This is a genomic window from Caballeronia sp. BR00000012568055 (assembly GCF_029439455.1).
GTDB lineage: Bacteria > Pseudomonadota > Gammaproteobacteria > Burkholderiales > Burkholderiaceae > Caballeronia.
This window is the reverse complement of sequence record NZ_JAQFVG010000317.1, coordinates 1-52,314: the sequence shown is the minus strand read 5'-3', so window position 1 is coordinate 52,314 and position 52,314 is coordinate 1. Positions and strand designations below refer to the sequence as shown.

Here is a 52,314-nt window from a genome sequence, read left to right as displayed (position 1 = left end):
GCTAAGTAAAGAAACGATTAAAAATAGGTGGGCCTAAGCTTCTCATAAGTTTCTGGCCACTATTCTCAGGGACTTATTTAAAAATCGTGAGTCTTTGAGATGAATTACGCGCTGCAATCTTTCCTCGCCATCGTTTCGATCAAGCGATGAGCGCGCGGAGACATCACATGAGGGTATTGCTGGTTGAAGACGATCGGATGATCGGTGAGTCGGTATTGGGCGCGTTGAAAGATGCGAGTTATGCAGTGGATTGGGTGCGCGACGGAAAGTCAGCGCTACTCAGTATTTCTACCCATATCTACGATGCAATTCTGCTCGATCTCGGCCTGCCCGGCACCGATGGCATCGACGTATTGCGTAGCGTGCGCCAGACGCAGAATCGCGCGCCGCTGATCGTGACCACCGCGCGCGATTCGGTCGAGGATCGCATTCGCGGTCTCGACGAGGGCGCGGACGATTATCTGATCAAACCGTTCGACATGTCCGAGCTGAAAGCCCGCATGCGCGCGGTGATCCGGCGGCGCGGCGGGCAAGCCGCGCCGATCCTTTCGAACGGCACGATATCGCTCGATCCCGCCACGCGCGAAGCCACGCACGGCGACGTCACCGCGCGCCTGTCCAGCCGCGAATTCGCCTTGCTGCAAGCGCTGATGATTCGCCCCGGTTCGATTCTTTCGCGCGCCGAACTCGAAGATCACATCTACGGCTGGAACGAGGAAGTGGAAAGCAACGCGGTCGAATTCATCATTCACACGCTGCGCAAGAAACTCGGCGCGGCCGCGATCCGCAACGTGCGCGGCGTCGGCTGGATGGTGTCGAAGCCGGCATGACGCGGTCCTTGCAGTTCAGGCTGTCGGCATGGCTGTCGGCGTCTGTCGTATTGATGGCGGTGATCGGCGGGGTGATCGCGTTCAAGACCGCGTTTCACGAGGCCAACGAGTTGCAGGACGGGCAGTTGCTGCACGTCGCCGCGCTCATCACGCCGCGCACGCTCGAAGTGATGGAACACGAAGCGCTCGATAACGTCGCGGGCGCGGACCCCGAATCGCGTCTCGTGATTCAGACGATGGATCAGCGCGTGCCGCTCGATCTGCCGCACAGCTTGCCCGATGGTCTGCAAAACGAGATCGTGCAGGACGAGACCTGGCGGCTGGCGATCAAGACGCTGAAAGACGGCACGCGCGTGATCGTTGGCCAGAAAACCGTCGGGCGCGATGAGATCGCGAAGAACAGCGCGCTCGCCACGGTCATGCCGTTCGGCTTGCTGGCGCTGTTGCTGCTGATCGTGCTCCATCTGCTGGTCAGGCATATGTTCACGCCGCTGACCGCGCTTTCCACCAGTCTCGATGCCCGCGCCGAGCATGATCTCTCCGCGCTCTCCGGCGACGATTTGCCGAGCGAAATCACGCCTTTCGTGGTCGCGATTAACCGGCTGCTGGCGCGCGTGGAAACGGCGGTGGCCGTGCAGCGCCGCTTTGTCGCCGATGCCGCGCATGAGTTGCGCTCGCCGCTGACGGCGTTATCGATCCAAGCGGAAAGGCTGCACGAAACACCGCTTTCGCATGTCGCCCGCGAACGGCTCGATGCCTTGCGCAGCGGTCTGCGCCGCACGCGCGCGCTGCTGAATCAGTTGTTGACGCTGGCGCGTTTGCAGGAACGCCGTCAGGACGAACGCGCGACGCAGCGCGTGCAGGAAGTCTTTCGCAATGTGCTCGAAGATCTGGTGCCGCTGGCGGAAGAGAAGGATATCGATATCGGTGTATCGAGCGATGAAGATGTTGTCGCGCGCGCGCCGCAGGCCGATCTCACCATCCTGATCCGCAATCTCGTCGATAACGCCATTCGCTACACGCCCGCAGGCGGCCGCGTCGATCTGTCTACAGGCGCGCACGATGGCCGCGCGTGGATTCGTGTCAAAGATACGGGGCCGGGCATTGCGCCGGAAGAACGCGAGCGCGTGTTCGACCCGTTCTATCGCGTGCTCGGCAACGATGCAGACGGCTCGGGTCTGGGCTTGTCGATCGTAAATACGATTGCGGCGCGTATTGGCGCGCGTGTCGAACTGGCCGATGCGAAACCGCACGGGCTGATAGCAATCGTCAGGCTCGAAACGTAGCGCGTCGCTCGCGGTTGCTTCGACCGACCAATCGATGATAAGAGAATACGGTCGATCGGAGCGGAGCAAAAAGCAATGCAAGAGCAGTTGAGCGCGAGTCGCGCGGTGTTGTGGGCGGCGGCTTTATCGCTTGGAAGCGCGATTGCGCTCGGCATGGCGCGTTTCTCCTACGCGCTGCTTTTGCCGCCGATGAAACTCGATCTCGGCTGGACCTTCGCGCAAGCCGGCGCGATGAACACGGCCAACGCGCTGGGTTATCTGCTCGGCGCGCTGTGCTTTCCGCGCCTCTCTCGTCGATGGACGCCCGCGACCTTGCTGCTCGCCGGCTGCGTCAGCACGACGTTACTTCTTGCCGCAAGCGGTCTCGTGTTTTCCACTTCTCTGCTATTGGCGTTGCGCGTGGCCGCGGGCATCGGCAGTGCGCTGGTGTTTATCAGCGGCGGCGTGCTGGCAGCGCAACTCGCGTCGCTGAGCACGCGCGGCGCGGGTCTGTTGCTCGGGCTGTATTACGGCGGCACGGGATGGGGCATCGTGGCGTCGTCGGTGCTGGTGCCGTTCACGGTCTTGCCCGCGCTGCACGGCTGGCGATACGCGTGGTTCGCGCTCGCCGCCGTCTGCGTTGCGTGCTCAATTATCGCGACGGGCGCGGCGCGGCGTATTGAAACGAGTCATGCGCGGCGGGCGCGGGCATCGGATAACCAGGCGGCTCAGGCGTCGCATGGCACATGGGGCGCGCGCATCATTCCCGGCCTGATTGGCTACGCGATGTTCGGTATCGGGTATATCGGCTACATGACGTTTATCGTCGCGCTGCTGCGCACAGGCGGGATGAGCGCGGCCACCATCAGCGGCTTTTATATTTTGCTCGGCGCGGCGACCGTCGTGTCGGCGCGCTTGTGGTCCGCGCTGCTCGATCGCATGCGCGGCGGACAGGCGCTCGCGGTCTTCAATGCGCTGCTCGGTATCGCGACGCTGGTGCCCGCGTTCGTGATGCATCCGCTGGCGGTGTTCGTGTCGGGCTCGGTGTTCGGCGCGACGTTCTTGTTGGCGGTGGCATCGACCACGGCTTTCGTGCGGCATAACCTGCCGGCCAGTCAGTGGGCGAAGGGAATCAGCGCGTTCACCATCGTGTTTGCGCTCGGGCAGATTGCGGGGCCGGTGGTGATCGGCTGGGTATCGGATAGTGCGGGATTGGAGCGCGGAATCGTGTATTCCGCGCTCGTATTGCTCGTGGGCGCTGCGGTGGCCGCGTGTCAGCGGCCACTTGCATGACGAGATTTAAACGATGCCCGTCAGGTAGTACACCGTAATCACAAAGAACACTGCCAGCGTCTTGATGATCGTCACCGCGAAAATGTCCTTGTACGATTCGCGGTGCGTCAGCCCGGTCACCGCCAGCAGCGTGATGACCGCGCCGTTATGCGGCAACGTATCCATGCCGCCGCTCGCCATCGCGACCACGCGATGCAGCACTTCCAGCGGAATATGCGCCGCATTCGCGCCTGCGATAAACGTATCCGACATTGCCGCCAGCGCGATACTCATGCCGCCCGACGCTGATCCCGTGATGCCCGCCAGCGCACTCACCGAAATCGCCGCGTTGACCAGCGGATTCGGAATGCTCTTCAGCGCATCGCTGACGACGAGAAAGCCCGGCAGCGCCGCGATCACGCCGCCGAAACCGTATTCCGATGCCGTGTTCATCGCCGCGAGCAACGCGCCCGCGACCGCCGCGCGCGTGCCCACAGCAAAGCGCTCTTTCACGCGCGAGAACGCCGTCAGCAAGACCAGCACGATACCGAGCAGCAACGCGCCTTCTACGGCCCAGATCGCGACCACGGTTTTGATCGCCGTGGTCACCGGCGCGTGCACGCCTGGCAGCACTTCGGGCGCGACCGTGTAGCTCGCGCCGTACCACGTCGGAATCCACTTGGTCAGCGCGAAGTTGGCGACGCCGACGAGAATCAGCGGCGCAATCGCCAGCACCGGATTCGGCAGACGCGCGGATTCGACATGCTCCGGTTCGTTGACCAGCGAGGTGCCGTAGCCTTCGCCCTTGGCCATCGCGGAGCGGCGGCGCCATTCCAGAAACGACAGACCGACCACGATGATGAACACCGAGCCGATCACGCCGAGCCACGGCGCGGCCCAGCCGGTCGTCTTGAAGAACGTCGTCGGAATGATGTTCTGAATCTGCGGCGTGCCGGGCAGCGAGTCCATCGTGAAGGAGAACGCGCCGAGCGCAATCGCACCGGGCATCAAACGCTTCGGAATATTGCTTTGTCGATACATCTCCGCCGCGAACGGATACACCGCGAACACGACCACGAACAGCGACACGCCGCCGTAGGTGAGCAGCGCGCACACCGCGACGATCACCGCATTGACGCGCGATTTGCCGATGTACTTGATCGCCGCGACGACGATCGCTTCCGAAAATCCGGACAGTTCGATGACTTTGCCGAACACCGCGCCCAGCAGAAACACGGGGAAATACAGCTTCACGAAGCCGACCATCTTCTCCATGAAGATGCCGGAAAACACGGGTGCGACGGCGGCGGGTTCGGTGAGAAGGACCGCCGCGAGGGCGGCGATCGGCGCGAAAAGAATGACGCTGTAACCGCGATAAGCGGCCAGCATCAGGAACGCCAGAGCGGCGAGCACGATGATGAACGACATTGAGTGTGAGTCTCCAGGAATGTTTGTTTTTGCTGCCTCTCGTGGAGGCGCGCGCGTTTTGACAAGTATTCGCAAAGGTATCGCGACGCGCGGGCGAATGCAGTAACCGTGCCAGTGCCTTGTCTGTCAGGCCTGACGGGCGTTTGCAACCACTGACCATAGCATGACCGTTCGATATGTCGAGAAAATGTCTCAGATCGGAGACGACGAAAAACGTTCTCGCCTCGCGAAAGCCCGCGAAAACACCGAGATACGGGATGTCTCCAAATTGAGATAATCCGTCTCGATAAAGAGAAACCGGAGACAAAGCAGGATGCGCAACGACTGGATCAACGTTCCCGCCGATTACGGCGACGTCATGCGTCGCGCGATGGAATCGCTGTTCAAGACCTTCGAAAATCTGAGCGAAGGCACTTTTATCGTCGATGCGGACGCGCGCGTGGTCTGGATCAACAAGCGCTACGCCGCGCGCTTCGGCTTCTCGGATCCGAACGAGGCCATCGGTCTGGATTGCGAGTCGGTGATTCCGAACAGTTTGATGCGCGAAGTCGTCGCCACCGGCAAGCCGATTCTGCTCGACGTGCTGGAAACGGATCGCGAACCGCTGGTCGTTACGCGCCTGCCGCTCAAGGACGATCGCGGCGTGACGGTCGGCGCAATCGGCTTCGCCCTGTTCGATGAGATGAAGGCGCTCACGCCGCTGTTCGCGCATTACTCGCGCGTGCAGCAGGAATTGATCGCGACGCGGCAATCGCTGGCGCAGGCGCGGCGCGCGAAATATACGTTCGCGAGTTTCGTCGGCACGAGTGCCGCGAGTCTCGAAGTGAAGCGTCAGGCGCGGCGCGCGGCCTTGGTCGATTCACCCGTGCTCTTGCTCGGCGAAACCGGCACCGGCAAGGAACTGCTCGCGCACGCGATCCACGGCGCATCGACGCGGGCGGCGAAACCGCTCGTCACCGTGAACGTCGCGGCGATTCCTGACAATCTGCTCGAAGTCGAATTCTTCGGCGCGGCGCCGGGCGCGTACACGGGCGTGGAGAAGAAAGGACGCATCGGCAAGTTCGAACTGGCGCACGGCGGCACGCTGTTTCTCGATGAAATCGGCGATATGCCGCTGCCGCTTCAGGGCAAGCTGTTGCGCGTGTTGCAGGACAAGGAGTTCGAGCCGATCGGATCGAACCGGATCGTGCGCGCGGATGTGCGGATTATCGCGGCGACATCCGCGGATTTGCCGGCGCTGGTCGCGGCGGGGCGGTTTCGCGCAGATCTGTTCTATCGGCTCAACGTGCTGACGATTCACGCGCCGCCCTTGCGCGAACGTCTGGGCGATATCGAATCGCTCGCTTATACGATTCTCGAAGAACTCGCGGGCGAGAGCCGGATCGGCCATTTCACGCTGCATGCGGACGCGCTGCGTTTGCTGACCGCCTACACGTGGCCGGGCAACGTGCGCGAACTGCGCAACACGCTCGAACGCGCGCTGATGCTTTCCGACAGCGAACATATCGATGCCCGCGCCATCTCCGCTTTTATCGATGCCGGCCGGATCGCGCCCGAGCCTGAACCGAAAACCGACGCCACTTCGTACACCGACGCCATGACCGACTTCGAACGCCGCTTCCTGTCCGATGCCCTGCGCGCCAGCGGCGGACGCGTGCCGGACGCGGCAAAGCGAATCGGCATCGGAAGGGCGACGCTTTACAAGAAGATCGCGGCTTTGGGTATCGACGTATAAGCGACATATAAGCGCGGTCAGTTTTTGTCATACGAGCGCGTTCGCACACACGGCGAAACAGGCGCGAAAGCATTGCGTGGCATACTCGCGAGGTCCGCGCGGCGCCCGCGCTCGATCGATAAAAACGACTGTAAAACAAGGGGTAAGGATGAAACTCGGCAAAGCAATCGGCTTGTCGGCGATGCTCACTGCGTTGACTTTGGGCACGCTCGCGCTCGGCGGATGCAGCAGCGCGCCACCGCTTTTTTCCGCCGACGGACGTCCCACGCAACAGATTCAATGCCCCGCTTACGGCGGCTGGCGCAATTGCACCGATAACGCCAAGGCGCTCTGCCCGAGCGGCTACGACGTGATCGATCAATCGACCGGCGACAGCCAGAATTCCATGCTGATCGCGTGCAAGGCGGGCGCGAGCCAATAAAGCCCGAGGACAAGCAATGACCCAAGCCGGCTTCGATGCCGCGCGTCTGGCCGAGACGCGCACTTCCATGCAAGGTTTCGTCGATGCAGGCAAGGTCGCCGGCGTCGTCATGCTCACGTGGCGCAACGGCGAAATCGCTCAGGCCGATGCCATCGGCTATCGCGACACCGAGGCGCGCACGCCGATGACGCGCGACACGCTGTTTCGCATTGCATCGATGACCAAGCCGGTCACCAGCGTCGCCGCGCTGATGCTGATCGAAGAAGGGCGGATCGCGCTGGAATCGCCGGTGGAAAAGTGGCTGCCGGAGCTGGCGAATCCGAACGTGCTGATCGATCCGGAAGCGCCGCTGTCGCAGACCGAACCGGCGCGCGCACCGATCACGCTGCTCGATCTGCTGACGCATCGCGCGGGTTTCGCGTATCACTTCACAGCATCGGGCGAGTTGGCCCACGCTTACGAAAGCGTGTTCAACGGTTTCGACGCGCAGGTTGATCCGTCGCGCTGGCTCGATCATGTGGCGGAATTGCCGCTGGTTTGTCATCCCGGCGATCACTGGCATTACGGCATTTCCACCGATGTGCTCGGCGCGCTGATCCAGCGTGTCTCGGGCATGCCGCTCGGCGAGTTTTTCCGCACGCGCATTTTCGAGCCGCTCGGCATGGTGGATACCGCGTTCTTCGTGACGCCCGAACAAGCGCAACGCTTATCGACTTCGTATGCAGTCGCGCCCGACGGCACGCAATTCGTCGAAGATCACCCGTCGTCCAGCCGATGGCTCGATGCCTCGCGCTTTCAAAGCGGTGGCGGCGGACTCGTCTCGACCGCCGACGATTACCTCAGCTTCGCGCGCATGCTGCTCGCACGCGGACGTCTGCCCGATGGTCCGCGCCTGCTGTCGCACAAATGGGTCGATCTGATGCGCTCGGACTTTCTCACGCCCGCGCAACGGCAGATTCCCGCGTTCGGTTATCCGGTGTGGCGCGCACAGGGCTTTGGTCTTGGTGTATCGATTATCGATAAACCGGCGTTCCAGTTGCCCGCGGGGTATCGCTCGATGGGTTCGTTCGCATGGCCGGGCGCGCTCGGCACCAGTTGGTTTGCCGATCCGGTGGAAAACATGATCGGCATCATGCTGATTCAGCGGCGCGCGGAAGAGCCGTTTCCGCTCGCCAAGGAATACGAACGGCTGATCTACGCGGCCATCGACGATTGAATGATTGATGGCGATCGATCAGCGATGCTGCGTTTCGCGCAGCATCGTCACGTCATAACCGAGCGCGCGCGTGCGCTCCATCAGCATGCGCCGCATCTCCGCCGACGGTTTCCGGTCGCGCGTCAGAATCCATAGATAACGCCCGGTCGGTTCACCGACGATCGACCAGCTGTAGTCGTCGGCGTGATCGAGAATCCAGTAATCGCCGACATAGAACGGTCCGAAGAACGACACCTTCAGCTTCGCGTTGTTCGATCCCGGCACGATCTTCGCGCGCCCTTCCGACGAGCGATACGGCCCGCTCAGCCCGCCCTGATGGCATCCGTTGATGACCGAAACGAGTCCGTCCTCGCGGCGCGCGTAGTTGGCGGTGACGGCTTCGCAGCCGCGTTCGAAGCGGTTTTCGTAGCGGGCGAACTCGTGCCAATGGCCGAGGTATCGGTCGAGATCGACGGCCTTCATGGGCTCGGGCACGTTCTCGTTGCCGCTCTTGCGCGCGCCGTTCGACGAAAACGCCATACATGCGCCGAGTCCACCGATCGCGATAAGTGCCAGCGCGCCATAAGCCAGGGTTCGTCCGATTTTCATGTGGCCTTGAAAGTCATGTTTCTGGTTTGAAGGACGTTGGTGCAGCAAACTTCGTTCCGTCGTTTCGTGGTCCCGAAAACGCTCACCTTAAGCGCGTTGAGGTGAGGTTTTTCACCTTCTGCCTGTGTGTGCGCCCTTCACCGTGGGGAACCGTAAATAGCTGATTTATTGCGAGTTTCTCATTCAGCGAGGGCAAGAAGTGAGTTGCGATGCACACATTCACGCACCGCTCGCGACGCTCCCGAATAGCCTCACCTTATCCGATCACGCCTGTCCACGCAGCGACCAAAGTGCCCGCAGACACAAATTCATCATATCAATCCGATACACAGCCCTCCTGCATAAAAATCATTTGCGAACAAAGAGTTGAAGTCCAAAACAAATAAACGACTTGAAGCGCGCCGCAAAGCCTTGCTGCGTGGGAATCCGCAAAAGTGAGCCTGCTTGATGCGCGATACCTCACCCATCACCGTCTCCCGAATCACCTCACCTTTTTGACAACGGGTATTCTCACGCCTTCTCCGTAAAAACCCTGATCCACTCCATGCCCGCCGCGTTTTCAGCCTTGCCCGAATTGCTCACGCCGCTGTTCACCATCATCCTGCCGATCTTCGGGCTGATCTTCGCGGGCTATGCCTGCCGCCGCTTTAACAAGCTCGGGCCGACCGCCGCGTCGGAGTTGAACAAGTTTGTGGTGTATCTGGCGCTGCCCGCGCTGCTGTTCGACATCATGTCGAAGACGCCGTGGAGCGAACTCGATCAACCCGCGTTTATTGCGGCGTTCGGCATCGGTTCGGCAGCGGTGTTTCTGCTGACGCTGGTCGTGCGATTGATGCAGTCGCGCCATCTCGCAGATGCGAGCATCGACGGGTTGAATGCGGCGTATCCGAATACTGGTTTCGTCGGTTTGCCGCTGTGTTTGCTGGCGTTCGGCAAGGAAAGTCTCGCGCCCGCCGTGATCGCGACGATCATCACCGTGTGCGTGTTGTTCGCGTGCGCGATCGTGCTGATCGAACTCGGGCTTCAGACGGAGAAGAATTTCGGCGCGACGTTCAGGCGCGTGGGGTGGTCGCTGATGAAGAATCCGCTGCTGATCGCGCCGATCGCGGGGGCGCTGTTCAGCGGGGCGGGCGCGCATGTGCCAGCTGGCGCGGAAGCCTTGCTGAAGCTGCTCGGCGGCGCGGCGAGTCCGTGCGCGCTGGTGGCGCTCGGCTTATTCCTCGGCGCGAAAGGCGAAGCGCAGAGCGCGAAGACGACGAGCGCGCTGGTATCGCTCAAGCTGTTCGCGCAGCCTGTTTTGACGTGGTTTCTGGCCGTTCATCTGTTCGGCTTGCCGCCGCTCTGGTCGAAGACCGCCGTGATTCTGAGCGCGCTGCCGACCGGCGCCGGCCCGTTTATGCTCGCGGAGTTTTATCGACGGGAAGGCGGCGTGACGTCGAACGCGATTCTGTTTTCCACGGTCGTGTCGCTGATCACGGTGACGCTGTGTCTGACCGTCATGCTCTGAAAACATAAAAAAGCCCGGCGCAGGGACGCCGGGCGAAAACCACCTTCATATCGATGGTGGAGGAGGGATCGTTCCCGTTCCTTGAAATCGTCGAACGTGCGATTCAGCGTGTCACGCTGCCCGCATTCGCGTTGGCGCGTTCCTGCGCATGGCGTTCCTGATACGGACGCAATTGCGGATAGCTCAGCGAATTCACCGCATCCAGATCGCCCGCACGGCGCGCGCTGGCGAGTTCCGCTTTCACTTCCGTACGCGATTTCGCGCCGTATGCCGATTGTGCGAAGGCCGGCGCGGTGGCCAAAAGCGCGGACAATACGAGGCCGCTGATCAGTGCGTTTTTCATGGTGATACTCCTTGCTTCTCTGAGTTGGCGTGCGTCGGACGACGCTTGAGAGGCAGTCTAGGAGCATTCCTATTGGACAAAAATACCGATTGAGCCAACACATTGTTGTCCGAACTGGTTGAATGCTGGCCCGTTTCTAAACGGCTTGGTGGAAGCCTTCGCGTAAGCTTTTGTTTCGTTGAAGAATCAAAAACGATCGCGGCGAAGGCAGCCAAAAAGTTATCCACAGAAAGTGTGGATAACGTTGGGGATATTTAGCGTCAAACCGCTACGGGGCGCGGAACGGACTGGTCTGCTGTCTCAATCACCTGAACAATACTCGGACACGCACAATGCGCGCCCAATGCACCCGCATGACGCACTTTTGGCGTTGCGCCTATCATGGAGCGCTTATCAACCTGAACGGGGAGAAATGTGATGGCCTACAAAGTCGCGGTGGTGGTCGGCAGCATTCGGCAGGGTTCGTTCAACAAGCAACTGGCGCGCGCGGTTGAATCGCTGATGCCGTCGGAGTTCGAATTCGAGCATCTGGACATCGCCAGTCTGCCGCTCTACAGCCAGGATTACGATGCCGACTATCCGCAGGTCGCGCTCGATTTCAAGCAGAAGATCACCGAGGCGAACGCGCTGCTGTTCGTCACGCCCGAATACAACCGCTCGATTCCCGGCGTGCTGAAGAATGCGATCGACTGGGGTTCGCGTCCGTGGGGACATAGTGCGTGGGGCGGCAAGCCAGGCGCGATTATCGGTACGTCCGTCGGGGCGCTGGGCACGGCCATCGCGCAATCGCATTTGCGCGGCGTGTGCGCTTATCTGGATATCGCGCTGCTCGGTCAGCCGGAAATGTTCATCAAGCACGATGAAAACCGGATCGATGCGAACGGCAATATCGTCAATGACGACACGCGCAAGTTCTTGCAGGGTTTCGTCGATAAATACGTGGCCTGGGTGAAGCACTACGCGGTGTAAGTGCACATGCAAAAAGGCCCGCTGGTTGACAGCGGGCCTTATCGCTTTATTTACACGTGATGATGTCCCGTCACGCGTTCCCAGCCGTGACGAATCGCGGCCTTGAAGCGCTCCCACGTATCGCCGCCATCCGGATGACGGCTTTCCCAGTCGCGGCGCGTTTCGTATTCCATCTGATCGTCCCACGCGCGGCTGCGATAGCGGTCGTCGTTGCCGAGCGTCGCGCCGAAGCGATACGCGCCCTGATAGTCCTCGTACGGCTCGCCGGTGGCGGCGTAGCGGGCGTCGTAATCGGCGCGGAAGTCTTCTTCATACTCCATGTACTCGTTGGGCACGGTTTGCGGACCCGACGCTCCGATTGATTGCGACTGCATGCCTGGCGTCTGACTTTGCATGCCCGATGCCGCCTGATACGGCCTTGCGGCTTCGTCGAGCGGACCGAGCGGGTCGTTCACCGGACGCCAGTCGGCGGCGTTGTCGGTGCGCACGCCCGGCAACGGATCGTTCGATGCCGGACGCAGCGGGTCGCGGCCTGCGAGCGCATCGCGTTCGGAGACGGAATCGCCGACAAGCGGATCGGCGGCGCGCGATGCAGAACCCGTGCGCGGCATCAGCATGTCATCGGCCGGGTCGCTCGGATAATCGCGCGACGACAGCGCGGCGGGATCGCGACGCGTCATCGGATCGCCCAGGGGATCAGCGAGCGGGTCCAGCAGCGGTTCAGCGGGATCGCCGACATCGGCATGCGGATAAGCACGCGCGCGCGGCTCGTCCACCGGATCGCGTCCCGGCACGGCGCTGCCGCGTCCCAGGCCGAGTTCATCGAGCACGGAATGATCACGCTCTTCCGTGACATCGCCGCCGTGTTCAAGTGCAGTCCAGCTTGCCGCGCGTTCATCGATATCGATCGCGCCCTGATCCGAGAGCGTCGCGCGCGCAATGTCGGCTTGCTCGACGCTCGGTGTATCGACGGCAACGAGGACGGCTCCGCGCCGCACGGCTTCCGAGTAATGCGCGACTTCCGCAGGCTGCTCGCGCCCGCCGAACAACATGCTGAAAAAGCGCTCGATATTCGCCAGCACGCCCGGCTCGCGATGCGTTTCTTCATCGGGCATGGCGGACAGTTCAGCGGCATCGTCGCGCTTCGGATTGGCTTGCAGCTCGATATCGGCGCGCGGAAAACCCGCGCTGATCAATGCCGAGCGAGCGCCCTCGGCCTGCGCATACGTGTCGAATACTCCGATAACGGTGTGTCGCATTGTCGCCTCCTGCGGATGGGCCATATGTGGATTCGGCTCTGACTTGTTCAGCCGAACATAAAGGGCATCACGCAACGAGCGTGCCGGGGCTATCCGCGATTGAACGGCCGTGCGGCGCGCGATCGCGGGCCACATCGTTTTTACAAACGAAAGGGTTATTGCACCGCAACGAGAAATGCGCAGGATATCGAAGTTTCAGCGACCGACGGAGCGCGCCGCCGTCTTCGCGTTTTCATCGGCGCGTTCACGCACGCCGCGCAGCAAGGAATCGAGCAGCGCGATATCGAAGGGTTTGGACAGCACGCGCGCATCCACTTCGCGCGCGCGGTCGAGTTCTTCCGCGTAGCCGGTGACGAGAATCACCGGAATGCGCGGTTCGAAACGCTCCAGCAATTCCGCCAGATCGATACCGTTCAACTGGCCCGGCATATGGATATCGGACAGCACGACATCGAAGGGGAAATCGGCGGGCGAGGTGGCGCGGTCGCGGGCGGCTTCGAGCGAGTTCACGGCGGTGTCGGCGTTGAAGACCCAGGTGACGTGGTGGCCCATCATCGATAAATGCGCTTCGGTGCCCGCGGCGACTTCCTCGTTGTCTTCCACGAGCAGCACGCGCAGACCGGTGCTTTCCTTGACCGCATCGGCGGGCGTATCCGCTGCAACCGTAGCCGATGCGCCTTGCGCCGCCGCACGCGGTAAATACAGCCGCACCGCCGTGCCCGCGCCGATCGCGCTATCGATGGTCGCCAGTCCGCCCGCGCGCTCGCAGAACGCGAACACCTGCGGCAGACCGAGACCCGTGCCCATGCCCTTCGCCTTGGTGGTGAAGAGCGGTTCGAACGCGCGCCCGAGCACTTCCGGACTCATGCCGACGCCCGTATCTTCGAGCGACAACTGCACGAAATCGCCGGTGATTGGAAAGCCGTCTTCGTGACGGAAGCACACGTTGTCTGCGCGCACGGTGAAAGTGCCGCCGTTCGGCATCGCGTCGCGCGCGTTCACGGCGACGTTGATGAGCGCGAGTTCCAGTTCGGCGGGATCGACGCGCACCGGCCAGATTTCCGCCGCCACCGCCACATTCAGCGCCACCTTCGCCCCAAGCGATGCCTTCAGCAGTTCGCGTCCCGCCGGCACCCATTTGCCGACCGCGATCGTCTCGTTACGCAACGGCTGTTTGCGCGCGACGCCGAGCAGTTGCCGCGTCAGCGATTGCCCGGCCTTGAGCGCGCGTTCCATCGCCGTGAGTTCGCGTTCCAGACCGGGCGCGCCGCGTCGCCGCGCAATCTGCACATTGGTCGATACGATCATCAGCAGATTATTGAAGTCATGCGCAACGCTGCCGACCAGATTGCCGAGCGCCTCCATCTTGCGCGCCTGCCGATACGCCGATTCGATCGAGCGCCGCATCGACGCTTCGGCCTGCCAGCGCTCCCACGCTTCCTCTTCGGTTCTGAGCCGCCGCAGCGACTGGCCGATCACCGCCCACAAGACCACGCACGGCGCGAAGATCGACAAGGCCAGCACGCTCAGATGACGCCACCATTCCGACCACAACGTGGCGATCGGATAACCGCTCGATACATACACCGGATAGTTGCCCACGCGCCGGTACGCGACGATCTTCACCTGCTGATCCAGCCCCGACAACATTTCGACGACACCGCTCCTCACGCCCGCGCGATACGCCTCGCGCAACGGCGATTCCGGTGCCAGCGACATGCGATCCGCCGGCCGCGCCGGATACCACGCGAGCACTTCGCCGTCCTGTCGCGTCAGCCCAAGCGACACAGTTGGGCTGTCGCCCAGCAACTCGCGATAGAACGCATTGAAATACGCAGGCCGCAGCGCAATGGAAACGATGCCGTCGAACTTGCCGTTCGGCGTACGTCGCACCGCTGCGGTATTGAATACCGGCTCGCCCGCCACGCGCCCGATCATCACGCGCGACACCTGTTCGATCGCGCGTTCGCTGCGCAGCCCGCCAAAGTCCTCGCGCGTCGCGACGGAAACATCGGGCGTGGGAAACGTGCGGCTCGTGACCAGCAGCTTGCCGTCCGGCCCAAACACGGACGCCGCCGACACCTGCGAATAACTGCCGCTCATCGCCTTCAGGCGGCGATGAATGGTTTCGCCATCGCGGCGGATCGCGTTCGCGTCCAGCCCATCGAGCAAATCGACGATGCGTTCGTTCAGCGTGACGTTGAGATCGAAGACCTTGAGCGCGTGCTCTTCGGCGACCCGCGCATTGCGCGCAACCGATTCGGTGGCGGCGGCCACGCGCGCGTGATAGTCGGTGTACGCCGTGATCGCGACGTAGAGGCAAGGCAGGACCACCGCCGCGATCAGCAACGCGTACAGCGTCATACGCTGCGCGGTGAAGTTGCGTTCGGGCACCACCGGAAACGGCGGTTCCTCCTGCCAGTGTTCACCGGCAGTGTCGGCGTCGGACTCCTCTCGGTGCGGCGTCATTTTGGGAGATAAATAGAAATCTTTACGCGATCGTGTGTCCGGTCTGACGCGCGGAAGCCCGTCTGTTCGCGGTGGTCAGGGCATAACCGCCAAAAGCATGCAGAAAATATGCCGATCCGGCGACGGTCACGCACGCTCGACAGAACAACCGTTCGCAGTTAGCGAGAGAATCGGCAGCGCAAACGATCGCAAAAGCAAGGCAAAGTATCGCACGGTAGGTTTAGAGTGGTTTTTACCTGATTTGTATGACCTTTGCGCGCAAATATTTTGAGTGCGGCAGCGAACTGAGTTGCTTTGACATCTTATTGATACGACAATGCAACCGTCTGATTTAAGCGGGATTTTGTATGGGCGAAAGCCTCGGCGCATCGCCTCGATCGCTTCCGAAATCCACGCATAACGAACGCCGAACACGCATTAAGCGCATCAAGAAGTTGTCGGCCATGCCGTAAACGAACTCTAGAGAGCGGTCCTGCGTCCTCAACCGGAAGTCCGAACCGAACGATCCACGAACCATAAAAGCGCCGACCATGCCGTTGCCGATTGTCATTGCCGATGATTCCCTGCTTGCGCGCAAGGTCCTGACGCGCGCACTGCCCGAAGACTGGGACGTGGAGATTTCCTACGCGACGAACGGACGGGAAGCGCTCGAGTTGTATCGCGCGGGCCGCGCATCCGTGATGTTTCTCGACCTCACGATGCCCGACATGACCGGTTATCAGGTGCTGGACGCCTTGCAGCACGAAGACCTGAATACCTTCGTGATCGTCGTATCGGCCGATGTGCAGCCGATGGCGCAGGAACGCGTGCGTGCGCTCGGTGCAATCGCGTTTCTGGCGAAACCGGTGACGCCCGAGGCGCTGCGTCCAGTTCTGAAGGAGTACGGACTCCATGGTTGATCAAGCTCATTCCGCGCTGAACGAAGATCAGCGCGATGCCCTGCAGGAAGTCGCCAATATGGCGATGGGCCAGGCCGCCACGCGCCTGTCCAAACTGCTCGGCACGTTTATCGAATTGTCGGTGCCGCGCGTGCGCGTGGTCGGCGTGGCGGACGCCTCTGCCGCGCTCACCGAAATGACCGGCATCACCGACACCGTCACTGCCGTGCGTCAGGGCTTTCGCTCGGACATCAAGGGCGAGGCGATCGTGCTGTGCAAGAGCGGCAGCGTCGATCAGTTGTGCGCGCTGGTCAACGACCCGTACACCAAGTCGAGCTACGAGACCACCACGCGCGCCGAACTGATTTTCGACGTCGCCACCGTGCTGATGGGCGCGTGCGTTTCGTGCATTTTCGACAACCTCGGCCGCGCGCCGATCTTCTCGCCGCCCGGCATGCTCGGCGACGACATGGCGCTCGACGACGTATTCCAGCCCGGCATGCTGGCGTGGAAAACCGCGTTGCTGCTGGAAGTCAATTTCGCGCTGGAAGACCACAGTTTCCGCGCGCACCTCGTCATGCTGATGGCCGAAGACGCCATCGCGCATCTGAACGAGGCGCTCGACGCGCTGCTGTCGAGCCTCTGACGCATGGAAGAACTCCGGCACGTATTGAGTGAACTGGTTATCGAGCGCGTGGGCTTTGGCGTCTTCGTGCTCGACCGCGATCTCAACGTGTCGATGTGGAATCGCTTTATGGCGGACCACAGCGGCAAGCCCGCCGAACAGGTGACGGGCAAGTCCATCTTCGCGAGCTTTCCGGAACTGCCGCGCGTGTGGTTCACGCGCAAGGTCGAAAGCGTGTTCCAGCTGGGCAGTTTCGCGTTCAGTTCGTGGGAACAGCGCCCGTATCTCTTCAAATTCGATCACGACCGGCCGATTACCGGCGGCGTCGATTTCATGCAGCAGGACGTCACCTTCATGCCGCTCACGCACGAGCGCGAGGTGCGCGCCGTCTGCGTGACCATTTCCGATGTGACCCACGCCAGCATGATGCAGCGCGCCCGCGACGAAGCCGTCTCGAAGCTGCAGGAATATGCCGATCGCGACGGGCTGACGGGCATCGCCAACCGGCGATACTTCGATCTGCGCCTGTCCGACGAGTTTTCGCGCTGGCAGCGCTACGGCGGCGATCTGTCGATGCTGCTGTTCGACCTCGACCACTTCAAGCGCATCAACGATAAATTCGGCCACCTGGTCGGCGATACCGTGCTGCGCGTGATGGCCGAACGCGTCGCCAAAGCGATTCGCGTGCAAGACGTCTTCGGCCGATTCGGCGGCGAGGAATTCGCGCTGCTACTGCCGTGCACGCCCTTCGACGACGCGATGAAAGTCGCCGAGAAAGTGCGCCTGGCGATCTGCGAGACGCCCATCGACGTGCAGGGCGCGCGCGTGCCGGTGACGGCAAGCGTCGGCGCGGCGTGCGCGCGGCGCAATATCACGACGTCCACTGAGGCGTTGCTCAACGAGGCGGATGCGGCGTTGTATACCGCCAAGCGAGAAGGCCGGAATCGGGCGATCGGCTTTGCATAATCGGCTCGCACAAACCTAGGGCAAATCCTAGCCAATCATTGGTATACTGACCGCCTCCCGGCACTCGCTTGCCGGCACGCGCCGGCATTCTCCGTCGATCAACCCACCTAGCGCCAGGGCAGTTCCGCGCGCTTCGGTTCATCGACTTCGCTCGGCGCCCGTTCTAATTCCGCCCTTGGGGGCGCCACTGCGGAGTCCGTCTTGGCCGTTTCCAATATCATCGCCGACGAAGCCACCGCCGACGCCGCGAAAGCCTCGTCCGGCAGCTCGTTCTATCTTGCGATGCGCATCCTCCCGGCCGCGCAGCGCGACGCGATGTACCAGATCTACGCGTTCTGCCGCGCCGTTGACGATATCGCCGATGAAGGCGCGCTGCCGCGCCGCGAACGCGCCGTCGCGCTCGACCGCTGGCGTGCCGATATCGACGATTGCTACGCGGGCAAGCCGAAGCAATCGCTCGAACCGCTCACGCGCCATATTCAGGCTTTCCACCTTTCGCGCGACGACTTCCACGCCGTGATCGACGGCATGGCCATGGACGCCGCCGGTGATATCGTCGCGCCCGACGAAGCCACGCTCGATTTGTACTGTGACCGTGTGGCGAGCGCGGTCGGGCGGCTATCGGTGAGAATATTCGGGATGCAGGAAGACGCGGGACGGCGTCTCGCGCACCATCTCGGCCGCGCGCTGCAACTGACCAATATCCTGCGCGATATCGACGAAGACGCCGCCATCGGCCGCGTGTATCTGCCGCGCGAATTGCTGGCGCGCGAAGGCATTCCGGCCACCGATCCCGCCACCATCGTCGGCGATGCGCGTCTGCCGCGCGTGTGCGCCGTGCTCGCGGAACGCGCGAAGGGCCACTACGCGCAATCGGACGCCATCATGGCGAACTCGCCGCGTGCGGAAGTCCGCGCGCCGCGCATCATGTCGTCGGCGTATCGGGCGGTGCTCGACGCCAATCTCAAACGCGGATTCGACCTGCCACGCGAACGCGTGCGCACGCCGCGCGCACGCCTGCTGTGGATCGTGGCGCGCAACCTTATCTAATGCCACGGCGGGTGATCGTGGTGGGCGCGGGCCTCGCGGGGCTCGCCGCAGCGGTACAGGCTCAACGGCGCGGCGCGCGCGTGGTGCTCCAAGAAGCCGCGTCGCACGCGGGCGGCCGCTGCCGTTCGTACTTCGACGACAAGCTCGGCGTAACGGTCGATAACGGCAACCATCTGCTGTTTTCCGGCAATCACGCGGCGATCGCTTATTTGCGTGCGATCGGCGCGGCGGACACGCTGATCGGCCCGCCCGAACCCGATTTTCCCTTTTTCGATGCCGCGAGCGGCGCGGCGTGGACCATCCGCATGTCGGCGGGGCGCTTCCCGCGCTGGATTTTCGATGCCGACGCCCGCGTGCCCGACACGCAACCCGCCGACTATTTCCCGATCCTGCCGCTGTTCTTCGGAAAGCCGGGCCGCACAGTCGATGGCCGTGGCAAAGGGCGCGTCTGGGACCTGCTCGCGCGCCCGATGTTGCGCGCCATGCTCAACACCGAACCCGTCGATGCCAGCGCCACCATGGTCGCCAACGTCGTGCGCGAAACGCTCGCGATGGGCGGTCAGGCGTGCCGTCCGCTGATCGCGCGGCACGGTCTGTCGAACGCGTTCGTCGGACCGGCGCTGCGGCATTTGCAGTACGGCGGCGCGGAGATTCGGCTGGGCTCGCGCATCGTCGGAATGGTCATTTCGGGCACGGATTCGCACGAACGTGTAAGCTCGCTCGCTTTCGAGCATGCGGCAGGCTCACATGACGTGCAGCTCGCTCCGGACGATGCCGTGATCCTCGCGGTGCCGCCCGATACGGCGCGCGAACTGGTGCCCGGGCTCGCTGCGCCGGATGCGTATCGCGCAATCGCTACCGTACACTTCGCGATCGACTTGCCGGACGATACAACCGCGATGATGTGCATAGTCAACGGCACATCGGACTGGCTGTTCACGGCAAAAGGCCGCGTCTCCGTCACGATGATGGACGCGGGCCGCCTGCTCGCCACGCCGCGCGAGGCGCTGGCGCACACGGTCTGGCAGGAAGCGGCGAAGGCGCTGCGCGTGCCCGCCGTGCCGGTGCCGCCGTGGCAAGTCGTCATGGAACAACGCGCGACGTTCGCCGCCGTGCCTTCGCAAGAGGGCTTGCGCGCGGCGACGAAAACGCGCTGGAACAATCTCACGCTCGCGGGCGACTGGACGGCAACCGGTCTGCCCGCGACGATCGAAGGCGCGATCCGCTCCGGCCAGAAGGCCGCGGATGCGCTGATGAACCCATCGATGGAAGGCAGATGAACGATCTATCCTTGTCGGCCGTGGAAACGCCGGCGCAGCACGCCACGCTCGACCGGGCGGTATCGAAGGCCACCGACGCCTTGCTCGCGGCCCAGCATCCCGACGGTTACTGGCTGTACGAACTCGAAGCCGATGCAACCATTCCGGCTGAATATGTGCTGCTCGTCCACTATTTAGGCGAACAAGCCGATGCAAAACTCGAAGCGAAGATCGGCCGCTATCTGCGCCGCATCCAGCGCGAGGACGGCGGCTGGCCGCTGTTTCACGACGGCGCGATGGACGTCTCCGCGACCGTCAAGGCGTATTTCGCGCTGAAAATGATCGGCGATTCGCCCGAGGCCGAGCATATGCAGCGCGCCCGCCGCGCGATTCTGGCTGCGGGCGGCGCGGAAAAGGTCAACGTGTTCACGCGCATTCTGTTGGCGCTGTTCGGCGTGGTGTCATGGCGCGCCGTGCCGATGATGCCCGTCGAAATCATGCGTCTGCCGATGTGGTTCCCGTTCCATCTGTCGAAGGTGTCGTACTGGGCGCGCACGGTGATCGTGCCGATGCTGGTGCTGAACGCCAAACGCCCGCTGGCGCGCAATCCGCGCGGCGTGCGTATCGACGAAGTGTTTACGGACCCGCCCGTCAACACGGGCATGCCGTCGCGTTCCGGGCATCAGAGCCGCGGCTGGTTCACGTTTTTCCGCGTGGTCGATTCGATCCTGCGCACCGTCGATGGCCTGCTGCCCGCCGCGGGCCGCGAGCGCGCCATCGACGAAGCGGTGCGTTTCGTCGATGAACGGCTGAACGGCGAAGATGGCCTCGGCGCGATTTTCCCGGCGATGGCCAACTCCGTGATGATGTACGACGTGCTCGGCTATCCGCCCGAGCATCCGAATCGCGCGATTGCGCGCAAGTCGCTGGACAAGCTGCTGATCATCGACGAAGCGGACGATGGCGAGGCGTATTGTCAGCCGTGCCTGTCGCCGGTGTGGGATACATCGCTGGCGGCGCATGCGTTGCTCGAAACCGGCATGCCGAAGGCGCGCGCGGCGGTCGGGCGCGGTCTCGAATGGCTGCGTCCTTTGCAGATTCTCGATGTGCGCGGCGATTGGGTATCGCGCCGACCGAACGTGCGGCCGGGCGGCTGGGCGTTCCAGTTCGCCAACCCGCACTATCCCGATGTCGATGACACGGCAGTCGTCGCCATGGCGATGGAACGCGCCGATCGAGAAAACGGCACCGCGATGTTCGGCGAAGCGATTGCGCGCGGGCGCGAGTGGATCGTCGGCATGCAGAGCAGCGACGGCGGCTGGGGCGCGTTCGAGCCGGAAAACACGCAGTTCTATCTGAACAACATTCCGTTTTCGGACCACGGCGCATTGCTCGATCCGCCAACCGTCGATGTCTCCGCCCGCTGTCTCTCGATGCTCGCGCAACTCGGCGAAACGCCCGCGAACAGCGAGCCGGCACGCCGCGCGCTCGATTTCATCGTCAAGGATCAGCTGCGCGATGGCAGTTGGTATGGCCGTTGGGGCATGAATTACGTCTACGGCACGTGGTCGGCGCTGTGCGCGCTGAACGCGGCGGGCATTGCATCGACGGATACGCGGATGAAGCGCGGCGCGGACTGGCTCGTCAGCATTCAGAACGCGGACGGCGGATGGGGCGAAGCGGGCGAAAGCTACAAGCTCGATTACCACGGGTATGAACAAGCGCCGAGCACGGCATCGCAGACGGCATGGGCGTTGCTCGGGCTGATGGCGGCGGGACGAATCGATGATCCTTCGGTCAAGCGGGGTATCGACTATCTGGTGAACACGCAAAAGGCGCACGGTTTGTGGGACGAGGCGCATTTCACCGCGACCGGTTTTCCGCGCGTGTTTTATCTGCGATACCACGGTTATCGCAAGTTTTTCCCGCTGTGGGCGCTGGCGCGGTATCGGAATATGACGCGCGAAGGTGAGACGCGCGTGACGGCGGGCATGTGAACGCGCCGGTCATTGCCGTGACGGGCATGGCGTTCGAGGCGAAAATCGCGCGCGGACGTGGTGTCGAAGCGGTGTTCGCGGCGCGCTCGGACTGGCTCGAACGCGCTTTATCCGATGCGCTCGCGCGCGGGTGTTCGGGCATCGTGAGCTTCGGCACGGCGGGCGGTTTGGCGGCCGATCTCGCGCCGGGCGCGCTGATCGTCGCCGATGAGATTTGCGGGCCGTTCGGTCCGCTGAAGACCGATGCGGCGTGGTCGGCGCGCATCGTCGAATCTTTTGCGGGGACGCCGCTTGCGGGCAACACGCATCGCGGCACGATGGCCGGCGTCGCCGCGCCGGTGACGAGCGAAGCGGACAAGCGCTCTCTGCATTCATCGACGGGTGCGCTGGCGGTGGATATGGAATCGCATATCGCCGGGGCGATCGCCACGGCGCGCGGCCTGCCGTTCGCCGTGTGCCGCGCGGTCGTCGATCCGGCGTGGCGCACCTTGCCGCCCGCCGCCACCGCCGGTCTGCGCGATGACGGCACGACCGCCATTGCCCCGATTCTGCGCGAACTTATGCGCCAGCCGTCGCAACTCGGCGCGCTTGTGCGCCTCGCCGCCGATGCCCGCGCCGCGCGTACGACGCTCGTGCAGGCGCGGCACGCGCTGGAAAAATCGGGTGCGCTGATTCTTCGCTGATCGACCTTGCTTTATGCGGGTTAACCCCTATCTCGGTATAATAAGGGAAAACCCTAATCGAACGCGCCGATTGTCAGGCGCGCGATGGGCGGAAGTGAGGACCAGCAAAATGAATTTTCATACCCGGAAGTGGGTCAAGCCGGAAGACTTGAACCCGAATGGCACCTTGTTCGGCGGCAGCTTGCTGCGCTGGATCGACGAGGAAGCCGCGATCTACGCCATTTCGCAACTGGACAACCAGCGCGTCGTGACCAAGTTCATGTCGGAGATCAACTTCGTCAGTTCGGCGCGACAGGGCGACATCATCGAACTCGGCATTACGGCGACGCATTTCGGCCGCACGTCGATTACGCTGCGCGCGGAAGTGCGCAACAAGATCACGCGCAAAAGCATTCTGACGGTCGAGAAGATGGTGTTCGTCAATCTCGATGCGCAAGGCGAACCCGCGCCGCACGGGCGCACGCAGATTCGTTACGCGGACGAATTGTTCGAGGCGTATTCGCGCGATCGCGGCGTGGTGGAAGCGCCGAAGGTCTCGGGTGAGGATTGGGTTGAGGAAGTGGCTCACTCGGAGTGAGGACTTAAGCAAAACGGGCGCCTTCGGCGCCCGTTTTGCTTCACACCCATCGGCAAATCACTTCGCCGCCGGGTCCTGATACTGCGGCAAGCCCTGCGATTTGCTCGAACTATCCGGCGTGCCCGCAGGCGCTTTCTGGTCCGAGCCACCGCCCGCGCCCGCAGGCGCGCCCGGATCGACGTAATTCGGCAGGCCGAGATCCTTGCTGCTGCCACCCGTTTCCCCCGGCTTGCTCGGAGCCGCGGGAGCGCTCGCGCCGTCCGGTGCCGATGCGCCTTCATCGCCATAATCCGGCAACGTCGATGCACCGCCGCCCGTCAGCAGGAACTGGCGACGCTGCGAATACGCATCACGCACGAACGCGTACTTATCCAGCGCCGCTTGCGACAGCAAATCCGTCGCGCCGATCAGGTCGGCCCGCGCGCTGACGAAGTTCAGGCCGTAGAGCGGCCAGCGGATGTAGTTGTCCGAATAGCTGATCGGATTCACGCGCCAATCGACCAGCCACGTGGTCGAATCGCGGAAAGAGCTGGGTCCGAGCAGCGGAAGCACCAGATACGGACCGGACGGCACGCCGTAGTGCCCGAGCGTCAGACCGAAATCCTGATGATGCTTTGGCAGACCCGCAGGCGAAGCGATATCGATCAAACCGCCCAGACCGAACACCGAATTCATCGCGATCCGCATCAAATCTTCGGTCGCGTCGGTGATCTTCAGTTGCAGCAGGTTGTTCGCGAAGTTGCTGAAATCGCCAATATTCGAGAAGAAATTGCTGACCGCCGTGCGGAACGGGCTCGGCGTGTAGTCCACGTAGAACTGCGCGACCGGCTTGGCGACGTAGGTATCGAGCGTGTCGTTGAACTTGAAGATGGTGCGGTTCATCGGCTCGAGCGGGTCTTTCGGATTGCGATCCGGGCCGGTGGCGCAGCCTGTCGTCACGAGCGCGCCGGCGAGCGCGACACACATTCCCCATTTGCGGGCGGCGAAAGCCGTCTTCATTCTTCGATTCCTCTAAGGTTGTCATGTCGCCGCGCCGCGCGCAGCTTCGCCCGATCCGCCGCGCGTACCCGGCGCGGTTTGCCCATCAAAACAGGTTGAAACACCACCGCGCCGATCAGCGTGCAGAACAGCGACAGCGCCAGCAGCCGGCCCATGCTCGACGTGCCGGGGTGATGCGAGAACCACAAGCTGCCGAACGCCGTCGCCGTGGTCGCGGCGCTGAACATCACCGCGTGCGTGAGGCTCGATTGCAGCAGACGCGTCTGACCGGAGCGCCACGCCATCACGAAGTAAATCTTGAAGGCCACGCCGACGCCCAGCATCAGCGGCAGCGCGATGATATTGGCGAAGTTCAGCGGCATGCGGAACAGCACGCACAACTCCAGCGTGACGATCGCGGAGACGAGCAACGGTACCAAAGTTCTCAAAACATCGCCGAAACGACGTAAGGCAATCCACAGCAAGATGGTGATGGCGATCAGCGAATAGATCGCGGCCTGCTGGAACGCCTTGATGATGACTTCAGCCGAATGGCGTACGGAAATCGGCCCGCCGATGGCGTCCGGCGCGGCTTGCTGCACTGCATCGGCGAAATGGGCGAGGAGGGTGTCGTCGCCGGGATCGACGCCGGGCGGCACCTTCGGCGAAATGCTGACGAGCGCTTGTCCCTTCGCGTTGAGCAGATCATCGGCGATGGCGGGCGGCAGCGTTTCTGGCGTGATTTCGGTCGGCGTGAGCAGTGCGCGCAATTGCGCCAGCGCGATACGCAGCGGATCGGCCATCGCGTGTTCGGCGCGGTCGCGCGTGGCGGCATCGGCGGCGGCGAGTTTGGTGAGCGTCTGCGACAGATGCTTCGCTTCGTTCGCGCCGTCGCCGGGGTGATCGTCGGCGGCCAAAGACAGCGAACTTGCCACGCGCTTCAAAGTAGCAACGCGCACCGCATCCGTTACCGGCGATGCCGTTTGCTGATCGAGCGCAGGCAAAAGCTGATCGGCGGCAGCTTTGATCAGCGCGAGTTTCTGCGGCTGATCGTCGGGAATCAGCGAGGACAGCGTGGTCGCGCTGCCGACCTGCGGCAAGGTGCGCAACTTCGCCGCGACGCGATTCGCATCGGCCAACGTCGGCGCGAGCACGGCCACGTTGTTGACTGCCGCTTCTGGCGAATCTTTCAGCGCGGTGAGCGTTGCCATCGACTCGGTATGCGGGTCTTTGAGATGCAGCGGATTGAAGTCGAAGCGCAGATGCGTGAGCGCGGGCAGCGCGCCGATCACGATCACCAGCGTGCCGATCAGCACCGGCTTGCGATGCCGGTCGAGGAATTCATCGACGGGAGCGAGCACGGGAAAACCGGGGGAAGACGCTTCGCCCGGCGGCGCGAACACTTTGATGAGCGCGGGCAGCAAGGTCATGTTGGTCACGTACGCGACGAACATGCCGACGCCCGCAATCAATCCCAGTTCCGATACCCCGCGATACGCCGTCGGCAAAAACGAGAAAAAGCTCGCGGCAGTCGCAGCGGCGGCAAGCGTCAGCGGTACCGCGACATGCCGCGCCGTCTCTGCCAGCGATACATCCAGCCGCTTGTGCTTATGCCGTTCCTCGCGATACTTCACGCCGAACTGAATGCCGAAGTCCACGCCCAAACCGACGAACAGGACCATGAACGCGACCGAGATCATATTGAGCGCGTGGACCATCATCAGGCCGAGCGCGGCGGTGATCGCCAGTCCCACGAACAAGGTGATGAACACCGCGACGATCATGCGCTTGGAGCGCAGCGCGACCCACAAAATCATCAGCACGACGAGGAATGTCAGCACGCCGTTGAGCACCGCGCCGTCCTGCACGGAGGCGAATTCTTCGTCGGCGAGCGGCTGCGCGCCAGTCAGACGCACCGACGCGCCATACTTTTTGTCCAGCCCGAGTTCCGCGAACTTCGCGCGGATGGCATCGGATGAACCGGCTGCGGCTTTCAGCGCGTTGAAGTTGAGTTCGGGAATGACGGTGACGAACGCGCGGCCCGGCGCATTGTCCTTCGATGAATCCGCGATATCGCGCCATGAGAACGCCGCCGGCTGATTCGCCAGCACGCGATCCAGCACGTCCGCGCTATGACCCAGCAAATGCGCCATCTTGCCGAGCGTGATCTGGCCAGTCAGCAGCGGCACGTTGAGCGTGGTGTTGAGCGTCTGCGCGAGGCCGGTGAGCGTCGGATCGTGGGCGAGCGTGTTGATGAGCGGGCGCGCCTGCACGAGCTGTTTGGTCGTTTCATCGACCTTGGCCGTGGAGAGATAAAGCAAGCCGTTGTGCTCGAAAAACGCGCCGCCTTCCGGTTGCGATACCGCCTTGAATTGCTCCGGTTCCTTCGCCAGCGCCGTGGCAAGTTCGGTCGCGGCCGCGCTCGCAAACTCGGGCGCGGGCGCTTCGACCACGATCAGCAGCGTCGCGCCGCGATTCGGAAAGGCATCGTCGATGGCTTTGCCGCGCGCGGCCCATTCCGGCTCGTTCTCGATCAACTGACTCACGTCCGTGCTGATCTTGAAGTGATGAACGACATAAATCGTGCTCAGCACGCCGAGCAGAAGCGAAATAGCGATAATCCACGCCGGCCGGCGGATGGCCAAGGTGACGAAGCGTGTAATGTTGGACGTCAGCATGAAGACGCTACCTGGTAAGCCTGTTATTTTTGGCGCAATGCAGCGCGGATTGCGTGATGCCGAGCGTGATGCAAACTACGGAAGCGCAAGTATACCGGGCAAGGCCCGAAGCGCCGCGTGATGAACTGTTGCATCGGCCTGCTGTCGGTATACTCATTCCACGGTTCCAAAGGCGACCATCCGCCGACGACCCACCAAAGAACAGAGAGAACGGGTGTCATGAAACGCTATTTGTCCATTTGTTTCGCTTTCCTGCTTGCCGCCATGTCCTTTTCCGGCGAAGCGCTTGCACAAACGAGTCCTGACGCGGTCGTGAAAAGCGCCGTCGAAGGCACCGTCAACGCCATGAAGGCCGATCCGCAGGCGCGCGGCGGCGACATGGCGAAGATCACGCAACTCGTCGAGACGCGCTTTCTGCCGCAGACCGACTTTCAGCGTACGACGCGCATCGCGGTAGGCAAGGCGTGGGCCAGCGCCACGCCCGAGCAGCAAAAACAGCTTTACGACCAGTTCCAGACCTTGCTCGTGCGCACGTACGCTGCATCGCTTGCGCAGTTGCGTGACCAGGACGTCAAGTTCCGCTTCGATTCGCCCAACGTCGGCCCGGACGCGAAGGACACCGTGGTCGAATCGCACGTCATATCGACGGGCGGCGACAATCCGGTGCGCTATCGACTGGAAAAGACGCCGCAGGGCTGGAAAATCTACGACATCGACATGATGGGCGCGTGGCTCATTCAGGTCTATCAATCCCAGTTCTCCGGCCAGTTGCAGAAGGGCGGACCGGATGCGCTCATCAAATATCTGCAAGACCACAACGCACGTTCGGCGGGCTAACTGCGCCGATGCTCGACCGCAAACTTGATCAACTCGGCTTGACCGTCGATATCGAGTTTGCGCTTCATGTTGAGCCGGTGCGTTTCCACCGTCCGCACCGACAAACCATGCTGCTGTGCGATCTGCTTGCTCGATAAACCCTGCGCCAGCGCATCGAGAATATCGAGTTCGCGCGGCGTGAGGCGGTCCAGCGGCGTCTGCATCGACTGTGCCTGAATCATGCGCGCGGCGAGTCCGGCGCTGAAGAAGGTCTTGCCCTTGAGCACGGCATCGATCGCCTGAATGATTTCCGTCGATGGCGAATCCTTCAGCACATAGCCGCTCGCGCCCGCGCGCACCGCCTGCGTCACATATTCCACGTTGTCGTGCATCGACAGCATCAGCACGCGGATGCCGGGAAAGCGCTCGTGAAAACGCGCCGCCAGTTGAATGCCGCTCATGCCCGCCATGCCGACGTCCATCAGCGCGAGATCGGGCGTGTTGGCTTCGTCGGCGGCGAGCGCGAGGGCTTCGTCCGCGTTGCCCGCTTCGCCGATCACGCGCAGGTGCGCCACCGCTTCGAGCCGCGCGCGCAGGCCGTCGCGCACCAAAGGATGATCGTCGACGAGAATGATGCGGGCGGGTTCGTTCATACGTGTTCTTCCATGTTCGGCGCGGCGACGGGCAAGGGCACGCTCGCGAGAATTTCCGTGCGCCCGAGTTGCGAGTCGATACGCAACGCGCCGCCGAGCGTATCGAGCCGTTCGCGCATATTGCGCAGGCCGATGCCGCTGGTCGGTCCGCTGAGCGCGGCGTGCGCATCGAAACCACGGCCATTGTCGGTGATCGCGAGCGTAACCGCGTGCGGCGCGATGTCGAGCGCGAGCACGGCGCGCGTGGCCTGCGCGTGTCGCGCGATATTGCTGAGCGCTTCCTGCGCGATGCGGAACAGCACGGTATTGACCGTATCGGGCAGACTGGTTTTCGCGTTGATGGTCGATTCGAAGCGCACTTCCAGCCCGTCCTGCCCGTCGAATTCGCGCGCGAGTTGTTCGAGTGCGGCGGCGAGGCCGAGATCGTCGAGCATGGCGGGACGCAGCGCGTGCGAGATGCGGCGCACTTCGCGCAGCGTGCCTGATAAGCGGCTAAGACTCGTGGACAACGCCGCTTCGGCATCGGGTTCGCGTGTGGGCGCGCGTTCGAATCGCAGCAGCGCGGATTCGAGCAGCAGCTTGACCGACACAAGCATCTGACTGATGCCGTCATGCAACTCGCGCGAGAGCCGCGCGCGCTCCTGTTCCTGCGATTCCACCACTTGCCGCGCGAGCCGCTTCAGCTTCACATCCGCACTGCGATGCTCGCTGATATTCAGCACCGCGCCGCATATCGCGATGATCGCCAGCGCCGCCAGCGCAATCACGCCGATCCACGTCGCCGTGCGATCGATATTGCTGGCCGCTTGTGCATCGATACGTGCGAGCGTGGTATCGACATCTTCGAGATAGATGCCGGTGCCGATCATCCAGCCCCAGCGTTCCAGCGGAATCACGTAGCCGAGTTTGGGCGCGAGCTTGCCTGTGGATGGACGCCGCCACACGTAGCGCACATATCCGCCGCCGCGCGATGCTTCTTTGATCAGCGCCTGAATGGTCAGCGCGCCGTTCGGATCGCGCATCAGCCAGAGATCGCGGCCGACGAGATCGGGCTGACGCGGATGCATCAGCGATGTGCCGTGCATCGTGTAGACGAAGAAGTAGCCGTCCTGACCGAAGTCGAGTTTTTGTAGTGCGTCGAGCGCGAGCTGGCGGCGTTGTTCATCGCTTTGGGACGCGTTGGAGGGCGCATCGTAATACGGCGCGATGGCGCTCTTCGCGATCTCCACGTAATGCCGCAGCTCGATTTCCTTGCTCGACAGATACGCCGCCTGCGTGGTCTCGTGCTGCGCCTGCGCGAGCGTGGTCGCCTGCTGCCGCACGCCATATTCGATCCCGCCGATCGCCACGGCAAACGGCACGATCGCCAGCAAGAAGATTTTGGCTTTGAGCTTCATACAGGGTTTTCCGCTACGTGAAGGCACGTAGCGCGCTTACGTAGTTATGCGCTTGTGGGCGCGCGAGCGAAAGCGAATACTACCGCCCAATGCGCTACGACGGCGCATGAATCGACAAAACCATAGGAGACACCATGAATCGGGCATCCGGATTCCTGGTCTGGATCGCGCTCGCGCTGCTGGGCGCGTTCGCATTCGGCACCATCGCGCTTGCACACGGCGAACGTATCAGCGCATTGTGGATCGTCATTGCGGCGGTCTGCGTTTATCTCATCGCTTATCGCTTCTACTCGCGCTTTATCGCGGCGAAGGTGCTGCAACTCGACGGCTTGCGCATGACGCCCGCCGTTCGTCATAACGATGGCCTCGACTACGTACCGACCAACAAGTACGTGCTGTTTGGCCATCACTTCGCGGCGATTGCGGGCGCGGGTCCGCTGGTCGGTCCGGTGCTGGCCGCGCAGATGGGCTACACGCCCGGCATGCTGTGGATTCTCGCGGGCGTGGTGTTCGCGGGCGCGGTGCAGGACTTCGTGGTCCTGTTCATCTCCACACGACGTGACGGCCGCTCGCTCGGCGATCTCATCAAAATGGAACTCGGCACCGTGCCGGGCGTGATCGCGTTGTTCGGCGCGTTCCTGATCATGGTGATCATTCTCGCGGTGCTGGCGCTGATCGTCGTGAAGGCGCTGACGAATTCGCCGTGGGGCACGTTCACGGTCGCGGCCACCATTCCTATCGCGCTGTTCATGGGCCTTTATACGCGATACATCCGGCCCGGCCGCATCGGCGAAGTATCGATCATCGGTTTTGTGCTGCTGATGCTGGCGATCACGTTCGGCGGTTCCGTCGCTGCATCGCCGTCGCTTGCGCCGTTCTTCACATTCACCGGCACGCAGCTCGTCTGGATTCTGATCGGCTATGGTTTTATCGCTTCGGTGTTGCCGGTGTGGCTGCTGCTCGCGCCGCGCGATTATCTGTCCACGTTCCTGAAGATCGGCACGATTCTCGGTCTTGCGATCGGCATTCTGGTCGTCGCGCCTGAATTGAAGATGCCGGCCTTCACCAAGTTTGTCGATGGCAGCGGTCCGGTGTGGGCGGGCAACCTGTTCCCGTTCCTGTTCATCACGATTGCGTGCGGCGCGGTGTCCGGCTTCCACGCGCTGATCGCCTCGGGCACCACGCCCAAGATGATCGACAACGAAGTGAACATGCGCTTTATCGGCTATGGCGCGATGCTGATGGAATCGTTCGTCGCGATCATGGCGCTGGTGGCCGCGTGCGTGATCGAACCGGGCGTCTACTTCGCGATGAACAGCCCCGCCGCGCTGCTCGGCTCGACGCCGGAAGCGGTGGCGCAGACGGTATCGTCGTGGGGCTTCATGCTGACGCCGGATATGCTGACATCGACGGCGCAGGCGGTGGGTGAAACGACCATCGTCGCGCGGGCGGGCGGCGCGCCGACGCTGGCCGTGGGCATGGCGCAAATTCTCCATCAGGTGATCGGCGGCCCGGCGATGATGGCCTTCTGGTATCACTTCGCCATTCTGTTCGAAGCGCTGTTCATCCTCACCGCCGTCGATGCGGGCACGCGCGCGGGCCGTTTCATGTTGCAGGATTTGCTGGGCACGTTCCATCCGGCGCTGCGTCGCACGGAATCGCTGCCGGCCAATCTGGTCGCGACGGGTTTGTGCGTGGCCGCGTGGGGCTACTTCCTGTATCAGGGCGTGGTCGATCCGTTCGGCGGCATCAATACCTTGTGGCCGTTGTTCGGCATTTCGAATCAAATGCTCGCGGGTATCGCGCTGATGCTCGGCACGGTGGTGCTGTTCAAGATGAAGCGCGAAAAGTACGCGTGGGTGACGCTCGTGCCGACCGCGTGGCTGCTGCTTTGCACGCTGACCGCCGGCTATCAGAAAATTTTCGATGCCAACCCGAAGGTCGGTTTCCTCGCTCACGCGGGCAAACTGAAGGACGCCGTCGATGCAGGCAAGGTGATGGCCCCGGCGAAATCGCTGGCGGAAATGCAGCGCATCATCTTCAACGATTACGTCGATGCAGCGCTCGCGGGCCTGTTCATCTTCGTGGTGCTGAGTATTGCGGTGTACGGCGTGCTGGCGGTGCTGCGTGCGCGTCGCGAAGCGCGTCCGACGGTGCGCGAGACGCCGTTCGAAGCGATGCCGTCGGGCGCATCGGCAGCGGTTCGTTCGGGACACTGAACATGTTCAGCGATCTTCGACAAGCCGGCCGCTATCTCGGCCAGACCATGCGCCTGATGGTCGGCCTGCCCGACTACGATGCCTATGTCACGCATATGCAGGCGACGCATCCGGATCGGCCTGTGATGACGTATGCGGAGTTTTTTCGCGAGCGGCAGGAAGCGAGGTATGGGTCGGGGGCGGGGAAGTGTTGTTGACCTGATTGCCTGATGGCAGTCGATATGCGAGGCGCGACGGTGATGAGCCGTCGCGCTTTTTTATGACGATTCTCTACTAGCAAATCGATTGGAATGCGAAACAATATGAACGCATTATCGACCGATCAACCAAGGGAGATTGTTATGAAGCAAAGCGAGGGTTCAACCAAGTGCACGCTCGAAGAGCTACGCGGAAGCGTGCTTTGGTACATAGATCCGCTGGAGCCAGTTGGTCTGGAGGATTGGAAAATCTTCGATCCGAACTACGTATGGGATCTCCCGACGAATTTGACTTTATGAGGGGTTTTCCAAGTTGCTAAATAAAAAGGGCGAGTAGCTTTTCAGCCACTCGCCCTTCAAGACCCAGCCGCCAAGCGCTCTTAATTCGCCACCGCAGCCGTCTTAGACCCCTTGTTCTTCTGCGCGCGACCAATCTCCTCGAGCTTGATCTCCACATGCTTGGAGAACACATACTCGGCCGGACGTTGCTTATCGATCGGCAATTCCTTCGCGAACGCGCCCGTCGTACGCGGACCAGAAATCGCGACCAGCGCCGCCTTGATCGGATGCGCCACCGTATCCATCACGGCCGTCGCTTCGAAGCCGCAGTGGACCATGCAGTCCGCGCACTTCTCATACTTGCCCGTGCCGTACTTGTCCCACTCGGTGGTTTCCATCAGTTCCTTGAAGGTCTTCACGTAACCTTCGCCGACCAGATAGCACGGCTTTTGCCAGCCGAACACCGTACGCGCCGGGTTGCCCCACGGCGTGCATTGATACGTCTGATTGCCCGCCAAAAAGTCGAGGAACAGCGTCGATTGACTGAACGACCAGTTCTTGCCGTTGTTGCCGCGCTTGAAAATCTCGCGGAACAGGTTCTTGGTCTTGTCGCGGTTCAGGAAGTGTTGCTGATCCGGCGCGCGTTCGTACGCGTAACCCGGCGACACCGTAATACCGTCCACGCCGATAGGACCGAGCGTGTCGAAGAACTTGGCTACGCGCTCGGGTTCGGCATCGTTGAACAGCGTGCAGTTGATGTTCACGCGGAAACCACGGCGCTTCGCTTCCTTGATGGCCGCAACGGCCTTGTCGTACGTGCCCGGTTGCGACACCGAATGATCGTGCGCTTCACGGTCGCCATCGAGGTGAACGGACCAGACGAAATACGGGCTCGGCTCGTAATCGTCCATCTTCTTTTCCATCAGCAGCGCGTTCGTGCACAGGTACACGAACTTCTTGCGCGCCATGATGCCCCGGACGATCTGCGGCATTTCCTTGTGCAGCAAGGGCTCGCCGCCCGCGATCGATACGACCGGTGCGCCGCACTCGTCCACCGCGCCCAAACACTCTTCCAGCGACAGACGCTGGTTCAGAATGGGATCCGGATAGTCGATCTTGCCGCAGCCATTACACGCGAGGTTGCAGCGGAACAGCGGTTCGAGCATCAGCGCCAGCGGATAGCGCTTGTTGCGCGTCAGGTGCTGTTTGAAGATATAAGCGCCGACGCGCGCCTTTTGAAGCATCGGAATAGACAATTGCTTGCTCTCCTTATTCTTCGCGAATGTCCGCTGCCGTCGCGGTTGCGGCGGCCAGCGGCTGTGTCAGTTTCGCGGGGAGTTTGAATTCGACCTTTTCCTCGCGGCCGGACATTGTCGTCACATCGACGGGTCCGAAAGCGCGCAGGGCATCGATCACATGTTTGACCATTTCTTCGGGTGCCGAAGCGCCCGCCGTAATGCCGACGGTCTGCGCATTCGCAAACCATTCGGCTTTGACTTCTGTTCCGTCCGCGACGAGATAACTCGGCACGCCGCTCTCGGCGCCGATCTCGCGCAGGCGATTGGAATTCGAGCTGTTCGTGGCGCCGACCACGAGCAGCACATCGACCTGCGTGCTCAGCTCACGCACCGCCGCCTGGCGATTCTGCGTGGCGTAGCAGATATCGCGCGTATCCGGCCCGACGATATCGGTAAAACGGCGCTGCAAGGCATCGATAATGCCGCGCGTGTCATCCACGGACAGCGTGGTCTGCGTGACGTACGCGACGGGTTCGTCGATATGAAGCGCGAGCGTCGCGACTTCGGCCTCGCTCTGCACCAGCACCACACGGCCCGGAATCTGTCCGATCGTGCCTTCCACTTCGGGATGCCCCGCGTGGCCGATCAGAATCAGCGTGCGCCCCTGCGATACATACTGTCGCCCCTGCACGTGAACCTTCGTGACCAGCGGACACGTGGCGTCGAGCACATCGAGACCGCGCGCGTCGGCGTCTTTTTCGACGCTTTTCGCCACGCCATGCGCGCTGAAAATCGCTACTGCGCCGTGCGGCACTTCATCGAGTTCTTCGACGAAACGTGCACCCTTGCCGCGCAGGTTATCGACCACGTGCCGGTTGTGCACGATCTCATGACGCACGTACACGGGCGCGCCGTGCCGTTCGAGCGCCCGATCGACGATTTCGATCGCACGGACCACGCCCGCACAAAAGCCGCGGGGTTGAGCAAGGATGATACGCATATTCGAACGAACTCCGACTGGCGCGGGTTTCGGATGAGCCGGGCGAGGACAGTGCGTATGCCACGCTTCCCGCACTTTCGCTGCTCCGCTTTTGCCTTCTTTTACGATTCGATTACTGCTTCGCTGATTCGCGGATTCAATGACTAACTCGCGGCGCGCATCACACTGACCGTGAAAGTGGAGACAAATGGTCCGGTGTGCGTGCTCAGTTTGACCGCGTATTCTATCGCGTTCCCTTTTTGGGTGCTCAAACAGCCGGTTCCCTCTAAAGCCTGCCTACAAGCGAAATTCACGCGTAAATACGGCGGCTGCCGGAAGCCATTACACTCTTGGATTCCCCGAGCCGCCTGCACGCGCGTTTCCCCACGATCCGGCGCGACAGACTGCGCGCCACGCCCCGGCGCACGCGGCTCGACGCTGTATTTTCCGCGCAACGTTCGCGCACAAATTCCGGCCTGCCGCGCCCGAGTGATATCGCCCATTCCCATGCTACTGATTGCCTGGCTGTCCCTTCTGATCTGGATCGTGCTGCTGTTTGCGCGTGGCGGATTCTGGCGCGCACAGCCCGCGCCCGCGCTGTCCGCGACCACGATCCACGCTGTCGGCAACGCCGAAATCGCGCGTCGCGGTGCGTGGCCGGCGCTGGTCGCGGTCGTCCCGGCGCGCAACGAAGCCGATGTGATCGGCCGCGCGGTCGGCTCGCTGCTCAAGCAGGACTATCCGGGCGCGTTCCACGTGATCGTCGTCGATGACCACAGCACGGATGGCACCGCGGCCGTCGCCGTGGCCGCGGCGCGCGATCTCGGGCTGGAGGATCGCCTGACCGTGCTGACCGCGCAGCCGCTGCCAGCAGGCTGGTCGGGAAAGGTGTGGGCGCAGTCGCAGGGCATCGGCGCAATCGATACGCTCGGTCTGCCCGCCGAATTTCTCCTGCTGACCGACGCCGATATCTACCATCCCGTCGATGCCGCCACGCAACTGGTCGCGCGCACGATTCTCGAAGACCGCGATCTGGTCTCGCTGATGGTTCGTCTGCGCTGCGATTCGCTATGGGAAAAAGCGCTGATTCCGGCCTTCGTGTTCTTTTTCGCCAAGCTCTACCCGTTCGCGTGGGTCAACGACGTGAAAAAGAGCACGTCCGGCGCGGCAGGCGGCTGCATGCTGGTGCGGCGCTCGGCGCTGGTGGAAGCGGGCGGCATCGAATCGATCCGGCAGGAATTGATCGACGATTGCAGTCTCGCGGAGCGCATCAAGCATCGCTCGGGACGCAACGACGCGCGCGCGATCCGCCTCGATCTCGCCGATGCCAGCGAGTCGCTGCGTCCGTACGATTCGTGGCGCGAGATCTGGAACATGATCGCGCGGACCGCGTTCACGCAACTGCGCTACTCGCCGCTGCTGCTGGCGGGCACGGTGCTCGGCATGTTCGTGATCTATCTCGTGCCGCCGCTGTTCGCGCTCGGCGTGGGCGCGCGCGCGTGGCCCGCGTGGGCGGCGTGGGTGCTGATGTGTATCGCTTATGCGCCGATGCTGCGTTACTACCGCAGACCATTGTTGTGGGCGCCGCTGTTGCCGCTGATCGCGCTGTTCTATGTGAGCGCGACGCTCGGATCGGCGGTGCGGTTCTGGCGCGCGGCAAGGGCGGACAGTGGAAGGCGCGCGTGCAAGCGCCTACACAGGAAAACTCGTAGCCTTACTTCTTCGTCAACATGGCGTACAACTCGACGACCATGTTCGGCGAAAACGTGAACGGCACCCAGCCGTGCCCGCCGTGGCGCAGCACCAGCAGACGGTCGCCGTTCGCGTACTTTTGCGTCGCCATGACCGGGTTTTTGGTGGCGGCGAAGCGCCAGCCCTGAGGAATGCCCTGCGGCTGTTCCGCCGACATCGACGCGCGCACGTTCGACAGCTCTTCGATCAACTCCGAAATTCCTTCCGGACTCAGCAACACCGACTTCCCGCCGATGGTCATTTCGATCGCATCGCGATTCGGGCGCGCTACGGTGAGCGTCGGCCGTTCGTCGAGCGCGGGCGGTTCGGCGGCTTCGGTTTCGTCTGCGTGTGCTTCGGTCAACGCGGCGGGTTCTTTGGGCGCGGAGTCATCGTTCGTTTGCGTCTGAGGAGCGATGGGAGCGACAGGAGCGGAAGCGGCGGCGCGGAGGAGCGCATCGAGGCTCGACTCCAGCGCGCCAAGCTGTTCTTGAATATTCATGCGAATGTGTCTTTGTCTTGCGAGCGGGCAGCGAGGCCCCGATTCTACCTGCTCGCTTTCAGCCCGACCGCCAGAGCTTGTAACGAAATGCACACAATCGCACCAATGCACGCGAGTTACAGGCGTTCGAGTTCGGCGCGCACGCGTGAAAGCACTTCGTCCCAGTCGCCGCGCGCGCGTTGCGTGAACAGGCGCATATTCGGATACCACGGCGTATCGTCGCGGTCGCGCAGCCAGCGCCAGCAGCCGGCGAAGCGGTTCAGCAGCCATACGCGCTTGCCCATCGCGGCAGCGAGATGCGCGACGGAGGTGTCGGCGGCGATCACGAGATCGAGGTTGTCGATCAGCGCGGCGGTATCGGCGAAATCGCGGACTTCATCCATCCAGTCGATGATGTGTCCGGCGAACGCGGGCGGCAGCTTCTTGGCATCGACTTCGGCTTTTTGCAGGCTGATCCATTGGACACCGCGATACGACAGCAACGGCGCAAGCGCGTCCGGCGCGATGCTGCGGCGGCCATCCACCAGACTGCCCGTATGTCCGCCCGCCCATGCCAGGCCGATACGCGGCGATTTCGTGTCACCGAGCCGCGTTTTCCAATAGCGCGCGCGTTGCGGCTCGGCGTGGAGATAGGGAATCGGCGCGGGAATGGTCTCGACGCGCGTGCCGAAAAGCATCGGCAGGGACATCAGCGAGCAGTAGTGAGTCCAGCGCGACAGGTCGTCGGGCGCGGCATCGAGTAATTCGATGTCGGGCATGGACTGCGCAAATAACTGCCGCAGCGGCGCGGGACACACATAGCCGATGCGCGCGAAACGCCCGGCCGCCAAGGTCAGATAACGGCAGAACTGCAGCGCGTCGCCGAAGCCTTGTTCGTGCAGTACGAGCAGGCGCGTATCGGCGGGAAGCGCGCCTGCCGACCAGCGCGGCAAGGGCAACTCCGTTTCGCCGATCACCGGAAAGCGGCCCGCGTCCGTCGAACTGATCCACCGATGCTCGAAGAACGGCCAGGCTTCGTCATATCGTCCGGCGGCGAGCAAAGCGTGCCCGAGGTTGCTGTGCGCTTCGAGATTGCCGGGTTCGAGCGCGATCGCGTGTTCGAAGTGCGCGATGCCCGCGTTCAAATCGCCGAGATCCTTCAGCACCGTGCCGAGGTTATTGTGACCGCCGGCGTTACCGGCGTGACGCGCTAGCGCTTCACGATAGCTCGCGGCGGCGGCCTCAGGTTGCTGTCCAAGCTGATGCGCGCGGCCGAGGTTGTACCAGAGCGGCGATGTCGGTAAATCGGGGAAATGCTGCGCGGCCATGCGCAAGCCGAGTTGCGCGCTTCGAATAGCGGCGGCGTAGTCGCGCACATCCGTTTGCGCCGCACTCAGGCTGTTGCAGGAAATCGGATGCGGCGAGGCTTCGACGGCGCGCGTAAGCCACTTCAGCGCGTCGTGCGGCGCGCCGCGTTTCAAATCGACAAGGCCACGCAGATGCAGCGCATCGGCATGACGCGGATGAGTGGCGATGATCCTGTTGATCAGCTTCGATGCAATATCGAACGCGCCGTCGTTGAACGCGCGCAGTGCGCGATCGAAGAGCGGTTGAGCCTTCATAAGTTGTCCTCTCGGTCAGTACGTCGAGCGGGACAGTGTAGAGAGCGGCGATCCTCCAAATGTAAAAAACCGGCATGGCCCAAAAGACCATGCCGGTTCGATCGATACAGCGCTTTCGACCGTGTTACTTCGCTTATTTCGTTTGAGCCGCTTCGATCGCCGCGTTCAGCGTTTTGCTCGGACGCATCGCTGCTTCGAGCTTCTTCGCGTCCGGCTGATAGTACCCGCCGATATCCACGCCGCTGCCCTGAACCGCCGCGAGTTCGCCGATGATCTTCTGCTCGTTGTCAGCCAGCGTCTTGGCGAGCGGTGCGAACTGCTCGGCGAGCGCGCGGTCTTCGGTCTGATTCGCGAGTTCCTGCGCCCAGTACATCGCCAGATAGAACTGGCTGCCGCGATTGTCCAATTCGCCGGTCTTGGGCGACGGGCTCTTGTTGTTGTCGAGCAGCTTGCCGGTGGCGGCATCCAGCGCCTTCGCGACGAGCTTGGCGCGCGCGTTGTCGTTCTTGATGCCCAGTTCTTCCAGCGATACCGCCAGCGCCAGAAACTCGCCCAGCGAATCCCAGCGCAGATGGTTTTCTTCGACCAGTTGCTTGACGTGCTTCGGGGCCGAACCGCCCGCGCCGGTCTCGTACAGCCCGCCGCCCGCCATCAGCGGAACGATGGACAGCATCTTCGCGCTGGTGCCGAGTTCCATGATCGGGAACAGGTCCGTCAGATAGTCGCGCAGGATATTGCCGGTGACCGAAATCGTGTCCATGCCGCGAATCACGCGTTCGAGCGTGTAACGCATCGCGCGGACCTGCGACATGATCTGGATATCGAGGCCGGTTGTGTCGTAATCCTTCAGGTACGTTTCGACCTTCTTGATCAGCTCGTTTTCGTGCGGACGATACGGGTCGAGCCAGAACACGGCCGGCGTGCCCGAGTTCTTCACGCGCGTGACGGCGAGCTTCACCCAGTCGCGGATCGGCGCGTCTTTCACGAGGCACATGCGCCAGATATCGCCCTTTTCGACTTCCTGCGTGAGCGCGTCGAGCACTTCGCCCGTTGCGTTATCGACAATGCGCGCCGTACCGTCTTCCGCGATCTCGTAAGTCTTGTCGTGCGAGCCGTACTCTTCGGCCTTCTGCGCCATCAGGCCGACGTTCGGCACCGTGCCCATGGTCTTCGGGTCGAACGCGCCGTTGGTCTTGCAGAAGTTGATGATTTCCTGATAGATGCGCGCAAACGTGCTTTCCGGAATCAGACACTTGGTGTCTTGCGGACGGCCATCCGCGCCCCACATCTTGCCGCCTGCGCGGATCATGGCGGGCATCGAGGCATCGACGATCACGTCGTTCGGGGCGTGCAGGTTCGAGATGCCTTTCGCGGAATCCACCATGGCCAGCGCCGGGCGCGCTTCGTGGCACGCGTGCATGTCGCGGATCACTTCATCGCGCTGCGATTCCGGCAGCGCTTCGATCTTCGTGTACAGATCGACCAGACCGTTGTTGACGTTCACGCCAAGGTCTTCGAACAGCTTGGCATGCTTGGCGAACGCGTCCTTGTAGAACACCTTCACGGCGTGACCGAAAACGATCGGGTGCGATACTTTCATCATGGTCGCCTTGACGTGCAGCGACAGCATGACGCCGGTCTTGTGCGCGTCTTCCATCTGTTCTTCGTAGAACGCGACCAGCGCCTTCTTGCTCATGAACATGCTATCGACGATCTCGCCCGCTTGCAGCTTGACCTTCGGCTTCAGCACGATGGTTTCGCCGCGCTTGGTCACGAGTTCCATGCGCACTTCGCGCGCTTTGTCGTTCGTGATGGACTTTTCGCCGTGATAGAAGTCGCCGTGCTTCATATGCGCCACGTGCGTACGCGATGCCATGCTCCACGCGCCCATGCTGTGCGGATGCTTCTTCGCGTAGTTCTTCACGGCCAGCGGCGCGCGGCGATCCGAATTGCCTTCGCGCAGCACCGGATTCACCGCCGAACCGAGACACTTGCCGTAGCGTGCGCGGATGGTTTTTTCTTCGTCGTTCTTCGGCTCTTCGGGATAGTCGGGCAGCTTGTAGCCCTTCGCCTGAAGCTCCTTGATCGCGCTGATCAGCTGATGCACCGACGCGCTGATGTTCGGCAGCTTGATGATATTGGTGTCTTCGTCCTGCGTCAGTTCGCCGAGGTGAGCGAGGTTGTCGGGGACCTTTTGTTCGTCGGTCAGAAACTCGGGAAACTCGCCGAGAATCCGGGTCGCGACGGAGATATCGCTCGTCGTGACGTTCACGCCAGCCGGAGCGGTGAAAGTGCGGATGATCGGCAAAAAGGCGCTGGTCGCGAGCAGCGGAGCTTCGTCGGTCAGGGTGTAGATGATGGTGGGTTGCTGATTACTCATCGCTTGTCTCGACATCCGAAAACTGGTTGGGGAAACCGCCGGTAGCTACCGTCTTGCCGGCAACAAACCGCTATTCTGCCTGATTTTGCAGGCGGCGCGTGTGAATCTGGCCTTACGAAAAGCGCTGAAACGGCGCTTTTCCTTGTTCGATCAATAACTTAACTTTTTTTGAGTCTTATAGAAGAGTTGGGTGTTTTAGCTCGTCAAATATCCGTTGGCCCGAAACCAGTCCAGCGCATCGCGCAAACCGTCCTTGTACGACCGCGCCCGATACCCCAATTCCCGCTCCGCCTTCGCCGAGGTGAAGTACATCTTGTTCTTCGACATGCGCAGCGCGTCCACCGTCACCATCGGCTCCTTGCCGCTGAATTTGGCGAACAGCTCCGCGCCGATCGCAACCGGATAAAGCGGCCCGCGCGGCAATTTGATGGTCGGCGGCTTGCGCCCGACGAAACCGGCGATATCGGTCAGCATTTGTTGCAGCGGCAGATTCTCGCCGCCCAGGATATATCGCTCGCCGATTACGCCGCGCTCCAGCGCCAGCAAATGGCCGTGCGCGACGTCATCGACATGGACGAGATTGAGGCCGGTATCCACGAACGCGGGAATCTTGCCCGTCGCCGCTTCCACGATGATGCGCCCGGTCGGCGTTGGCCGCACGTCGCGTGGGCCGATCGGCGTCGATGGATTGACGATCACCGCCGGCAAGCCGTCCTGCGCGACCATCCGTTCGACGGCGCGCTCGGCCAGCACCTTGCTGCGCTTGTATGCGCCGATGGTGTTTTCCGGCGTCGAAGGCTTGGTTTCATCGACGATCACGCCCGAACTCGTTACCTTCAGCGTCGCCACGCTGCTCGTATATACGATCCGCTCGACGCCTTCGGCCAGCGCCGCGCGCATCGTCGCTTCCGTGCCTTGCAGATTCGCGCGCTCGATTTCGCTCGGGTCCGGGGCCCAGATGCGATAGTCCGCCGCGACGTGAAACAGCAGGCGCACGCCCTTGAGCGCGGCGCGCATCGATGCTTCGTCGCGCATGTCACCGACCACGATTTCCGCATCGAGCGACTCGACGTTCTTGCGCGGACTGGTGGCGCGCACCAGCACGCGCACCTTGAATCCGCGTTCGATCAGAAGCCGCGCCACGCTCGATCCGACAAAGCCCGAAGCGCCGGTGACGAGCACGCGAGCGCCGGAAAAATCAGTCATTCTTACCTCGTTGTTGATGGTCGCACGAGCCGCCTTTCGTAAGCCTTGCCGCGTCGAAAATCCCTTCTAGGGCCGATGTGACAAGGGCTTGCGGCTCATGCTATGGTCCGGTGCCTGCCGCGCGGGAAACCCGCGCAAACCCGAACGATACCCGGTGAACGATGCCTCAAGACACTCGAAGCCATGCTTCCTGGATTTATTTAGCCATTGCGATCGCCCTCGGCGTGGTGTTCGCCATCGACGTGCTCACGCCCATGCGCGTGGCGATCTGGGTGTTCTACGTGCTGCCTGTCGTGCTCTGCATGTGGCTCGACAGACCGTCCGCGCCGATCGCGGTCGCGGTGGCGTCGTCGGCGCTGATGGTCGGCGGCTACGCGTTCTCCACGGCGGACGCTTCCGGCGTGCGCGAAGTGCTGCTGCTCAATCGCGCGATGGGCATTTTCGTGCTGCTGGTGCTGTCGGGCGTGGCGCATCTGTATATCAAATCGCGACTGGCGGTTCAACGGACCGCATGGTTGCAGCAGGGCATCGTGCAGTTAAATCTGCAATTGCGCGGCGAACAGTCGCCTGCTTCGATCGGCGTGAGTCTGCTTCGTTCGCTGGTGCCTTATCTCGATGCCAAGGTCGGCGTCGTTTATTCGCTCGATACCGACGCGCTGGTGCGCGTGGCCGCATGGGCCTTGCCCGATGAAGGCGGCGCGCCGAAGCGAATCGCGCGTGGCGAGGGCTTGCTCGGTCAGGCGGTGGAAGAAAAGCGCGTGCTCGAATTGCGCGATGCCTCCGCGCATTATCTGAAGGCCGGATCCGCGCTCGGCTCGATGGCCGCATCGCAAGTGCTGATCGCGCCGCTGATGGCCGACGGCGAAGTGGCGGGCGCGATCGAACTCGGTTTCGTCGGCAACGAAGGCCGTTTCGACGATGCCCGCGCCCTGGTCGAAGGCGCATCGGAAGCGATTGGCATGGCGTTGCGCTCGGCGCGGTATCGGCAAAGACTGGTCGAATTGCTCGAAGAAACGCAACGGCAGAGCGAGGAATTGCAGGTTCAGCAAGAGGAACTGCGCGTATCGAACGAGGAATTGGAAGAGCGCGGGCGCGCGTTGCAGGACTCGCAGGCAAGGCTCGAACAGCAGCAGGCCGAGCTTGAACAGACCAACGTGCAGTTGGAAGAGCATTCGCAGAATCTGGAGCGCCAGAAGGCCGAGTTGATGCAGGCGCAGCAGGAACTCACGGCGAACGCGCTGGAAATGGAGCGCGCGAGCCAGTACAAGTCCGAGTTTCTGGCGAACATGTCGCACGAATTGCGCACGCCGCTCAATAGCTCGCTGATTCTCGCCAAGCTCCTGCAAGACAACAAGCAAGGCAATCTCTCCGATGAACAAGTGCGCTACGCCGCGACTATTCATTCGTCGAACAGCGATTTGCTCTCGCTGATCAACGACATTCTGGATTTGTCGAAGGTCGAAGCAGGGCAGATGGATGTGCAGTTCGCGCCCGCCGGTGTCGATTCGATTCTCGCCGCGCTCAAGCAATCCTTCGCGCCGGTGGCCGAAAGCAAGTCGCTGGAATTTATCGTCGATGCGGGCGAAAACGTGCCGCAAGTGTTCGTCACCGATCAGCAACGCTTGCTGCAAGTGCTGCGCAATCTGCTGTCGAATGCGTTCAAGTTCACCGAGCGCGGCAGCGTGACGATCGCCGCCGTGCGCGCGGGCGAAAATGCGTTGCGCTTCGAAGTACGCGATACGGGTATCGGCATTGCGCGCGACAAGCAGGACCTTATTTTTCAGGCGTTCCAGCAAGCCGATGGCACCACCAGCCGCAAATATGGCGGCAGCGGTCTGGGCTTGTCGATCTCGCGTGAGTTCTCGCGATTGCTGGGCGGATCGGTGGCGGTATCGAGCGAACCGGGACGAGGCAGCGTGTTTTCCGTGACCTTGCCGATCACCACGCGCGAAGGCACCGTGACCGCGAAGCTCGACACCATCGCGCATATGAAGGAGCCGGAACCGGCCGCGGTTGTCGTTCAGACGCCGCCGCCTTCGATTCCGCAGATGCCCAAGCCGACGCTTCCCGAAACGCAACCCATTGCCGATGATCGCGCCGACCGCAAGCGTCCTGACCGCGCCATTCTCGTGATCGAAGACGACGTGCCGTTCGCGCGCATTCTCTACGACCTCGCGCACGAACTCGATTTCGACTGCGTACACGCCGCTTCCGCCACGCAAGGCGTGGAACTCGCGCGCACGCTGCAACCGAACGGCATTCTGCTCGATATCGGTCTGCCGGATCAGTCGGGCCTGACCGTGCTCGAATGGCTCAAGCATGACCCGCTCACGCGCCATATTCCGATCCACATCGTCTCCGCCACCGATCACGCCGATGTCGCGCTCCATCTCGGTGCAATCGGCTACACGCTCAAGCCAAGCGCACGCGATGATCTCGCGCACGCCATCCGCAAGCTCGAAGCGCGTTCATCGCAAGGGATGCGTCGTGTGCTCGTCGTCGAAGACGATCCGGCGCTGCGTCAAAGCATTCACGCGCTGCTGGCGAGCGAAACCGTGGTGATCGTCGAAGCGGGCACGATTGCCGAAGCCATCGAAGAAATGCAGCGCGCCGTGTTCGATTGCGTGGTGATGGATCTCGCGCTGCCCGACGGCTCCGGCTACGATCTGCTCGAACGCGTGTCCACGCGCGCGGAACATGCGTCGCCGCCGGTGATCGTTTATACGGGGCGCATGTTGTCGGCGGAAGAGGAACAGCGCCTGCGCCGATATTCGAAATCGATCATCATCAAGGGTGCGAAATCGCCGGAGCGCTTGCTCGACGAAGTGACGCTGTTCCTGCATAGCGTGGAAAGCGCGCTGCCGCCCGAACAGCAGCGCATGTTGCGCGCGGCGCGTCAGCGCGACGACGTGTTCGAAGGGCGCACCATTCTTCTCGCCGAAGACGACGTGCGCAATATCTTCGCGTTGTCGCGTGTGATCGAACCGCTCGGCGCGACGCTGGAAATCGCGCGCAACGGCCGCGAAGCGATCGAAGCGCTGGCGCGTCACACGCATATCGACCTCGTGCTGATGGACATCATGATGCCCGAGATGGACGGCCTCACCGCCATGACCGAGATTCGCAAGCAGCCGCAGCATGCGCGTTTGCCGATCATCGCGCTGACGGCGAAGGCCATGCAGAGCGATCGCGAAAAGTGCCTGGAAGCAGGCGCGGACGATTACATTTCCAAGCCTATCGACGTGGATAAGCTGGTCTCTCTGTGCCGCGTGTGGCTGCGCCAACGCTGATCATGATGAACGATGCAAAGCACGAAGAAGACGCCACGTTCGATATCGAACTGAAGCTGATTCTCGAAGCGATCTACCTTAAGTATCAGCACGACTTCCGGCATTACTCGGTGAGTTCGCTGCGGCGCAGGCTCGCGCAGGCGGTGCAGGATTTCAAGGTGCCGACACTTTCGCATCTGCAAGAACGCATTCTGCGCGACCCGACGCTGTTCGCTAAGCTGTTTCAGTATCTCACCGTGCAGGTCAGCGAAATGTTCCGCGATCCTCACTATTTTCGGGCGATACGCGAGCAGGTGGTGCCTATTCTGCAGACGTATCCCTCTATCAAAGTATGGGTCGCGGGATGCAGCAGCGGCGAGGAATTGTGGTCGCTCGCGGTCTTGTTCGCGGAAGAGAAGATCGCCGACCGCACCGTGTTTTATGCGACGGACATCAACGCGGAAGCCTTGCGGCAGGCAGAAAACGGTATTTATCCGCTGAATCGCATGGCGGGCTTTAGCCAGAACTATCTCGCGGCGGGCGGCAAGCGTTCCTTGTCGGACTACTATCACGCGGCGTATGGTGCAGCGAAGTTCTCGCAAACGCTCAAGTCGCGCGTGGTGTTCGCGGATCACAGTCTCGCCACCGACAGCGTGTTTCTCGAAGCGCATCTGGTGTCGTGCCGCAATGTGCTGATCTATTTCGATCGCGCATTGCAGGACCGTGCGTTGAATCTGTTCAGCGATTCACTCGTGCGGCGCGGTTTTCTCGGCCTGGGCAGCAAGGAAAGCCTGCGTTTTTCGAAGTACGCCGATCAATTCGCGGACTTCAATCCGCGCGAGCGGCTTTATCAGAAGGTATGAGCCATGAGCATCGATGCAGTCGTGATCGGGGCATCGGCGGGCGGCGTGGAGGCGTTGAATTATCTGCTGCCCGCGCTGCCGCGCACGTTCGCGGCGACGGTGCTGGTGGTCGTGCATGTGCGGCAGGGCAAGCCGAGTCTGCTGCCGGATCTGTTCGCGCAGCGCTGTGAAATGGATGTCGTCGAACCGTTCGATAAGGACGTGATCGCGCCGGGCACCATCTACTTCGCGCCGCCCGGCTATCACATGATGGTCGAAGCGGAAGGCGGCGCGCCGCCATCGATTGCTTTATCGGTCGATCCGCCCGTGCGCTTTTCGCGGCCTTCGGTGGACGTGCTGTTCGAAACGGCCGCGCATGCGTATGGCGAGCGTTTGCTGGGCATCGTGCTTTCCGGTGCGAACGATGACGGCGCACGCGGCGCCCGCGCGATTCTCGATGCGGGCGGCGAATGCTGGGCGCAGGACCCGAATACAGCCTTCGCGCAGGCCATGCCGCAGGCGGCGCTGCGAGAAGGTGGTGTGACCGAGCAACTGACGCTCGATGAAATGGCGATGCGTCTGACGCAATACGTCGCTGGCAAGAACCAGAAGAACCAGAAGGACAGAGGACTTTGATGACCCAACCCATTCACGTGCTGATCGTCGACGATATCCGCAACAACATCACCGCGCTCGAAGCCTCGCTCGCGCGGCCGGATTTGTCGGTGCTGAAGGCCGAATCGGGACCGGATGCGCTGGAATTGCTGCTCAAGCACGAAGTCGCGCTGGCAATACTCGACGTCAATATGCCCGGCATGGACGGCTTCGAGCTTGCGGAGCTGATGCGCGGCAGTCCGCGCACCGCGCATGTGCCGATCATCTTTCTGACCGCGACCGCGCAGGACGCGAGCCGCACGTTTCGCGGCTACGAAGCGGGCGCGGTGGACTTTCTCTACAAACCGTTCGATTCGCGCATCCTCAATTCAAAGGTGGATGTGTTCATTCAAATGGAGCGGCAGAAACAGCAGCTCGCGACGCAACTCGCCACCGTCCAGCAATTACTCGATGCAAACGAAATGCTGATGGCCGTGCTCGGTCATGATTTGCGCACGCCGCTTTCTGCGGTGATTGCATCGGCGGAATATCTGGCGCGGTTTGTCAAGGATGAGAACGTCGCGAATATCGGCACGCGCATCAAATCGAGCGGGATGCGCATGGTGCGCATGGTCGATCAATTGCTGAACCTCGCGCGCTTGCGCGGCGGACGCGTGACCTTGCAGCCGCGTTCCGTCGAATTGATGACGCTGGCGAAGAACATCATCGAGGAATACGAGGCGCGCGTGGGCAAAGGGCGCATTTTCCTGCTGCGCCACGGCGATACGCTCATGCAGGGCGATGGCGATCTGCTTTCGCAAGTGTTCTCGAATCTGATCGGCAATGCGCTTCAACATGGACTCGATGGCTCGGCCATTCAGGTGCGATTGGAAGGGCGCGTGGATGAAGTGGTGATCGTGGTGCAGAACGCGGGCGAGATTCCTGCTGAAGTCTTGCCGACGCTGTTTGCGCCGTATCGATCGGGACGTCGGCAGAGTGAATCGAGCGGATTGGGTTTGGGGCTCTACATCACGCGTGAAATTGCGCAGATGCACGGCGGCGACGTCACCGCGCGTTCGACCAACGAAGCGGGCACCGTATTCGAAGTCACGCTGCCACGCGTTCCGCACGCGCGCAGCGATGCCGCGCAACCGTTCCGTCTCGGATGACATCATCGAACACGCCTACAATGCGGCGTATCGACGATCATTCATGAGGAAAATGCGATGTCCGGCCCGGATCTGGATACCCGAATCGAAACTTATTATGTGCATGTGAAAGGCGTGGTGCAGGGCGTGGGCTTTCGCCATCACACGGTCAGAAAAGCGCATGCGCTCCGCGTGCGCGGCTGGGTGGCGAATCTCGAAGACGGCTCCGTTGAAGCCGTGATTCAGGGCGCGGCCAATCAGGTCGATCTCATGCTCGAATGGCTGCGACGCGGGCCGCCGCATGCCCGCGTCACCGAGTTTCACAGCGAAGAACGTCACGTCGAGAAGCGCTACGAGCGCTTCGAACAGCACTGATTTCCTAGCGCGCGACCAGCAGACTTTCCGCGAATTGCCATTGCTCGTCCCGCCACTGATGCGTGCATTCGAAGCCCGCATCGGCGGCAATGGGCGAGACTTCATCGGCGGAATATTTGTGGCTGCTTTCGGTCCAGATCGTCTCGCCTTCGCGAAACCCGATATGCAGATCCGCATCGCGCACGCGTACGGAAAGCGCACGTTTGGCGCGCAAATGCATTTCGATACTGCGTACATCCGGATTGAATCGCGCGACGTGCTCGAAGGCATCGATCGGAAAATTGCCGCCCAATTCGCGATTGATCCGCGCCAGCAGATTCAGATTGAACGCCGCCGTCACGCCGATGGGATCGTCGTATGCGGCGATCAGCGTATCGAGTGGCTTGATGAGATCGGTGCCGAGCAAGAGCGCATCGCCGGGCTTGAGCATGCCGCGGATCGAACACAGAAACTTCGTCGCCGCCAGCCGCGCAAAATTGCCGATCGTGCTGCCTAGAAAGAGCACCAGCAGGCGTTCGCCATCGTTACGTTTCGAACTGACTTCGGACAAGCCCGCAAGATAATCGCGCTCGTGTCCAACAATCGACACACGTTCGATATCGCCCAATTCGCGGCGACACAATTGCAAAGCAGTGCGCGATATTTCAATCGGGTGGTAATCGGTCGGCTGCTTCTTGCACAGCGCTTCGAGAATGCGGCGCGTCTTGCGGCCGCTTCCGCTGCCCAATTCCGCGACCTTCACATTCCCCGGCAAGGCCGCGACGATATCCGTCGCGTGGTCCTTGAGCACGCGTTCTTCGGCGCGCGTGACGCCGTATTCCGGCAGCGCGGTAATGACTTCGAACAGCGCGGAACCCACTTCGTCATACAGATACATCGAAGGCAGCTCTTTCTGCGGCTGCTTGGACAAGCCGACGAAAACGGCTTCGGCGAAAGCATTGGGAAAGCGGGGCGACAAGGCAGGTTGAGTCATGAACGTCTCCATCTATGCGGCGTTTTCTTCGCGTGCGTTTCGCTTGGAGGCAAAGGCGCGGCGTACGTTGCTGCTTAGCTGCTGCTCAAGTGCTGCGGGGAATGCAATGACATGGAAGGAATGCGTCGGCCATCAGATGATTACGGCCCGATGTGACGCGTATGAGACATGAAGCTTCGAAGTTGTTGCTTCAGCAAAAAACGGGCGCGCGCCCTAAAAAACTTTGAAGTGTATGGCGAAGAAGTTTTGTCTGGCCAAGGAAGTGCGGGCCATTATGCGCGCTGATTCCAAAGCGCGCAGAAATGGAAAAAGGGCGAGCCCTAAGACTCGCCCTTCCGAAACGCATCGAATACGCTTAAAGCAAAATAAAGCGAATTAAGCGAAAACCCGATGCGCGATGCGTTGACGCCGGCCTCCCTTACTTCTTCGCCGCGTCTATTTTCGCATCGGCGGCCGCCTTGTTTGCGTCGCTTTGCGCCTCGACTTTTTGCTTGTCGGCCTTTGCTTGCGCCACGTCGGCATCTTTGGCTGCGTCCTGCTTCTTCTGATTCGCCTTGGACTGTGCAGCGTGCTTCTTCTTGTCGGCTTTCGCCTGTGCCTTGGTGGCCTTGCCGCGCGCGTCGGATGCCTGCTCCGGCGTGGTCGCCTGCGCTACCTTCGCGGCTTCTTTGTTGGCATCGGCCTGAGCGGACGCCTTGTCTTCATTAGCCGATGCCTGTGCCTTGGCGGCATCGCCCTGAGCTTCGGTCTTCTTCTTGTTGGCAATGGCTTGTGCTTCGGCCTTTTCCTGATTGGCCTTGATTTGCGCCTTGCCGGCATCGGTCGCGGCGGTTTGCGCGAACACGGTGGAGACGAGCATGGCGGATGCGAGGGCAGCGACGATCTTCTTCATGAATTCAACTCCCTTTAGTTATTGGCAAGCACGGCGTTTGTTTTGGTGCCGCGCTGCCGATGAAAACGCTGCTTCTTTTCGCTTCGTTGACGTCGTTCTGGTGACAAAGGGTAACCAGTCGCTAGCAATTGATACGGCGCAGGTAGAAGACGCTGCTTAGCAAAATGCGCTAAGCGTGCTTTACCGATTCAAGTCTCCAAAGTGTTACCGCTTAGCGAATTTTGCGAGCCTTGTTACATGTCGATTAGATAGTTCGAAATCCGAAGTATTTGAGAAAGCCGAGTTTGTAATCGTTGAAATGCACAGTTACCAAACGCAGCAGTTATTTCTAAAGCCTTTGCTTAAGATCGTTCTCACTAACCCGGCTAACGGGAAACGGAGAAGCTCATGAAACGCGCTGCACTTGTCTTGTTGATGATCGGTAGTTTGACGGTGGCGGGCCAGGCATCGGCACATGGACGCGGCGGATATGGTGGATACGGCGGTCATGGTCACGGTGGCGGCAACGGCGGCGCGATCGTCGGTGCGCTGATTGGCGGCGCAGTGCTCGGCGCTCTGGTGACGTCGGTGGCGAGCGCTCAGCCGACTTATGCGCAGCCGGTCTACGAACAACCCACGTACGCGCAACCGGTTTATGCGCAACCCGCACCGCCGCCGCAAGCGTGCTACGACAGTTATCGCCGTGCCTATGTGCCGTGCGGCTATTGATTGGCGCTGAATTGGCGTTGAATTGGCGTTGGTATGCGGCACATGGTTTGCGCTAATGCAAGTACGTTCATCGCTATTCATACATAGCGATGAACGACCCCTGATCTTGGAGACTTGCAATGAACGCGACTACTAAGAAATTGGTGATATCGGCTCTGATGCTGGGCTTGTCGGGCGGCGTGTATGCGCAGGCAGGCGGTGGCGGCGGTGGAGCGGGCGGTGGCGGTGCAGGCGGCGGCGCGGCGGCGGGTGCAGCAGGCGGCGGCGGTAACGGCTCAGGCAGCAGCGGATCGGCTGCTGGGAAGGGCGGCGGCGTCGGCATGGGAGGCGCAGGTATGGGCGGCTCGCAAGACGGCACCACGGGCACGGGTACTAAGAGCGGCATGGGCAACGGTTCGATGCAGAACGGCACCATGCAGAATGGCGCGCCGACCAACCCGATGAATTCGAACGGCATGAATTCGAATGGCGGTACTTCGATGCAAAAGGGCTATTAAGTTGTTTAGAGCCCACGCGTTCGCGAGCGCGATCGTCGCAAGCAGGAATGCGGCATCCGCCACGCGGCGGCGCAAATCATAGAAAGAGATTTATTGACCGGCAGCGGGTTCGAACGACTTCACTCGCAAGCTGACTTTCTCGGCATAAGCGTAAGAGCCGCCGTAACTCTTCAATGCCGTATCGATATCGCCCTGTGCGGACTTGAGATAGCCGTGCAGAATGGCCGAGCCTGCATCGATATTATCTTCGGCATCCTTCAAATCCTTGTTGCGCACGAGACTCTTGTGCGCGGACGGCACGACCTGCATCAGCCCGGTGGCGTTATTCGGGCCGATCGCGGTTTCCTTAAAGCGGGATTCAATCGAGATGATGGCGAGCAACAGCGCCGGAGGAAGCGAGTATTTCGACGCGGAACTCATTACCGCTTGCGCAATGGTTTCTGCTCTCGCGCGCGCCACGCCAAACTTGTGCGTGATCAATTCCGAAATCTTCTGACTGGCTTGCTGCGCCTTCGGGTCCTGCTGCGCGGCGTCCTGCGCGGACGCATTGCCTGCGTTCGGCATGGCTTGCTGTGCGTGGGCGGTCTGCGAAAGGCTTAGCGTAAGCGAGAGTAGAAGAAGGAATCGACGCATCGGTCCGGCTGGGAGCTAAAGGAAGCCGCATTATATACGCATAAAATTCCCTTGTGGATCATGGACTTGTCTTAAATCTGAAGAATTATTTTACAAATCGGCATGATTTACGCGCGTTCGACGCTGGCGACGATTTCCATGTAATGGCTAAGCGTGGGCGTCACGCGCGATGCGTCTTTAGCTGAATCGTCC

Annotated in this window: 44 protein-coding genes and 1 pseudogene; 27 read left to right on the top strand and 18 right to left on the bottom strand. The window is 61.9% G+C overall.

Annotation, left to right across the window (positions count from 1 at the left end):
• Positions 1 to 167: 167 nt before the first annotated feature.
• The 3 genes from P7F28_RS25350 to P7F28_RS25340 all read left to right on the top strand — a co-directional run bounded on the left by P7F28_RS25350 (position 168) and on the right by P7F28_RS25340 (position 3,388).
• Complete coding sequence (locus P7F28_RS25350; protein WP_277187526.1) at positions 168 to 830, top strand: response regulator transcription factor; 663 nt, start codon at positions 168 to 170, stop codon at positions 828 to 830.
• Positions 827 to 2,116: an ATP-binding protein gene (locus tag P7F28_RS25345; protein ID WP_277187525.1), complete on the top strand. Its 1,290-nt coding sequence runs from the start codon at positions 827 to 829 to the stop codon at positions 2,114 to 2,116. Before P7F28_RS25350 ends, P7F28_RS25345 begins: the two co-directional genes overlap by 4 nt.
• Positions 2,117 to 2,191: 75 nt before the next feature.
• Entirely contained in the window at positions 2,192 to 3,388 is a 1,197-nt protein-coding gene (locus P7F28_RS25340; RefSeq protein ID WP_277187524.1) for a YbfB/YjiJ family MFS transporter, read from the top strand.
• 6 nt (positions 3,389 to 3,394) lie between these two features.
• Here P7F28_RS25340 and P7F28_RS25335 read toward each other — a convergent pair whose 3' ends face one another.
• Positions 3,395 to 4,795 (bottom strand): GntP family permease, encoded by a 1,401-nt coding sequence (locus tag P7F28_RS25335; RefSeq protein WP_277187523.1) that lies wholly within the window; start codon positions 4,793 to 4,795, stop codon positions 3,395 to 3,397.
• 313 nt (positions 4,796 to 5,108) lie between these two features.
• Here P7F28_RS25335 and P7F28_RS25330 point away from each other — a divergent pair, with 313 nt between their 5' ends.
• The 3 genes from P7F28_RS25330 to P7F28_RS25320 all read left to right on the top strand — a co-directional run bounded on the left by P7F28_RS25330 (position 5,109) and on the right by P7F28_RS25320 (position 8,167).
• On the top strand, positions 5,109 to 6,530 hold the full coding sequence (locus tag P7F28_RS25330) for a sigma-54-dependent Fis family transcriptional regulator (RefSeq protein WP_277187522.1): 1,422 nt from the start codon (positions 5,109 to 5,111) through the stop codon (positions 6,528 to 6,530).
• 181 nt (positions 6,531 to 6,711) lie between these two features.
• Complete coding sequence (locus tag P7F28_RS25325) at positions 6,712 to 6,951, top strand: hypothetical protein (RefSeq protein ID WP_370467403.1); 240 nt, start codon at positions 6,712 to 6,714, stop codon at positions 6,949 to 6,951.
• A gap of 16 nt (positions 6,952 to 6,967) precedes the next feature.
• Positions 6,968 to 8,167, top strand: coding sequence for a serine hydrolase (locus P7F28_RS25320; RefSeq protein WP_277187520.1), 1,200 nt, complete (start codon positions 6,968 to 6,970; stop codon positions 8,165 to 8,167).
• A gap of 18 nt (positions 8,168 to 8,185) precedes the next feature.
• Here the strand turns inward: P7F28_RS25320 and P7F28_RS25315 are convergent, their stop codons facing one another.
• On the bottom strand, positions 8,186 to 8,755 hold the full coding sequence (locus tag P7F28_RS25315) for a lipocalin family protein (RefSeq protein WP_277187519.1): 570 nt from the start codon (positions 8,753 to 8,755) through the stop codon (positions 8,186 to 8,188).
• A 544-nt stretch (positions 8,756 to 9,299) separates the two neighbouring features.
• Between P7F28_RS25315 and P7F28_RS25310 the strand changes: the two genes are divergently transcribed.
• On the top strand, positions 9,300 to 10,262 hold the full coding sequence (locus P7F28_RS25310) for an AEC family transporter (protein WP_277187518.1): 963 nt from the start codon (positions 9,300 to 9,302) through the stop codon (positions 10,260 to 10,262).
• A gap of 103 nt (positions 10,263 to 10,365) precedes the next feature.
• Here P7F28_RS25310 and P7F28_RS25305 read toward each other — a convergent pair whose 3' ends face one another.
• On the bottom strand, positions 10,366 to 10,605 hold the full coding sequence (locus P7F28_RS25305; protein WP_277187517.1) for a DUF4148 domain-containing protein: 240 nt from the start codon (positions 10,603 to 10,605) through the stop codon (positions 10,366 to 10,368).
• A 417-nt stretch (positions 10,606 to 11,022) separates the two neighbouring features.
• Between P7F28_RS25305 and P7F28_RS25300 the strand changes: the two genes are divergently transcribed.
• A complete protein-coding gene (locus P7F28_RS25300) occupies positions 11,023 to 11,574 on the top strand; it encodes an NADPH-dependent FMN reductase (protein ID WP_277187516.1) in 552 nt (183 codons plus the stop codon).
• A gap of 50 nt (positions 11,575 to 11,624) precedes the next feature.
• Here the strand turns inward: P7F28_RS25300 and P7F28_RS25295 are convergent, their stop codons facing one another.
• Positions 11,625 to 12,833, bottom strand: a complete 1,209-nt coding sequence (locus P7F28_RS25295; RefSeq protein ID WP_277187515.1) for a hypothetical protein — start codon at positions 12,831 to 12,833, stop codon at positions 11,625 to 11,627.
• Between the two features lie 195 nt (positions 12,834 to 13,028).
• Entirely contained in the window at positions 13,029 to 15,302 is a 2,274-nt protein-coding gene (locus P7F28_RS25290; protein ID WP_277187514.1) for a hybrid sensor histidine kinase/response regulator, read from the bottom strand.
• Positions 15,303 to 15,832: 530 nt separating this feature from the next.
• Between P7F28_RS25290 and P7F28_RS25285 the strand changes: the two genes are divergently transcribed.
• The 8 genes from P7F28_RS25285 to P7F28_RS25250 all read left to right on the top strand — a co-directional run bounded on the left by P7F28_RS25285 (position 15,833) and on the right by P7F28_RS25250 (position 23,337).
• A complete protein-coding gene (locus P7F28_RS25285) occupies positions 15,833 to 16,201 on the top strand; it encodes a response regulator (RefSeq protein ID WP_277187513.1) in 369 nt (122 codons plus the stop codon).
• Positions 16,194 to 16,826, top strand: coding sequence for a chemotaxis protein CheC (locus tag P7F28_RS25280; RefSeq protein WP_277187512.1), 633 nt, complete (start codon positions 16,194 to 16,196; stop codon positions 16,824 to 16,826). Before P7F28_RS25285 ends, P7F28_RS25280 begins: the two co-directional genes overlap by 8 nt.
• Positions 16,827 to 16,829: 3 nt before the next feature.
• A complete protein-coding gene (locus tag P7F28_RS25275; RefSeq protein ID WP_277187511.1) occupies positions 16,830 to 17,771 on the top strand; it encodes a diguanylate cyclase in 942 nt (313 codons plus the stop codon).
• Positions 17,772 to 17,972: 201 nt separating this feature from the next.
• On the top strand, positions 17,973 to 18,821 hold the full coding sequence (hpnD, locus tag P7F28_RS25270) for a presqualene diphosphate synthase HpnD (RefSeq protein WP_277187510.1): 849 nt from the start codon (positions 17,973 to 17,975) through the stop codon (positions 18,819 to 18,821).
• Entirely contained in the window at positions 18,821 to 20,101 is a 1,281-nt protein-coding gene (gene hpnE / locus P7F28_RS25265; protein WP_277187509.1) for a hydroxysqualene dehydroxylase HpnE, read from the top strand. The genes hpnD and hpnE overlap by 1 nt, the downstream gene beginning before the upstream one ends.
• Positions 20,098 to 22,077, top strand: coding sequence for a squalene--hopene cyclase (gene shc / locus P7F28_RS25260; protein WP_277187508.1), 1,980 nt, complete (start codon positions 20,098 to 20,100; stop codon positions 22,075 to 22,077). Before hpnE ends, shc begins: the two co-directional genes overlap by 4 nt.
• 26 nt (positions 22,078 to 22,103) lie before the next feature.
• Positions 22,104 to 22,760: a phosphorylase gene (locus P7F28_RS25255; RefSeq protein WP_277187528.1), complete on the top strand. Its 657-nt coding sequence runs from the start codon at positions 22,104 to 22,106 to the stop codon at positions 22,758 to 22,760.
• A 109-nt stretch (positions 22,761 to 22,869) separates the two neighbouring features.
• A complete protein-coding gene (locus P7F28_RS25250) occupies positions 22,870 to 23,337 on the top strand; it encodes a hotdog domain-containing protein (protein ID WP_277187507.1) in 468 nt (155 codons plus the stop codon).
• Between the two features lie 57 nt (positions 23,338 to 23,394).
• Here the strand turns inward: P7F28_RS25250 and P7F28_RS25245 are convergent, their stop codons facing one another.
• On the bottom strand, positions 23,395 to 24,336 hold the full coding sequence (locus P7F28_RS25245) for a VacJ family lipoprotein (protein WP_277187506.1): 942 nt from the start codon (positions 24,334 to 24,336) through the stop codon (positions 23,395 to 23,397).
• Entirely contained in the window at positions 24,333 to 26,993 is a 2,661-nt protein-coding gene (locus tag P7F28_RS25240) for an MMPL family transporter (protein ID WP_277187505.1), read from the bottom strand. The genes P7F28_RS25245 and P7F28_RS25240 overlap by 4 nt, the downstream gene beginning before the upstream one ends.
• A gap of 219 nt (positions 26,994 to 27,212) precedes the next feature.
• On the opposite strand from P7F28_RS25240, the gene P7F28_RS25235 reads away from it, so the two are divergent.
• Complete coding sequence (locus tag P7F28_RS25235; RefSeq protein ID WP_277187504.1) at positions 27,213 to 27,830, top strand: phospholipid-binding protein MlaC; 618 nt, start codon at positions 27,213 to 27,215, stop codon at positions 27,828 to 27,830.
• Here P7F28_RS25235 and P7F28_RS25230 read toward each other — a convergent pair.
• Together P7F28_RS25230 and P7F28_RS25225 are read right to left on the bottom strand one after the other, a co-directional pair.
• Positions 27,827 to 28,462, bottom strand: a complete 636-nt coding sequence (locus P7F28_RS25230; protein ID WP_277187503.1) for a response regulator transcription factor — start codon at positions 28,460 to 28,462, stop codon at positions 27,827 to 27,829. The genes P7F28_RS25235 and P7F28_RS25230 overlap by 4 nt on opposite strands.
• Positions 28,459 to 29,859: a cache domain-containing protein gene (locus P7F28_RS25225; protein ID WP_277187502.1), complete on the bottom strand. Its 1,401-nt coding sequence runs from the start codon at positions 29,857 to 29,859 to the stop codon at positions 28,459 to 28,461. The genes P7F28_RS25230 and P7F28_RS25225 overlap by 4 nt, the downstream gene beginning before the upstream one ends.
• Before the next feature lie 134 nt (positions 29,860 to 29,993).
• Between P7F28_RS25225 and P7F28_RS25220 the strand changes: the two genes are divergently transcribed.
• Both P7F28_RS25220 and P7F28_RS25215 read left to right on the top strand, forming a co-directional pair.
• Complete coding sequence (locus P7F28_RS25220; protein WP_277187501.1) at positions 29,994 to 32,078, top strand: carbon starvation CstA family protein; 2,085 nt, start codon at positions 29,994 to 29,996, stop codon at positions 32,076 to 32,078.
• 2 nt (positions 32,079 to 32,080) lie between these two features.
• Positions 32,081 to 32,275 (top strand): YbdD/YjiX family protein, encoded by a 195-nt coding sequence (locus tag P7F28_RS25215; protein ID WP_277187500.1) that lies wholly within the window; start codon positions 32,081 to 32,083, stop codon positions 32,273 to 32,275.
• Between the two features lie 380 nt (positions 32,276 to 32,655).
• Here P7F28_RS25215 and hpnH read toward each other — a convergent pair whose 3' ends face one another.
• Positions 32,656 to 33,810, bottom strand: coding sequence for an adenosyl-hopene transferase HpnH (hpnH, locus tag P7F28_RS25210; protein WP_277187499.1), 1,155 nt, complete (start codon positions 33,808 to 33,810; stop codon positions 32,656 to 32,658).
• 13 nt (positions 33,811 to 33,823) lie between these two features.
• Entirely contained in the window at positions 33,824 to 34,792 is a 969-nt protein-coding gene (ispH, locus tag P7F28_RS25205) for a 4-hydroxy-3-methylbut-2-enyl diphosphate reductase (RefSeq protein ID WP_277187498.1), read from the bottom strand.
• Between the two features lie 486 nt (positions 34,793 to 35,278).
• Between ispH and P7F28_RS25200 the strand changes: the two are divergent.
• Positions 35,279 to 36,483, top strand: a pseudogene (locus tag P7F28_RS25200) (glycosyltransferase).
• Positions 36,484 to 36,485: 2 nt separating this feature from the next.
• Here the strand turns inward: P7F28_RS25200 and P7F28_RS25195 are convergent.
• The 4 genes from P7F28_RS25195 to hpnA form a co-directional block, all read right to left on the bottom strand.
• Entirely contained in the window at positions 36,486 to 37,004 is a 519-nt protein-coding gene (locus tag P7F28_RS25195) for a hypothetical protein (protein ID WP_277187497.1), read from the bottom strand.
• A 116-nt stretch (positions 37,005 to 37,120) separates the two neighbouring features.
• Positions 37,121 to 38,605, bottom strand: a complete 1,485-nt coding sequence (locus P7F28_RS25190; RefSeq protein ID WP_277187496.1) for a tetratricopeptide repeat-containing glycosyltransferase family protein — start codon at positions 38,603 to 38,605, stop codon at positions 37,121 to 37,123.
• A 133-nt stretch (positions 38,606 to 38,738) separates the two neighbouring features.
• Positions 38,739 to 40,985 carry an NADP-dependent isocitrate dehydrogenase gene (locus P7F28_RS25185; RefSeq protein ID WP_277187495.1) on the bottom strand — a complete coding sequence of 749 codons (2,247 nt, stop codon included), beginning with the start codon at positions 40,983 to 40,985 and terminating at the stop codon, positions 38,739 to 38,741.
• Between the two features lie 195 nt (positions 40,986 to 41,180).
• Positions 41,181 to 42,191, bottom strand: coding sequence for a hopanoid-associated sugar epimerase (gene hpnA, locus P7F28_RS25180; RefSeq protein WP_277187494.1), 1,011 nt, complete (start codon positions 42,189 to 42,191; stop codon positions 41,181 to 41,183).
• Positions 42,192 to 42,352: 161 nt separating this feature from the next.
• On the opposite strand from hpnA, the gene P7F28_RS25175 reads away from it, so the two are divergent.
• From P7F28_RS25175 to P7F28_RS25155, 5 genes are read left to right on the top strand one after another with little or no spacing between them, the layout of a single operon-like run.
• Positions 42,353 to 45,481: a response regulator gene (locus P7F28_RS25175; protein ID WP_277187493.1), complete on the top strand. Its 3,129-nt coding sequence runs from the start codon at positions 42,353 to 42,355 to the stop codon at positions 45,479 to 45,481.
• 5 nt (positions 45,482 to 45,486) lie between these two features.
• The gene (locus tag P7F28_RS25170) at positions 45,487 to 46,323 is read left to right on the top strand and encodes a CheR family methyltransferase (RefSeq protein ID WP_277187527.1); all 837 of its coding nucleotides are present in this window, start codon (positions 45,487 to 45,489) and stop codon (positions 46,321 to 46,323) included.
• Positions 46,324 to 46,326: 3 nt separating this feature from the next.
• Entirely contained in the window at positions 46,327 to 46,938 is a 612-nt protein-coding gene (locus P7F28_RS25165; protein WP_277187492.1) for a chemotaxis protein CheB, read from the top strand.
• The gene (locus tag P7F28_RS25160; RefSeq protein WP_277187491.1) at positions 46,938 to 48,065 is read left to right on the top strand and encodes a hybrid sensor histidine kinase/response regulator; all 1,128 of its coding nucleotides are present in this window, start codon (positions 46,938 to 46,940) and stop codon (positions 48,063 to 48,065) included. The genes P7F28_RS25165 and P7F28_RS25160 overlap by 1 nt, the downstream gene beginning before the upstream one ends.
• 57 nt (positions 48,066 to 48,122) lie before the next feature.
• Complete coding sequence (locus tag P7F28_RS25155) at positions 48,123 to 48,419, top strand: acylphosphatase (protein WP_277187490.1); 297 nt, start codon at positions 48,123 to 48,125, stop codon at positions 48,417 to 48,419.
• 4 nt (positions 48,420 to 48,423) lie between these two features.
• On the opposite strand, the gene egtD is transcribed toward P7F28_RS25155, so the two are convergent.
• Positions 48,424 to 49,392 carry an L-histidine N(alpha)-methyltransferase gene (gene egtD / locus P7F28_RS25150; RefSeq protein WP_277187489.1) on the bottom strand — a complete coding sequence of 323 codons (969 nt, stop codon included), beginning with the start codon at positions 49,390 to 49,392 and terminating at the stop codon, positions 48,424 to 48,426.
• A 418-nt stretch (positions 49,393 to 49,810) separates the two neighbouring features.
• Positions 49,811 to 50,284, bottom strand: coding sequence for a hypothetical protein (locus P7F28_RS25145; protein WP_277187488.1), 474 nt, complete (start codon positions 50,282 to 50,284; stop codon positions 49,811 to 49,813).
• Between the two features lie 387 nt (positions 50,285 to 50,671).
• On the opposite strand from P7F28_RS25145, the gene P7F28_RS25140 reads away from it, so the two are divergent.
• On the top strand, positions 50,672 to 50,992 hold the full coding sequence (locus P7F28_RS25140; RefSeq protein ID WP_277187487.1) for a hypothetical protein: 321 nt from the start codon (positions 50,672 to 50,674) through the stop codon (positions 50,990 to 50,992).
• Positions 50,993 to 51,111: 119 nt separating this feature from the next.
• Positions 51,112 to 51,489 (top strand): hypothetical protein, encoded by a 378-nt coding sequence (locus P7F28_RS25135; RefSeq protein WP_277187486.1) that lies wholly within the window; start codon positions 51,112 to 51,114, stop codon positions 51,487 to 51,489.
• A 90-nt stretch (positions 51,490 to 51,579) separates the two neighbouring features.
• Here the strand turns inward: P7F28_RS25135 and P7F28_RS25130 are convergent, their stop codons facing one another.
• A complete protein-coding gene (locus P7F28_RS25130) occupies positions 51,580 to 52,053 on the bottom strand; it encodes a transglycosylase SLT domain-containing protein (RefSeq protein ID WP_306806002.1) in 474 nt (157 codons plus the stop codon).
• Positions 52,054 to 52,314: the final 261 nt, after the last annotated feature.

What these genes read in the sequence shown, in the direction of transcription:
- P7F28_RS25350 (WP_277187526.1), top strand. Translation starts at nt 168, where the DNA reads ATGAGGGTATTGCTGGTTGAAGACGATCGGATGATCGGTGAGTCGGTA.
- P7F28_RS25345 (WP_277187525.1), top strand. Translation starts at nt 827, where the DNA reads ATGACGCGGTCCTTGCAGTTCAGGCTGTCGGCATGGCTGTCGGCGTCT.
- P7F28_RS25340 (WP_277187524.1), top strand. Translation starts at nt 2,192, where the DNA reads ATGCAAGAGCAGTTGAGCGCGAGTCGCGCGGTGTTGTGGGCGGCGGCT.
- P7F28_RS25335 (WP_277187523.1), bottom strand. Translation starts at nt 4,795, where the DNA reads ATGTCGTTCATCATCGTGCTCGCCGCTCTGGCGTTCCTGATGCTGGCC.
- P7F28_RS25330 (WP_277187522.1), top strand. Translation starts at nt 5,109, where the DNA reads ATGCGCAACGACTGGATCAACGTTCCCGCCGATTACGGCGACGTCATG.
- P7F28_RS25325 (WP_370467403.1), top strand. Translation starts at nt 6,712, where the DNA reads ATGCTCACTGCGTTGACTTTGGGCACGCTCGCGCTCGGCGGATGCAGC.
- P7F28_RS25320 (WP_277187520.1), top strand. Translation starts at nt 6,968, where the DNA reads ATGACCCAAGCCGGCTTCGATGCCGCGCGTCTGGCCGAGACGCGCACT.
- P7F28_RS25315 (WP_277187519.1), bottom strand. Translation starts at nt 8,755, where the DNA reads ATGAAAATCGGACGAACCCTGGCTTATGGCGCGCTGGCACTTATCGCG.
- P7F28_RS25310 (WP_277187518.1), top strand. Translation starts at nt 9,300, where the DNA reads ATGCCCGCCGCGTTTTCAGCCTTGCCCGAATTGCTCACGCCGCTGTTC.
- P7F28_RS25305 (WP_277187517.1), bottom strand. Translation starts at nt 10,605, where the DNA reads ATGAAAAACGCACTGATCAGCGGCCTCGTATTGTCCGCGCTTTTGGCC.
- P7F28_RS25300 (WP_277187516.1), top strand. Translation starts at nt 11,023, where the DNA reads ATGGCCTACAAAGTCGCGGTGGTGGTCGGCAGCATTCGGCAGGGTTCG.
- P7F28_RS25295 (WP_277187515.1), bottom strand. Translation starts at nt 12,833, where the DNA reads ATGCGACACACCGTTATCGGAGTATTCGACACGTATGCGCAGGCCGAG.
- P7F28_RS25290 (WP_277187514.1), bottom strand. Translation starts at nt 15,302, where the DNA reads ATGACGCCGCACCGAGAGGAGTCCGACGCCGACACTGCCGGTGAACAC.
- P7F28_RS25285 (WP_277187513.1), top strand. Translation starts at nt 15,833, where the DNA reads ATGCCGTTGCCGATTGTCATTGCCGATGATTCCCTGCTTGCGCGCAAG.
- P7F28_RS25280 (WP_277187512.1), top strand. Translation starts at nt 16,194, where the DNA reads ATGGTTGATCAAGCTCATTCCGCGCTGAACGAAGATCAGCGCGATGCC.
- P7F28_RS25275 (WP_277187511.1), top strand. Translation starts at nt 16,830, where the DNA reads ATGGAAGAACTCCGGCACGTATTGAGTGAACTGGTTATCGAGCGCGTG.
- hpnE (WP_277187509.1), top strand. Translation starts at nt 18,821, where the DNA reads ATGCCACGGCGGGTGATCGTGGTGGGCGCGGGCCTCGCGGGGCTCGCC.
- shc (WP_277187508.1), top strand. Translation starts at nt 20,098, where the DNA reads ATGAACGATCTATCCTTGTCGGCCGTGGAAACGCCGGCGCAGCACGCC.
- P7F28_RS25255 (WP_277187528.1), top strand. Translation starts at nt 22,104, where the DNA reads ATGGCGTTCGAGGCGAAAATCGCGCGCGGACGTGGTGTCGAAGCGGTG.
- P7F28_RS25250 (WP_277187507.1), top strand. Translation starts at nt 22,870, where the DNA reads ATGAATTTTCATACCCGGAAGTGGGTCAAGCCGGAAGACTTGAACCCG.
- P7F28_RS25245 (WP_277187506.1), bottom strand. Translation starts at nt 24,336, where the DNA reads ATGAAGACGGCTTTCGCCGCCCGCAAATGGGGAATGTGTGTCGCGCTC.
- P7F28_RS25240 (WP_277187505.1), bottom strand. Translation starts at nt 26,993, where the DNA reads ATGCTGACGTCCAACATTACACGCTTCGTCACCTTGGCCATCCGCCGG.
- P7F28_RS25235 (WP_277187504.1), top strand. Translation starts at nt 27,213, where the DNA reads ATGAAACGCTATTTGTCCATTTGTTTCGCTTTCCTGCTTGCCGCCATG.
- P7F28_RS25230 (WP_277187503.1), bottom strand. Translation starts at nt 28,462, where the DNA reads ATGAACGAACCCGCCCGCATCATTCTCGTCGACGATCATCCTTTGGTG.
- P7F28_RS25225 (WP_277187502.1), bottom strand. Translation starts at nt 29,859, where the DNA reads ATGAAGCTCAAAGCCAAAATCTTCTTGCTGGCGATCGTGCCGTTTGCC.
- P7F28_RS25220 (WP_277187501.1), top strand. Translation starts at nt 29,994, where the DNA reads ATGAATCGGGCATCCGGATTCCTGGTCTGGATCGCGCTCGCGCTGCTG.
- P7F28_RS25215 (WP_277187500.1), top strand. Translation starts at nt 32,081, where the DNA reads ATGTTCAGCGATCTTCGACAAGCCGGCCGCTATCTCGGCCAGACCATG.
- ispH (WP_277187498.1), bottom strand. Translation starts at nt 34,792, where the DNA reads ATGCGTATCATCCTTGCTCAACCCCGCGGCTTTTGTGCGGGCGTGGTC.
- P7F28_RS25195 (WP_277187497.1), bottom strand. Translation starts at nt 37,004, where the DNA reads ATGAATATTCAAGAACAGCTTGGCGCGCTGGAGTCGAGCCTCGATGCG.
- P7F28_RS25190 (WP_277187496.1), bottom strand. Translation starts at nt 38,605, where the DNA reads ATGAAGGCTCAACCGCTCTTCGATCGCGCACTGCGCGCGTTCAACGAC.
- P7F28_RS25185 (WP_277187495.1), bottom strand. Translation starts at nt 40,985, where the DNA reads ATGAGTAATCAGCAACCCACCATCATCTACACCCTGACCGACGAAGCT.
- hpnA (WP_277187494.1), bottom strand. Translation starts at nt 42,191, where the DNA reads ATGACTGATTTTTCCGGCGCTCGCGTGCTCGTCACCGGCGCTTCGGGC.
- P7F28_RS25175 (WP_277187493.1), top strand. Translation starts at nt 42,353, where the DNA reads ATGCCTCAAGACACTCGAAGCCATGCTTCCTGGATTTATTTAGCCATT.
- P7F28_RS25170 (WP_277187527.1), top strand. Translation starts at nt 45,487, where the DNA reads ATGAACGATGCAAAGCACGAAGAAGACGCCACGTTCGATATCGAACTG.
- P7F28_RS25165 (WP_277187492.1), top strand. Translation starts at nt 46,327, where the DNA reads ATGAGCATCGATGCAGTCGTGATCGGGGCATCGGCGGGCGGCGTGGAG.
- P7F28_RS25160 (WP_277187491.1), top strand. Translation starts at nt 46,938, where the DNA reads ATGACCCAACCCATTCACGTGCTGATCGTCGACGATATCCGCAACAAC.
- P7F28_RS25155 (WP_277187490.1), top strand. Translation starts at nt 48,123, where the DNA reads ATGTCCGGCCCGGATCTGGATACCCGAATCGAAACTTATTATGTGCAT.
- egtD (WP_277187489.1), bottom strand. Translation starts at nt 49,392, where the DNA reads ATGACTCAACCTGCCTTGTCGCCCCGCTTTCCCAATGCTTTCGCCGAA.
- P7F28_RS25145 (WP_277187488.1), bottom strand. Translation starts at nt 50,284, where the DNA reads ATGAAGAAGATCGTCGCTGCCCTCGCATCCGCCATGCTCGTCTCCACC.
- P7F28_RS25140 (WP_277187487.1), top strand. Translation starts at nt 50,672, where the DNA reads ATGAAACGCGCTGCACTTGTCTTGTTGATGATCGGTAGTTTGACGGTG.
- P7F28_RS25135 (WP_277187486.1), top strand. Translation starts at nt 51,112, where the DNA reads ATGAACGCGACTACTAAGAAATTGGTGATATCGGCTCTGATGCTGGGC.
- P7F28_RS25130 (WP_306806002.1), bottom strand. Translation starts at nt 52,053, where the DNA reads ATGCCGAACGCAGGCAATGCGTCCGCGCAGGACGCCGCGCAGCAGGAC.